Below are 56,769 nucleotides of genomic sequence, written 5' to 3'. Positions count from 1 at the left end.
GCCGAGCGGCCGGCGGAACAGCGCGGTCACGGCGAACCAGTCGGCCAGGGCGCCGACCATGCCGCCCTCTGCGGCTGCCCGGACATAACCCAGCCAGGGCTGCCGCTCCTGGAACGCGAACGCGAAGACGAAGACGACGGCCATGAAGATCAGTGCGCCCAGCGCGACGGCCTTCATGCGTCGAAGCGCGCGAAGCCGCGCCTGGTCTGCGGGCGACAGGAGCGCCATCGGTGTTCGCGGCATGACGTCATCCTTTCACGGGGAGTTCCCCCTGAGCTCGGCCAGCGCCACACGCGCAGGACCCGAGTACCCTCGAAACGTGATCGAAGACATCAAGAAGCGTGCCCTGCACCGCACCAGCATCCTCGAAGGTCAGATGCGCGGCGTCGCGCGGATGATCGAGAACGAGGAGTACTGCATGGACATCATCACGCAGTCCCGCGCGATCCAGCGATCACTGGAGTCACTCAACCGCCTGCTGCTCGAGAACCACCTGCGCACGCATGTGACGCACATGTTCGACGAAGGCGGGGAGGAGCGCGACAAGGCTGTCGACGAGCTGCTCAAGGCGTTCGACTTCGACCGCAAGTAGAGCCGCGCTCCTCCGTCATCACCGCTTGCCGTCGAAGATCTCGCCCTCCATCGCGTCGTAGCCCTCGGCCTGCGGGTCGCCGTGCGAGCCGCCCGACAGCGCGTACTCCTCCTCGGGGGAGAGGATGAGGCGGTGGCGGAAGAACAGGCCGAACCCGAGCAGGATGATCGCGTAGACGATCGCGATCGCGATGATCGCCGGGCCGAACGTCGGGTTGAGCAGGAAGCCGACGAAGATCAGTGCGGCGATCACCAGGGCGATCACGGCACCCGGAATGCCCCACGGGCTCACGTACGGCCGGTCGACGTTCGGGAACTTCTTGCGCAGGATGATGAACGACACGAGCTGAAGCGCGTAAGCGACGACGGCTCCCCAGACGGCGATGTTCAGCACGATCGCACCCGCGACGTTTCCCGCACCCTCGGAGTCGACGGCGGTGAGCACATCGAGCACGATCAGGGCGACGAAGCCGATCGCCGCACCCACGGTGAGTGCGACCCACGGTGTCTGGCGCTTGCCGGTGAGCGAGAGGAAGCGCGGGTAGTACCCGGCGCGAGACAGTGAGTACATGTTGCGTCCGTAGGCGAACATGATGCCCTGCAGCGAGGCGAGCAGACCGATCAGCGCGAACAGCGCGAGCACGGCAGCGAGCTGGTCGCCCACGATCGCGCGGAAGCCGTCGAGCAGCGGCTCGCCCGCGGTGCCTGTCGCCTCGGCGCCGAGCACGCCGGTGTTCAGGAAGAGCACCAGCAGGCCGGTGACGATGAGCGTGCCGCGAGCCCAGAATCCCGCCTTGGGGATGTCACGCGTCGGGTTGTGCGATTCCTCCGCCGCGAGCGGCAGCTCCTCGATCCCCAGGAAGAACCACATCGCGAACGGCAGCGCGAACAGGATCGGCAGGACGCCGTGAGGGAGGAACGCGGTCTGGCCCTCGTCGGGGACGATGTCCCACAGGGCATCCCAGGAGAACGCACCCGAGAAGAGCGCCATGGCCGAGAAGACCAGGATGATGCCGATCGAGATCACCGACACGATGATCGCGAAACGGAAGGAGATCGCGGCGCCCGCGGAGTTCAGGGCGATGAAGACGATGTAGAGGATGAGGTACCAGACCCATCCGGGTAGTTCGAGCCCGAGCAGCTCGCTCGTGATGCCGTTGGCATACGACGCCGAGAAGTAGACGATCACCGCCGTGGTCGCGACGTACTCGATGGTCTCGGCGGCGCCGGTGACGAGGCCGCCCCACGGGCCCATGGCCGAGCGGGCGAACGAGTAGGCGCCGCCGGTGTGCGGCATCGCGGCCGCCATCTCGCCGATCGCGAAGATCATGCCGTAGTACATCGCCACGAGGATCGCGAAGGCGATGAGCATCCCGCCGAAGCCGGCGAAGTCGATGCCGAAGTTCCACCCCGAGAAGTCGCCCGAGATCACGGCGGCGACCGCGAGACCCCACAGGCCCCAGACGCCGGCCGACCTCTTCAGGGTGCGTTTCTCGAAATAGTCACTCCCGGCGCGTGTATAGGTCGCTCCGGCGACCTTGCGGGATTCATTGCTCTGCTGGGACATCCGCTCTCCGTTCGCATGCGTGCAGGCGCCGCGTGCACCTTGCGGATGATTGTGACAGTCAATGGTGGTTTCGTCTACCTTTAAACGGCAAGGTGATCTACTCTGAGGGCGAAGCCGGTCGGCCGATCGCTTCACAGCACGAGAACGGAGCGTCAGATGGCGGGCAACCTGAGCATCGAACAGCTGGATGCCGGCATCGCCGCCGGCGAGATCGACACGGTGATCGTGGCCTTCGCCGACGCCCAGGGTCGGCTGGTCGGCAAGCGCGTGTCGGCGCGGCTGTTCCAGGAGGACATCCTGGCCCACGGTGCCGAGGCCTGCGACTACCTGCTCTCGGTCGACGTCGACATGAACACCGTCGACGGATACGCGATGTCGGGCTGGGATCGCGGCTACGGCGACATGGTGCTGAAGCCCGATGTCGAGACGATGCGCAACATCCCGTGGCTCGACGGCACCGCGCTGGTCATGGCCGATCTCGTCTGGCAGAACGGCGAGCCCGTCGGGCCGTCGCCGCGTGCGATCCTCGACCGCCAGCGCGATCGCCTCGCCGAGCGAGGCTGGACCGCCTACTCGGGCACCGAGCTCGAGTTCATCGTCTTCGACGACACCTACCGCGAGGCGTGGGCGCGCAAGTACGAAGGGCTCACGCCGGCGACCGACTACAACGTCGACTACAACCTGCTCGCCTCGACCCGCATGGAGCCGCTGCTGCGCGACATCCGCAACAGCATGGACGGTGCGGGTCTGTACTGCGAGGGAGTGAAGGGCGAATGCAACTTCGGCCAGCAGGAGATCGCGTTCCGGTATGCGGAGGTGCGCGAGACCGCCGACCAGCATGCGATCTACAAGAACGGTGCGAAGGAGATCGCTGAACAGCACGGCAAGGCGCTCACCTTCATGGCCAAGTTCAATGAGCGGGAGGGCAACAGCTGTCACATCCACCTGTCGCTGCGCGACGAGTCGGGTGCTCCGGTCATGGCGGGCGACGGCGAGCACGGCTTCAGTCCCGTGATGGAGCACTGGATCGCCGGCATCCTCGCCACTCTGCGCGATTTCACCCTGCTGCTCGCCCCGAACATCAACTCGTACAAGCGCTTCGCGAAGGGCAGCTTCGCGCCGACAGGTGTGGCGTGGGGCATCGACAACCGCACATGCGCGCTGCGAGTGGTCGGATCAGGCTCGGGGCTGCGCGTCGAGAACAGGGTGCCCGGGGGCGACGTGAACCCCTACCTCGCGATCTCCGCGATCATCGCGGGCGGTCTGCACGGCATCGAGAACGAGCTGCCGCTGCCCGAGCGGTTCACCGGCAATGCGTACGAAGCGGGCGTCGATCATCTGCCGACGACACTGCGCGAGGCGGCGAAGCTCTTCAGCGAGTCGGCCGTCGCGCGGGCGGCCTTCGGCGACGACGTGGTCGAGCACTACCTGAACCAGGCCCGCATCGAGGTCGAGGCCTACGACGCGGCCGTCACCGACTGGGAGCGCATCCGTGGTTTCGAGCGTCTCTGACCCGGCGCCGCTGATCGGCGTCACCACGTACCTCGAGCGCGCGCAGCAGGGGGTGTGGGATGTGCGGGCGGCGTTCCTGCCTGAGCAGTACCTCACGAGCGTGACCTCGGTCGGCGGCATCGCGCTTCTTCTCCCACCGCAGGATCCGGATGCTGCAGGTGCCGCGATCTCGGGCATGCACGGCCTCGTGCTCTCCGGCGGGGCGGACGTCGCCCCCGAGCTGTACGGCGAGGACCGGCATCCGCTCACCGACCCCGCCCGTGTCGATCGCGATGCGTGGGAGCTCGCGCTGTTCCGCGCGGCGGAGCGCCGCGGCATCCCGGTGCTCGCGATCTGTCGAGGCCTGCAGCTCGTGAACGTCGCGCGCGGCGGCACCCTGCAGCAGCATCTGCCCGAATCGCTCGGCACCGAGAAGTACCGCATCGGCGGAGGGGTCTTCGCCGAGAACGACGTCGAAGTGTCGACCGAGACGCCTCTCGCCGAGATCATCGGCGAGACCGAGATGCGCGTGCACAGCTATCACCACCAGGGCGTCGACCGCCTCGGCGAGGGGCTCGTGGCTGCGGCGCACTCCGATGACGGCCTCGTGCAGGCCTTCGTCGACACCTCTGGTGCCCACATCGTCGGCGTCCAATGGCACCCCGAGGAGAACGCCGAGGACCGGCGGCTCTTCGCAGATCTCGTCTCACAGGCCCGCGCGTTCGCCGCGCGGGGGAAGGAGGACGCCCGATGAGCGCGTTCACAGTCATCAACCCGTCGACCGGCGCGGCGATCCGCGAGGTCGCGCGCGCCGACATCGGAGAGACGGATGCCGCGATCGCGCGCGCCGTCGCGGCGCAGCGCCGATGGGCCGCGCTCGCGCCCGTCGCTCGAGCCGATGCGCTGCGTGCCTTCGCTCGTGCCGTCGAGGCCGCCACAGAGGAGCTGGCGCAGCTCGAGGTGCGGAACTCCGGGCATCCGATCGGCTCCGCCCGGTGGGAGGCGGGCCATGTCGCCCAGGTGCTCAACTACTACTCGGCCGACCCCGAGCGGCTGTCGGGCCGTCAGATCCCGGTGGCGGGCGGGCTCGATGTCACCTTCCACGACCCGTACGGAGTCGTCGGGGTGATCGTGCCGTGGAACTTCCCCATGACGATCGCCGCGTGGGCGTTCGCGCCGGCGCTCGCCGCGGGCAACGCCGTGGTGCTGAAGCCCGCGGAGCTCACGCCGCTCACGGCCATCCGACTCGGAGAGCTGGCCCTCGAGGCCGGGCTGCCCGAAGGGCTCTTCGAGGTCGTCACCGGATCGGGTTCGGTCGTCGGGCAGCGGCTCGTCGAGCATCCGGATGTGCGCAAGGTGGTCTTCACCGGATCGACCGAGGTCGGCATCGAGGTCGCCGCCGGCTGCGCGCGTGCGCTCAAACCCGTCACCCTCGAGCTCGGCGGCAAGAGCGCCAACATCGTCTTCGCGGACGCCGATCTCGAGAAGGCCGTCGCTGCGGTTCCCGGATCCGTGTTCGACAATGCGGGCCAGGACTGCTGCGCCCGCAGTCGCCTTCTCGTGCAGCGGTCCGTGTACGACCGGTTCCTCGAGATGCTCGAACCGGCTGTCGCCGCCTGGCGGGTGGGTGACCCGTCGAGTGCCGACACCGACATGGGGCCACTCATCTCGGCCGCCCACCGCGACACGGTGTCGGGGTTCCTGGACGATGCGAACATCGCATTCCGCGGCAGCGCTCCGAGCGGCGACGGATTCTGGTTCGCTCCCGCCGTGGTGCTCGCCGATCCCTCAGACCGGATCGCCCAGCAGGAGGTGTTCGGCCCGGTCGTCGCGGTGATGCCGTTCGAGGACGAGGCCGACGCGATCCGCCTGGCGAACGACACCGCCTACGGTCTCGCCGGCTCGATCTGGACCGAGAGCCTCGGCCGCGCCGTGCGTGTGTCCCGCGGGGTGCAGAGCGGCGTGCTGTCGGTGAACTCGCACTCTTCGGTGCGGTACGCGACGCCGTTCGGCGGCATGAAGGCGTCGGGCCTCGGGCGTGAGCTCGGGCCCGACGCCGCCGAGCACTTCACCGAGACGAAGAACGTCTTCTTCGCGACCGACGAATCCTGACCCGCTCACACACCCTGCAACGGAGAACACACATGACCATCGATCTGACCCAGCGCCTCAAGGACCGCGTCGCCATCATCACGGGCGGCGCGAGCGGAATCGGCTTCGCCACAGCCCAGCGCTTCGCCGCCGAGGGCGCGTTCGTCGTCATCGCCGACGTCGACCCCGCCACGGGCGAAGCGGCCGCGGCCGAGGTGGGCGGTGTGTTCCGTCCGGTCGACGTCGCCGACGAGGCCATGGTCAACACCCTGTTCGACGGGGTCGCCGCGGAGTTCGGCCGCATCGACATCGCGTTCAACAACGCGGGAATCTCGCCCGCCGACGACGACTCGATCGAGACGACCGAGCTGCCGGCCTGGGATCGCGTGCAGGACGTGAACCTCAAGAGCGTGTACTTGTGCAGCCGCGCCGCGCTGCGTCACATGGTGCCGGTGGGCCGCGGGTCGATCATCAACACGGCCTCGTTCGTGGCGTTGCTGGGGTCGGCGACCTCGCAGATCAGCTACACCGCATCGAAGGGCGGCGTGCTCGCGATGTCGCGCGAGCTCGGCGTGCAGTTCGCCCGGCAGGGTGTGCGCGTCAACGCGCTGTGCCCCGGACCGGTGAACACCCCGCTGCTGCAGGAGCTCTTCGCAAAAGATCCCGAGCGCGCGCAGCGCCGACTCGTGCACGTGCCGATGGGGCGCTTCGCCGAACCGTCGGAGCTGGCAGCGGCCGTGGCCTTCCTCGCCTCGGACGACTCGTCGTTCATCACGGCCAGCGCCTTCGTCGTCGACGGCGGCATCACCAACGCCTACGTCACCCCGCTGTGAAGCGGGACCATGTCGCTGTGACAGGCTGAGAAGCATGAGCGAGCACCCATCCGACGGCGATCTCGTCGGGGTGCGCCGGGCGGTCTACCGTCCGCTGCGCCGAGGAAACGCCCTCGAGGATGCGGTCGCTCGGCTCGTGCAGACCATCCGTCTCGGCGTGGTCGCGCCGGGAGAGTCCCTGCCTCCCGAGCGCGAGCTCGCGGCATCCTTCGGAGTGAGCCGCGACACCGTGCGCGAGGCGATCCGCGAGCTCGCCGACACCGGCTATCTGGTTCCGAAGCGTGGTCGGTACGGCGGCACGTTCGTCGCGGATCCGCTGCCGCAGCCCTCGGATGCCGGAGCGGTGACCGCCGCCGAGATCGACGACGTTCTGGGGCTTCGCCGGGTGCTCGAGACCGGCGCGGTGCGTGCGGCTGCGGGTCGCGCTCTGGATGCGGCGACTCGTGCCGACCTGTGGGCCCGGCACGAGGCGGCGCTTCCGGCCGGACCAGAGGAGTACCGCCGTCTCGACACCCTGCTGCACCTCGCGATCGCCGAGGCCGCCGGCATCCCCTCGCTCGTCGCTCTGGTCGCCGAGAACCGGGCGGATGTCAACGCGTGGCTCGACACGTTCCCGCTGATGCCACGCAACATCCAGCACTCGGGCGAGCAGCACGAGCGCATCGTCACGGCGATCCTGGCCGGGCGCCCCGACGTCGCCGAGGCCGCGATGCGTGATCATCTCGCGGGCTCCGAGGCGCTGCTGCGCGGATTCCTGGTCTGAACCCGCGCAGCAGCGGCAGAGTCAGCTCGCGGCGTGCTCGTCGGCGACGGCGAGGGCCTCGTCGAGCACGGCGAGACCGCGCACCAGATCGTCCTCGCGGATCACGAGCGGCGGAGCCACGTGCATACGGTTGAAGTGCGTGAACGGCCAGACGCCGGCCTTCTTCGCCGCGGCGGCGAATGCGGCGACCGGCGCAGCATCCGATCCGCTCGCGTTGAACGGCACGAGCGGCTCGCGCGTCTGCTTGTCGCGCACGAGCTCGACGGCCCAGAAGAGACCGCGCCCGCGCACCTCTCCGACACTCGGGTGGGTGTCGACCCAGCGGCGCAGGGTCGGCTCGACGACGCGCTCGCCCAGGTCGCGCACGCGCTCGAGGATGCCGTCTCGGCGGAACACCTCGAAGGTCGCGACACCGGCGGCGCACGCGAGCGGGTGGCCCGAGTACGTCAATCCGCCCGCGAACGGCGTGGTGTCGAAGGCGCGCGCGATCCGCTCGGAGATGACGACGCCGCCGAGCGGGACATAGCCGGAGTTCACGCCCTTGGCGAAGGTGATCAGGTCGGGGCGCCCGTCGTAGGCGTCGATGCCGAACCACTCGCCGAGCCGCCCGAAGCCGACCATGACCTCGTCGGCGATGTAGACGATGCCGTAGCGATCGCACAGTTCGCGCACGCCCTGCAGATAGCCGGGCGGCGGCACGAGCACGCCGTTCGTGCCGACGACCGTCTCGATGATGATCGCGGCGATCGTCTGAGGCCCCTCGAGCTGGATCGTCTGCTCGAGGTGGGCGAGCGCGCGCTCGGATTCCTGCTCCGGCGTCTCGGCGTGGAACGGCGAGCGGTAGAGGTACGGTCCGAAGAAGCGCACGGCGCCCGAGTCGGGCGTGCCGTTGGCCCATCGGCGGGGGTCGCCCGTCAGCGAGATCGCCGTCGATGTGGAGCCGTGGTAGCTGCGGTACATCGAGAGCACCTTGTGGCGGCCGGTCGACTGGCGGGCCATGCGCACCGCGTATTCGTTGGCCTCGGCGCCGCCGTTCGTGAAGAAGACCTTCTCGAACCCCTCGGGTGCGACCTCGACGATGAGCCGGGCGAGCTCGCCCCGCACGTCGTTGGCCATGGCCGGCTGGATCGTCGACAGGCGCCCGGCCTGCTGCTGGATCGCCGCCACGAGATCGGGATGCTGGTGGCCGAGGTTCAGGTTCACCAGCTGGCTCGAGAAGTCGAGGTAGGCGTTGCCTGCGTAGTCCCAGAACGTCGCACCCTCGCCCGCCGCGACGGGCAGCGGGTCGATGAGTCCCTGAGCGCTCCAGGAGTGGAAGACGTGGCCGCGGTCGTCCGCCCGCACCTGCGCCTCGGCCTCGGGGGCGGGGAGCGGGTGCGATGCGCCGTGGCGATCGGTGAAGGTCGTCATGTCGTGTGTCGCTCTCTGACTCAGTGGTTGCTCGGGAAGCCCAGGTCGATCTGCGAGGGCGTGTGGTCGGGCCAGCGCGTGGTGACCACCTTCGACCGAGTGTAGAAGTGCACCGACTCGGGACCGTAGATGTGCGAGTCGCCGAACAGCGAGTCCTTCCAGCCGCCGAAAGAGTATGCGCCGATCGGCACGGGGATCGGCACGTTGACGCCGACCATGCCGACCTCGATGTCGAACTCGTACTGACGGGCGGTGCCGCCGTCTCGCGTGAAGATCGCCGTGCCGTTTCCGTAGGCGTTCGCGTTGACGAGCTCGACGGCCTCGGCGTAGGTCTCGACGCGGACCACCGAGAGCACCGGACCGAAGATCTCGTCGGCGTAGACCTTCATGCCGGGGGCGACCTGATCGATCAGGCTGACGCCGATGAAGAAGCCCTCAGAGTCGAACTCCTTCGTCGTGCCGTCGACCACGACCGTCGCGCCCTCTGCGGCGGCTCCGGTGACGTACGAGGCGACGCGGTCGCGGTGCTCGCGCGTGATGAGCGGACCCATCTCGCTCGCGGCATCGGTGCCGGCGCCGATCGTCAGACCCTCGATGCGCGACGCGATCGCGGCGACCAGATCGTCGGCGATGTCGCCGACCGCCACGAGCACCGAGACGGCCATGCAGCGCTCGCCGGCCGACCCGTAGGCGGCCGAGATCGCGGCGTCGGCGGCCGCGTCGAGGTCGGCGTCCGGCATCACCACCATGTGGTTCTTCGCTCCGCCGAGCGCCTGCACGCGCTTGCCCGCAGTCGAAGCGCGCTGATAGATCGAGCGGGCGATCGGGGTCGAGCCCACGAAGCTGACGGCGTTCACGCGCGGCGACTCGAGCAGCGCATCGACGGCCTCCTTGTCGCCGTGCACGACATTGAGCACGCCGTCGGGCAGACCTGCCTCCTGGAAGAGCTTCGCGAGCCAGACCGAGGCCGACGGATCCTTCTCGCTGGGCTTGAGCACCACGGTGTTGCCGCACGCGATCGCCGAGGCGACCATCCACAGCGGCACCATCACCGGGAAGTTGAACGGGGTGATGGCGGCGACGACGCCGACGGGCTGCTTGACCGAGTGCACGTCGACGCCGCGCGAGACCTGCTCGCTGCGCTCGCCCTTGAGCAGGTGCACGAGGCCCGCCGCGAACTCGACGTTCTCGATGCCGCGCGAGACCTCGCCCGCGGCATCCGAGAGCACCTTGCCGTGCTCCGACGTGACGATCGCCGCGAGCTCGGGCGTGCGCTCCTTGAGCAGCTGGCGCAGGCGGAAGAACACGTCGGCGCGCTTGATGAGGCTCGTCTCACGCCATGCGGGCAGAGCGGATGCCGCGGCGGCGATCGCCTGTTCGACCTCTGCGGTGGACGCGAAGGCGACCTGCGTGGTCACCTGTCCGGTGGCGGGGTCGAAGATCTGACCCGTGCGCGCCGCCTCGGCGGTCTCTGCTCCATTGATGATGTGACGGACGATGTCCACGGGACTCCCTCGCAGTGCGTGATCCGCATCGAACACTCTGACCGAGGTTCGATACGCTGGCTTTCTTCCATGATCACAGAGCGCAAGGGGCTGATCTGGTGTCAGAACGTAGCGAGATCAGCGGCATCCGGACAGATCGTCCGGCGCTGGGCGTCCATCTCACGGTCGCCGACGTGCTGGCCGAGCCCGCGGTGCAGGCGGGCGAACCCGAGGTGATCGTCGGGGGTGCGGCATCGGATGCCGCGGTGCGGTGGGTGCACGTGTCCGACGGCGTCGGCGTTGCGCGTCTGCTCGACGGCGGGGAGCTGCTGCTGACGACGGGCGCCGGATGGCCATTCGACGAGGGAGAGCTGCGCGCCTTCGCGTCGAGCCTGCACGGAGCGGGCATCGCCGGGATCGTCTTCGAGCTCAGTGCGGCACGCCCGGCCGTGCCACAGCCGGTCGTCGACGTCTGTGCGACGGTCGGCCTCGCCCTCGTCGCGCTGACCCGCGAGGTGAAGTTCGTCGCCGTGACCGAAGCCGTGCACCACGCACTGATCGCCGCGCAGACGCAGGCGCTGCGCGAGAGGCAGCATCTGCATGAGCTGTTCACCGCGCTGAGCCTGCAGGGCGCGCCCGCCGACGTCGTGGTCGCCGAGACCGCCAGGGCGCTCGGCGCACCGGTCATCCTCGAGAATCTCGCGCGTGAGGTGATCGCAGCCGAAGGGCTCGGGATGTCGATCGCCGAGGCGCTCCATCGCAGAGACGGTGCCGAGCAGGTGCCCGTGCAGGCCAGAGGAATGCGCTGGGGCACGCTTCTCGCGCTTCCCGGCCCGGCACATCCCGCCGGTCGCGTCACCGTGCTCGAGCAGGGGGCGACGGCGCTCGCGTTCGGCTGCATCGCCGACGGCGGTGACGCCGAGTGGTCGCTGCTGGCTCAGCGGGCGGTGATCGACGACCTGCTCGGCGCGCGTTTCGCCAGGGCCGAGGACATCGACGCCCGGCTGCGCGCAGGGGGATTCGCGCTCGCCGGGCGCCAGTGCCACGGGATCGTCGCCCGCGGCTCGGCATCGATCAGCGAACTCGCGTATCGCGCACGGCAGGCGGGCTTCGCCGTGGTCGCCGCCCGCGTGGCCGACGACGACGTCGCGCTGCTGTCGCTGCCGGCATCCGCGGCGTTGTCCGATGAGGTGCTGCTGCGCATCGCCGGCCCCGACCGCGCCGTCTTCGTGGGGCCGGTCGCCGATGACGTGATCGGCCTGCTCGCCTCGCTGCGCGCCGCACGCGACCTCGCCGACAGCGACAGGGCCGACGCCGGGGCGAGGGTGCGTCGGGTCGATGACCGCCCGCTCGAGCGTCTGGTCGCCACGCTGCGCGACGACCACCGGCTGCACGAGCACAGCGAGCGGATGCTGGCGCCACTGATCCGTCATGACCGAGAGCGTCGAGGCGACCTGCTCGACGTGCTCGCGGCTCTCGTCGCGCACCCGGGCAACCGCTCGGCGGCGGCGGCCGCGAGTCACCTGTCGCGGTCGGTGTTCTATCAGCGCATCACGGTGATCGGCGATCTGCTGGGGGTCGACCTCGACGACGGTGAGACGATCGCGGCGTTGCACCTCGCCCTGCTCGCGAGGCGGCGCACCGCGGCATCCGCCTGAGTCCCTCCCGACATCGCCCCCGAAGCGGGCGTCAGAGCACCGACTGCGCGTCGGTGAGCACGCTGCGCAGGATCTGCCCGATCTCGCGGAACTCGGCAGGGCCGACCGTGAGCGGCGGTGCGAGCTGGATCACGGGGTCTCCGCGGTCGTCGGCGCGGCAGTAGAGCCCGGCCTCGAACAGCGCGGGGGAGAGGAAACCGCGCAGCAGCCGTTCGGACTCGGCGTCGTCGAACGTCTCCCTCGTGGCCTTGTCCTTCACGAGCTCGATGCCGAAGAAGTAGCCGTCGCCGCGCACATCACCGACGATCGGCAGATCGAGCAGCGTCTCGAGCTCTGCGCGGAACAGGGGCGAGTTCTCGCGCACCCGCTCGTTGAGGCCCTCCTCGTCGAAGATGGCGAGGTTCTCGAGAGCGACCGCCGCCGAGACGGGGTGGCCGCCGAAGGTGTAGCCGTGGGGGAACGAGATGTCGCCCTTCGAGAACGGCTCGTAGATCCGGTCGCTGATCACGGTCGCGCCGATCGGCGAGTAGCCGCTCGTCATGCCCTTGGCGCACGTGATCATGTCGGGCACATACCCGAGGCCGGTGCACGCGAAGGTGTGGCCGAGACGGCCGAACGCGCAGATGACCTCGTCTGAGACGAGCAGCACGTCGTGGCGGTCGCAGATCTCGCGCACGCGGGCGAAGTAGCCGGGAGGCGGAGGGAAGCATCCGCCCGAGTTCTGCACCGGCTCGAGGAACACGGCGGCGACCGTGTCTGCACCCTCGAACAGGATCATCTCCTCGATGCGGTCGGCGGCCCAGCGGCCGAAGGCCTCGAGGTCGTCACTCGGGCCGCCCATCTCGGCCGCGCGGTAGAAGTTGGTGTTGGGCACCCGGAAGCCGCCGGGGGTGACGGGTTCGAACATGGACTTCATGGCCGGGATGCCGGTGATCGCGAGTGCGCCCTGCGGGGTGCCGTGGTAGGCGACCGAACGCGAGATGACCTTGTGCTTGGTGGGCTTGCCCATCAGCTTCCAGTAGTGCTTCGCGAGCTTGAAGGCCGTCTCGACCGCCTCGCCGCCACCGGTGGAGAAGAACACGCGGTTCAGGTCTCCGGGTGCCTCCGCCGCGAGCCGGTCGGCGAGTTCGATGGCTGCGGGGTGCGCGTACGACCAGAGCGGGAAGAAGGACAGCTCGGATGCCTGCTTCGCGGCGGCCTCGGCGAGGCGTCGACGCCCGTGCCCGGCGTTCACGACGAAGAGCCCGGCGAGGCCGTCGAAGTACTCCTTGCCCTTCGAATCCCAGATGCGGTGACCGTCACCCTTGACGATGATCGGCACACCGCTCTTCTCCATCGTGGACTGCCGTGTGAAGTGCATCCACAGGTGGTCCTTGGCCATGGCCTGCAGTTCGGCCTCGGACGGAGTCGTGCGTTGCGTGCTCATCTGGTCCCCCAGTTGTAGAGCTGCTTCTGCAGCTTGGCGTAGATGAAGGTCTCGGTCGACAGCACTCCGTCGATCGGGCGGATGTGGTCGTTGATGAGGGCGAGGAGGTCCTCGTCGTCCTCGCAGACGACCTCGGCGAGGATGTCGAACGAGCCGACCGTGATCACCACGTAGTCGATCGCGGCGATCTCGGCGATCGCCTCGGCGACCACGCGAGTGTCGCCCGAGACGCGGATGCCGATCATCGCCTGCCGAGGGAAGCCCAGCTGCATCGGATCGGTCACCGCGACGATCTGCATCACGCCCGACTCGGTGAGACGCTGCACGCGCTGGCGCACCGCGGCCTCGCTCAGGCCGACCTCTCTTCCGATGTCGGAGTACGAGCGCCGCCCGTCCTCCTGCAGCAGCTCGATGATCGTCTTGGCGACACCGTCCAGCGGGGGGTGCTTCTTCGAAGGCGTCATGATGCGATCTTCGCACCGGAGCGGGCTGTGTTCAACCGATTCCGCAGAATCTTCAGAGCCCCAGCGGGCAAACCGCAGAATATCGCGGTCAGGACTCGAGTGGACCCAGCCAGGCGCTCGCCGCGGTGGAGTGCGCCGACTCGGGGTCGGAGGGGTGGAAGGCCCCCGCCAGAACATCACGGTAGAGCCGTGACAGCTCGTTCGAGGAGAAGTACGAGCCGCCGCCGGCGACCAGCATGGCCTGGTCGACGACGTGCTTCGACATCGTGATGGCCCGGTGCTTGACGCCCGAGAGCAGGGTGAACCACCGCGCGCCGTTGTCGACCTTCTCGTCGACATCCCTGGCGAGAGACGCGATCTGCGGAGGAAGGGCGTCGTACGCGAGGCCCATGTCGGCGATGCGCCAGCGGATATCGGGGTCCTGGCTGTACGCGGCACCGGTCTTCTTCGAGCGTCGCTTCTGCGCGGTGAGGACGGCGAGGTCGAGCGCGCGCCGGGCGATGCCGGTGTAGACCGAGGCGAGCAGGATCTCGAAGACCGAGAAGATGCCGAAGACGATGGGGTCGGGGTTCGGGCCCGGATCGATGCGGCGCACCACGTGCGCGGCATCCGCCGTGGCACCGTCGAGCCGGGTCGTGCGACTCTGGGTGCCCCGCATGCCGAGGGTGTCCCAGTCGTCGCCCGTGACGACCGCATCGGTGCGGTCGACGAAGGCGAAGACGAGCTTCGGGGCGTCGGCGCTCGTGGTGTCGAGCCCGTGCAGTCCGAGCTTCGTCCAGACCGGCGCGAGCGAGGTGAAGATCTTCGTGCCGGTGAAGGCGTAGCCGCCCTCGGCGGTGGGCACGGCATCGGTGTCGCTGCCGAACAGCACCAGGTCGTTGCCGCCCTCGCTGATACCGAAGGCGAAGACCTCGCCGGCGACCGCGCCGTCCTGCACGAACTCGAGGCCGGGCACTCCGCGGTCGGAGAAGACCTTGGCGACTCCTGTCCACACGAGATGCATGTTGATCGCGAGCGCCGTCGCGGGGGCGGCGGTCGCGAGGCGCTGCTGGAGGATCGCGGCCTCGGCGAGGCCGAGCCCCGCGCCCCCGCGGTCGGCGGGGACGAGGATCGACAGGTATCCGGCATCGCGCAGCTCGTCGAGATCCTGTTCGGGGAACGTGTTCTCGCGGTCGTGGATCGGCGCCCGCTCGCGGATACGCTCGAGGAGGTCGTCGGGAAGGTACGCGGTCGGGTCGAACGTGCTCACGCAAGGGCCTCTCTCAGCTGTCGGACGGTCTCTTCCGGCTTGTCGCGGTGCAGCGAATGCCCGGCTCCCTCGACGACCGACATCGTGATGAGCGGATTCGAGGCGAGCACGGACGCGGCGACCTCGCCGGTGAAGATGCTGTAGACCGCGGGATCCGACGCGATCACATGGGTGGGAACGGTCAGTCGCGCGGCATCCGCCGTGACATCCCAGGGGGTGTTCTGCGCACTCGTCTGCTCGACGGCCCAGGCGCTCGCTCGGTGCACGGCGTCGACCTTGAGCTCCCAGTCCTGCGGATGCCAGTGCGGATGCTCCTGCTGCACGAGCTCGACCCTGTTGTCGGCGAAGGCACGCTCCTGGCTCCGGCGCACGATCGCGGCGTCTCGGCCGTCGACCAGGATCGCCGGGTCGAGCAGCACCAGGCGGCGGGTCCACTCGGGAGCGGATGCCGCCGCCGCGGTGCCGGCAGCTCCGCCGAGCGAATGGCCGATGACGGCGTCCCACGGCCCGCCGTCGTCGGGAGCGGTCGCGACGAGGTCTGCCGCATAGGCCGCGACCGAGTAGTCGAGGGCGCGAGGGGCATCGCCGTGGCCGCGCAGGTCGATGGCGGTCGCATGCCACCCGGCGTCGGCGAAGGCGACGCCCACTCGCCACATGAGGGCGCCGGATGATCCGAGTCCGTGCACGAGGAGCACCCGGCGATCGGAGGCCGGATCACCCCAGGAGATGCGGGGCAGCGAGAGCGGTTCGGGCATGCAGCAAGCCTACGACCGGGTCGTGCGGGTGAGGCCTCCCGAGCTCAGGCCAGCGGCGGCAGGTCACCGTGCGTGGTCAGCACGAGCGCGGCGGCGGCGTGCCCGGCGGAGAGACGCTCGGCGAGCGCCGCGCCCTCGAGGGTCGCGGCGAGGAACCCGGCTGCGAAGGCGTCACCGGCGCCGACCGGCTCGACGACCTCGACTCGCGGGGCGGGTACGAACACCGGCGCGTCGTCACCGTGGAACGCCGTCGCACCGACGTCGCCGTCCTTGACGATGAGCAGCCCGCAGTGCGGAAGGTGCGCGCGGATCTCGGCGGGAGTCGCGGTGCCCCAGATGCGCTCGGCCTCATCGCGCCCGACGAAGGCGATGTCGGCGGCATCCGCGAGGCGGGTCAGCGTCTCGGCTGCATCCTGCATCGTCCACAGTGCCCTGCGGTCGTTCACGTCGAACGAGACGAGCGCGCCGGCTGTGCGCGCGTCGACGAACAGCTGCTCGACCATCGCGCGGCAGGAGGGGGAGAGCGCGGGGGTGATGCCCGTCGTGTGCACGATGCGCACGCCCGCGAGTCGAGCGGCATCGAGGAACCCCGGCGCCATCAGCGACGCGGCCGACCCGCGCCGGTAGTAGTAGACGGACGACGACTCCGTGCCCGGGTCCTTGAACATGACGCCGGTCGGAGCATCGGCATCCGTCGTCGCCCAGAGCTCGACGCCGCGTCGCGCGAGTTCGGTCGAGATGCGCACGCCGATCGGGTCGTCGCCCAGACGTGAGGCCCAGGCCGCCCGGTGGCCCGCCGCGACGAGTCCGACGGCGACATTGCCCTCTGCGCCGGCCAGCCCCAGCGCCGCCGTCTCGGTCTCGGCGAGCGGAGCGCCGACGGCGGTGACGAGGCCCATGGACTCGCCGATGCAGACGACCTCGGGGGCGGCGGATGAGGGAGAGGGGGCAGAGCTCATGAAGGGGTGACCGCCAGGGGTTCGGTGTCGGGGTGCGGACTCGCATCGCGATGACGCAGATCGGGGAAGGAGCGGACGAAGACGATCGAGACGACGAGTCCGGCCGCCGCGAAGAGCGTCGCGGCGAGATAGGCGCCGCGAGGATCCGTCGCGTCGACGAGGAACCCGGCGACGGCGGACCCGGCTGCGGCGCCGATCAGCTGCCCGGTGCCCGCCCAGCCGAACGCTTCAGCCGTCTCGCTGAACTTGACGCTCGCGGTCGTGATGGCGAACAGCACGGCGAGTGCCGGCGCGACGCCGATGCCGGCGACGATGAGCGTGCCGCCGAGCCAGAACTCGTTGAGGGAGAACATGGTCAGCGCCAGGCCGACCGTGACGATGGTGAGGCGGCGGGCCATCGCCCACGGACCGATCGGGATGTGCCCGAACGAGAGTCCGCCGGCGAGACTGCCGACGGCGAACACCGCGAGCACGAGTCCGGCCGCCAGGCTGCCGTGCTCGAACGTCGCGACGACGCCGACCTCGACCGCGGAGCACGCTCCGATGAGCAGGAACCCGATGACGGTGGCGAGCAGCACCGGCGGCTTGAGCACGACCTTGCCGAGGGCGCTGCGACTGCGCGGGATGCGCACGCGGCCGACTTCGGGCGACAGGATGAACCAGGCGCCGCCTCCCACCAGCACGACGGCGACGAGCAGGAGTCCCTCGGCCGTGCCGACCTGGGTCGACACGAGCGTGATCACGACCGGCGCGATGACCCAGATGATCTCCTGCAGCGAGGCGTCGAGGGAGAACAGCGGGGTGAGCTGCTTCGAGTTCACGAGCTTCGGATAGATCGTGCGGACGGCGGCCTGCACCGGCGGGGTCGCGAGGCCGGCGATCATGCCCAGGATCATGTAGCCGGGGACGTTCAGGGGGAGGAACGCCAGGCCCAGCACGGCGATCACGCACACGGTGAGAGTGAGGGTGAGCACGCGGCGCATGCCCCAGGCGCCCATCCATCGACTCGTGATCGGGCCGGCGACGGCCTGCCCGACGCTGGTCGCGGCGAGCACCAGGCCCGCCGAGCCGTACGAGCCGGTCTGCTGTTCGACGTGCAGCAGGATCGCGAGCGAGGTCATCCCGTTGGGGAAGCGAGCGGTCAGCTGTGCAGCGATCATGCGCGCCACTCCGGGCGTGCGAAGAAGGTCTTGATATCCCGCCACGGGTCAACGCTACCGGGAGCTCCCGACAGCGGTCGAAGCGGCTCCTCCCCGACACGCCGCGACACGCCCAAACCGAGTTTCCACAGAAAATCCGATGTCGGAGGTGGGTCGTATCGTCCGACCTGTGGATGGATCTCTCACAGGTCGTTCCCAGCCGCGATTTCTCGCGGTTCGGGGGTGCGCTCGAGGGGCCCGGGCCTGTGGAAGAAACGGTGGAGAACCTGTGTTGTACCAGTGGAGAGCGGTGGAAAACTACACGTATGTAACTACTACCCCTAGTGGTCACCCTGAATGTCCGTACCTATATGTAGTATTGAGATCCCGGTGAGGGTCTACCGGAAAACAGCCTGATTCAGAAGCAGGCCAGAGATGTGAGGGGAAGCGAAAAGATGTCGATCACGGTCTACACGAAGCCGTCCTGCGTTCAGTGCAACGCCACCTACCGCGCGCTCGACGCCAAGGGCATCGAGTACGAAATCCTCGACCTGTCGGAAGACGCGAGTGCACTCGAGCAGGTCAAGGCGCTCGGCTACATGCAGGCGCCGGTCGTCGTCACCGACGAGGGCCACTGGTCGGGCTTCCGTCCCGACAAGATCGACGAGCTCGCCTCGCGTCTGGCGTGATCCGCCATGAGCGCCGTCGCGACCGCCGCGCCGCTCCTGGTCTACTTCTCGAGCGCCTCGGGTAACACCGCGCGCTTCGTCGAGAAGCTCGGGCTCCCGGCCCGACGCATTCCCCTTCTCCGGCAGCAGGAAGATCTCGTCGTCGACGAGCCCTTCGTGCTGGTCACCCCCACCTACGGCGGGGGTGAGGGGCGCGGCGTCGAACGAGGCGCGGTGCCCAAGCAGGTCATCCGGTTCCTCAACGACGAGCGCAACCGGAATCACATCCGCGGAGTCATCTCCGCGGGCAACACCAACTTCGGCGACTCATTCTGTCTCGCCGGTGACATCATCAGCCGCAAGTGCCACGTGCCTCACTTGTATCGGCTCGAGATCTTCGGCACACAAGACGATGTAGATCGCGTGAGCGACGGATTGGAGCGACGGTGGGTACCGCAGTTGACGAGCAGGCAGGATCAGACTCAGTGACGGACACGGTGGCGTTCAAGATGAACCCGACCTACGAGGGCCTCGACTATCACGCCCTCAACGCGATGCTGAACCTGTACGACGCGAACGGGAAGATCCAGTTCGACGCCGACAAGCGGGCGGCACGCGAGTACTTCCTGCAGCACGTCAACCAGAACACGGTGTTCTTCCACTCGCTCAAGGAGCGCCTCGACTACCTCGTCGAGAAGGAGTACTACGAGCCGGCCGTGATCGAGCAGTACTCGCTCGAGTTCATCCAGAAGCTCAACGACCTCGCCTACGGCAAGAAGTTCCGCTTCGAGACGTTCCTCGGCGCGTTCAAGTACTACACGAGCTACACGCTCAAGACGTTCGACGGCAAGCGCTACCTCGAGCGCTTCGAAGACCGCGTCGTGATGACTGCCCTCGGCCTCGCCGGCGGCGACGAGGACCTGGCGGTCGCTCTGGTCGAGGAGATCATCTCCGGCCGCTTCCAGCCCGCGACCCCGACCTTCCTCAACTCGGGCAAGGCCCAGCGCGGCGAACTCGTCAGCTGCTTCCTGCTGCGCATCGAAGACAACATGGAGTCGATCGCCCGCGGCATCAACTCCGCTCTCCAGCTCTCCAAGCGCGGTGGCGGCGTGGCTCTGCTGCTCTCGAACATCCGTGAGGCCGGCGCTCCGATCAAGCAGATCGAGAACCAGTCGTCTGGCATCATCCCCGTGATGAAGCTCCTCGAAGACAGCTTCAGCTACGCCAACCAGCTCGGTGCCCGTCAGGGTGCCGGAGCGGTGTACCTCAACGCGCACCACCCCGACATCATGCGCTTCCTCGACACCAAGCGCGAGAACGCCGACGAGAAGATCCGCATCAAGACGCTGTCGCTCGGCGTCGTGGTTCCCGACATCACGTTCGAGCTCGCCAAGAACGGCGAGGACATGTACCTCTTCTCGCCGTACGACGTCGAGAAGGTCTACGGCGTTCCCTTCGGCGACATCTCGGTCACCGAGAAGTACCGCGAGATGGTCGACAACCCGCGCATCAAGAAGACCAAGATCAACGCGCGCGAGTTCTTCCAGACGATCGCCGAGATCCAGTTCGAGTCGGGCTACCCGTACATCATGTTCGAGGACACGGTGAACAAGGCCAACCCGATCAAGGGCCGCATCAACATGTCGAACCTCTGCAGCGAGATCCTGCAGGTGAACACGCCGACCACGTACAACGACGACCTGTCGTACGACCAGATCGGCAAGGACATCTCCTGCAACCTCGGCTCGATGAACATCGCGCTGTCGATGGATGCCGACGACCTGGGTCAGACGGTCGAGACGGCGATCCGCGCGCTGAGCGCGGTCAGTGACCAGAGCCACATCCGCTCGGTCCGCTCGATCGAAGACGGCAACGACCGTTCGCACGCGATCGGCCTCGGCCAGATGAACCTGCACGGCTTCCTCGCTCGCGAGCACGTGCACTACGGGTCCGAAGAGGGCATCGACTTCACGAACATCTACTTCTACACGGTGTTGTTCCACGCGCTGCGCGCCTCGAACAACATCGCGATCGAGCGCAAGCAGGCCTTCGACGGCTTCGAGGACTCGACGTACGCGTCGGGGGAGTTCTTCGACAAGTACATCGAGCGCGCCTGGGTGCCCGAGACCGAGAAGGTCAAGGAGCTCTTCGCGGGCAAGCACATCCCGACGCAGGCCGACTGGGTGGCGCTGAAGTCGTCGATCCAGGAACACGGCATCTACAACCAGAACCTGCAGGCGGTGCCCCCGACCGGCTCGATCTCGTACATCAACAACTCGACGTCGTCGATCCACCCGATCGCGTCGAAGATCGAGATCCGCAAGGAAGGCAAGCTCGGCCGCGTCTACTACCCGGCGCCGTTCATGACGAACGACAACCTGGAGTACTACCAGGACGCGTACGAGATCGGCTACGAGAAGGTCATCGACACGTACGCCGCCGCCACCCAGCACGTCGACCAGGGCCTGTCGCTGACGCTGTTCTTCAAGGACACCGCCACGACGCGTGACATCAACAAGGCTCAGATCTACGCATGGCGCAAGGGCATCAAGACGATCTACTACATCCGTCTGCGTCAGATGGCGCTCGAGGGCACCGACATGACCGAGTGCGTCTCGTGCATGCTCTGATCCGGCTCTGACCACAAGAAACGACGAAGAACAATGACTCCTCACCCCCCGCTCAAGCTGGTCGACAGCGTTCAGGCGATCAACTGGAACCGCATCCAGGACGACAAGGACCTCGAGGTCTGGAACCGTCTGGTGAACAACTTCTGGCTGCCCGAGAAGGTGCCGCTGTCGAACGACGTCCAGTCATGGAACACGCTGACGCCCGAAGAGCAGCTGCTCACCATGCGCGTCTTCACCGGTCTGACGCTGCTAGACACGATCCAGGGCACCGTCGGCGCTGTCTCGCTGATCCCCGACGCGATCACCCCTCACGAAGAGGCGGTGTACACGAACATCGCGTTCATGGAGTCGGTGCACGCCAAGAGCTACTCCTCCATCTTCTCGACGCTCGCGTCGACGAAGGAGATCGACGAGGCGTTCCGCTGGTCCACCGAGAACCCGAACCTTCAGAAGAAGGCTCAGATCATCATGGACTACTACCAGGGCGATGACCCGCTCAAGCGCAAGGTCGCCTCGACCCTGCTCGAGTCCTTCCTGTTCTACTCGGGCTTCTACCTGCCGATCTACTGGTCGTCCAAGGCGAAGCTCACGAACACGGCCGACCTGATCCGCCTCATCATCCGCGACGAGGCCGTGCACGGGTACTACATCGGCTACAAGTTCCAGAAGGGTCTCGAGAACGAGACCGAAGAGCGCCGCCAGGAGCTGAAGGACTACACCTTCAACCTGCTGTTCGAGCTCTACGACAACGAGGTGCAGTACACGCAGGACCTCTACGACGGCGTCGGCCTGACCGAGGACGTCAAGAAGTTCCTGCACTACAACGCCAACAAGGCGCTGATGAACCTCGGCTACGAAGCGATGTTCCCCTCGACCGTGACGAACGTGAACCCGGCGATCCTGTCGGCGCTCTCGCCGAACGCCGACGAGAACCACGACTTCTTCTCGGGGTCGGGCTCCTCCTACGTCATCGGCAAGGCCGAGGCGACGGAAGACGACGACTGGGACTTCTGAGTCACTTGCAGAACATGACGAAGGGGGCGGATGCTGCGGCATCCGCCCCCTTCGTCATGTGACGCTTCAGGTGCGCTCGTCGGCCAGGCGGGCTCGGCGCTCCTCTTCCCGTTTCGAGTAGGTGGCGGCGCGGATCGCGTCGTCGGACTCCAAGCCCGTGCCCAGCGCCCCGCCGAGTGTCGCCGCCGATGCGACGAACCAGGTGAGCACGAACAGATCGCCGACTTCGACGGTTCGGCCGAGGGACTCGCTCATCACCGCCGTGTCGAGCACGAACAGCGCCCAGGCCAGATTCACGACGTACAGCGCCAGATAGCAGATGACGATGCCGATGGTCAGGGTCAGCAGAGTCGAGGTGTTGTAGAGACGGGACCTCTCACGGGCCAGGAGTGAGTCGTCGTCCGGGCGATCCCAGAGCCTGCCGTCGATCACGATCCAGGCGATGATGATCGTGATGGAGGCCACAGTCGCCGCCACCAGACGCCAGCCCGACAGCGCGCTGGCGAGCGACCACACGGTCGGCTCGATCGTCGCCACCGCGCCGGTCGCCAGCGCCGCGATCAGCGCGGACTTGAGCCCGGCGGCGAGCAGCCACGGACGGTTGGCCAGCACCATCCCCAGAAGCACGCGCCCGCGTGCACTGAGTCCAGGCAGCGGCAGGCGCTGCTCCTCCGGCGAGGCGGGCTCGGCCATCCCGTCGACTAGTCCCCGCACCGCGTGGCGGGCGCGGCTGCGCACTCGGAACCCGCCCAGCGCGGGCAGCGACAGCACCGCGGACTGGCGACGAGGATCGATCGCCGCCAGCAGGTAGCGGCCGTCGTCGTCGCGAAGCGGAAGCTCCGTGACACCGATGACGAGATCCCACCCGTTCTGCTCAGCGTGCGCACGTAGCCGCTCCAGGGCGACGTCGACGTCTTCAGACCCGAGAGTGAACGGCTCGCTGACGAGTTCGATGATCCAGCTGTCGGCCGCGGCGGCGATCGGTGGCGTGAGGTCGGTCATCCGACGCGCGACGGCGGTGGGCGAAGCCGGGTCGGCCACGAGGCCCACTCGGATCGGCTCCATCTCCGCAACCTACACCCGACTCGCGTCGGCCGCATCGCTTCTTCTCTTCGCCGAACAGAAGGGAGAGGGCGGATGCCGCAGCATCCGCCCTTCATCTGTCCTGCAGCCTGCGACCAGTCCGCGTTCAGGCGGGAGCGTCGTCCGGGTTGAGGGCGCGCAGCGCGTCTTCCTCGACCTCGTTGTCGGCGGTCAGCTGGTCTTCGGTGTGCTCGTCGCCGCCGAGCGCGGCGTCGCGGTCGGGGCTGGCATCGCCCTGGATGGCTCCGCGGGGTGACTCGCCGTGCGAGCTGTCGCCCTGGATGGCGCCGCCCTGGGCCGCGCCTTGAGCGTTCTCCTCGTCGGCGTCGCCCTGGATGGCTCCGCGAGGGGAGTCGCCGTGCGAGCTGTCGCCCTGGATGGCGCCGCCCTGGTTCGAGCCCTGCGCGTTGCCGCGGAGTTCGTCACGCTCGACGGACGGCTGGCCGTCAGGTGCCGTGTTGTGCTCCGGGTTCTGCGCGGTGGTGCCCTCGGCGGGCTCTTCTGCGTGCGGGGTGCGTCCTGTGTTCTGGTCCATGCGGCGAAGGTACGTCCGCAGTGGCCGCCCGTGGAGGGCATTGACAAACCGCTGAGACGCGCTCAGATCTCGGGTCGGTCCTTCTGGGAAGTGCGGATCGGCGTGGTGACGGCCGCCTCATCGCTGAACTCGACCGGATCTGCCTTCTCGCGGATCTCGGCCTCATCGACGATGTTCAGCGGCCGTGTCTCGTCGAGCGTCATCAGGAACCGGCTGCCCTCCGAGCGGTGCAGTCGGCCCGAGGTGAACACCCAGATCGCGCCGATCGCACATGCGACGAAGCCTGCTGTGCCGCCGAGCACGATCGCGCTGCGCGGGCCGAACGTGTCGGCCACCCACCCGGCGATGGGCGCCCCGACCGGCGTCGAGCCCATGATGACGGCCATGTACAGCGCGAGCACGCGACCGCGCAGCGCCGGTGCCGTGGTCATCTGCACGTACCCGTTGGCGGTCGTGAGCAGAGTGACGATCATGAAGCCGGTGAAGGTCAGCGTGATCGCGTATGTCAGATACGTCGGCATCGCGGCCGAGATGAAGGCCGCGACCCCGAAACCGCCCGCTGCGAAGATCACGACGCGCACGCGAGCACGATCGCGTCGGGCCGCCAGCAGCGCCCCGGCGAGCGAGCCGATCGCGAGCACCGAGCTCAGCACGCCGTAGCCGTCGGCCCCGGCCCCGAATTCGAGCGCCATGGTCGAGGCGAAGATCGGGAAGTTCATGCCGAACGCGCCGATCAGGAACACCGTCACGAAGACGACCCGCAGGTCGCTGCGACCCCATACGTAGCGGAAGCCCTCGGCGAGGCCTCCAGGCCGACGGTTCTTCGGGCGCGGCGCGAGCTGGCCCGTGCGCAACAGCAGCAGCGCGACCAGCATCGCCAGGAACGTCACGGCGTTCGCGATGAACACCCAGCCCGAGCCGATCGCGACGATCAGCAGGCCGCCGACGGCCGGGCCGATCATGCGAGCCAGGTTGAAGGATGCCGAGTTGAGGGCGACGGCGTTCGACGTGTCGCCGGCGGAGACCATGTCGGAGACGAAGGCCTGCCGTGCGGGCGCGTCGAAGGCGTTGACGACACCGAACGCGGCGGCGAAGCAGAACATCATCGGCAGCGTCATCACGCCGTTCAGCAGCAGCACGCCGACGGCGATGGCCAGCATCAGCAGGGCGCTCTGGGTGGCGAGCAGGATGCGGCGGCGTTCGAAGCGGTCGGCGACCCATCCGGTGAGGCTCACGAGCACGAGCGGTGGACCGAACTGCAGCGCCATGGTGAATCCCATGGCGGCGGCGTCGTTGTCGGTGAGCTCGGTGAGCACGACCCAGTCCTGGGCGGTCGCCTGCATCCAGCCGCCGATGTTCGAGACCAGGGCTCCGGCGAACCAGATGCGGTAGTTGATGTTCGAGAAGGAACGGAACATCGCGCTCATCGGTCGACCACCTTTCGCATCAGGGCGCTCGCTTCTCGCAGCGTCGTCAGCTCCTCCTCCGTGAAGTCCAGTTCGCCGAGCATCTCGGCGAGCAGCTCGTCCCGGCGGCGGATCGTCTGGGCGACGATCTCGGTGCCCGCTTCGGTGATGTCGACCTGCACGCGACGGCGGTCTTCGGCATCCGGAGTGCGCAGCACGAATCCCTGCTCCTCGAGCCCGTTGATCATGCTCGTCATCGACGGCGCGGTGACCCGTTCGCGCTCGGCGAGAGCAGTGATCGTGCGGCGTCCGTGCATGCGCAGCGTCGCGAGCACCGCGAGTTGCGCGTCGCTCATCGCATCTACGGCACGGGCCGAGCGGAGGCGCCGTGCGAGTCGGAACGTCGCCATGCGCAGGTCTGTCGCGGTGAGCTGAAGGGAATCATCGGTCGCAGACATTACTTAGACAGTCTAAGTAATTTTGCTCACGATGGGAAGCGCGCGTCAGGGGGGCCGTCGCCGACAGGCCAGAATGGACGGGTGACCCGAACTCTCGCCATCGAAATCGCCGTGCAGGACCCCACCGGAGTGCGCATCGCCGGAGCTGTCGGCGCCGCGCGCGTCGAACTCGCCCAGGCCCTGCCGCTCGGTGGACTCACTCCGTCGCCGGCGACCCTCGACCTGTCCATCGACGCGGCACGTGCCGTCGGGGTCGAGGTGCATGTGCTCGTCCGGCCTCGAGCCGGCGGTTTCCGCTACTCCGCCGATGAGATCGCGATCGCCGAGAGCGACGTCCGACGCGCGATCGACGCGGGCGCCGACGGTGTCGTGATCGGTGCCCTCGATGACTCGGGTCTGCTCGACATCCCCGCCATGCGGCGAATGCGCGACGCCGCCGACGGGGCATCCGTCACCCTGCACCGTGCTATCGACGTGACCCCCGACCCCGTCGCGACACTCGTCGCCGCTCGGGATCTCGGCCTCCGCCGGGTGCTCACCTCGGGTGGCGCCTCGGTCGCGATCGACGGCATCGACATGCTGCGCGCGCTCGTCGCCGAGGCCGCCGGTGAGATCGAGATCATGGCGGGCAGCGGAGTGGATGCCGTCAGCGCCCCCGCGCTCGTCGCGGCCGGTGTCGACGCACTGCACTTCTCCGCGAAGCGCGCGGTGCTCGAAGACGGCGGTGTGCGCATGGGGTCGGCGTCCGACGGCGTCGGCGGATACGAGGTCACCGACCTCGAGATCGCCCAGGGCGTCATCGCCGCGCTGGCGAGCTGAGGCTCATCGCGCAGTCGCCCTGACGCCTGTCATCCACTCTCAGTAGGGTGGGGGCGTGACCGATACGCGCGAATTCACGGATGCCGACGGCATCGCCATCGTCTACGACGTGCACCCCGCGGTGGGCGATGCGCGAGGAGTCGTCCAGCTGCTGCACGGTGTGGGTGAACACGCCGGTCGCTACGGCGCGCTGATCGCCGCGCTGACCGGGGCCGGATTCATCGTCTACGCCGACGATCACCGAGGGCACGGTCGCACCGGCATCCGTCAACATGGGGGTCCCGAGAAGCTCGGCCGCCTCGGCAAGGGCGGACTGCGTGCGGCGCAGGCCGCGGTCTGGCAGCTCACCGGCATCATCAAGGACGATCACCCCGACCTGCCACTCGTGCTGCTCGGGCATTCGTGGGGATCCTTCCTCGCGCAGATGCTCGTGAACGACCACCCCGAGGCGTGGGACGCCGTGATCCTCTCGGGGTCGGCTCTGCGCACACCCGGATCGCTCAACGCCGCGCCGCTCAACGCCCGCTGGGCGGCCGACGACGCCACCGGCCTCGAATGGCTGAGTCGTGACCCCGCCGTCTGGACGTCGTTCGACGAGGATCCGCTCACCACGAACCAGCCGCTTCTCAAGCTGTTCGGCCCGGTCGAAGCGGCCAAGCTCTACGGCCGCCCGCGCAAGGACCTCGGCCGCGACATCCCGCTGCTGCTGCTCGTCGGACGCGACGACCCGGTGGGCGGTCCGCGCAGCGTGCACAAGCTCGCCGACGAGTACCGCACGCGATCGGGACTCACCGACATCACGACGCTGGTCTATCCCGATGCGCGTCACGAGATCTTCAACGAGCTGCAGCAGGACGAGGTGCGGGCCGACATCCTGTCGTGGCTCGACACCCGCATCCCGCCGCGCTGAGACGCCCGCACGTCGCGCGTCGGCGTGTTACGCCCCGTGAACCCGCATTACAGCGGGTGAATCCGCATGACGTCATCTCGGCACGCCTGCCACTCCGCCGCATAGATTCGCGGCGAGAGGGAGGTGCGGAGTGGGTTTCGAAGACGAATGGCGTGCATGGCACGAGTCGCGAGAGCGCTATGCCGGCGCCGAGTACGGCCCGACCGCGCTCGAGTCGACGAACTGGCTCATCACCGAACCCGCCGCCGTCGAGGGGGTGCCAGGACTCTGGGCGCTCACCGGAGACGGAGGGATCCGCGGCAGCGATCTCGGCACCGCCGGGTCGGTCGTCACGCTGAGGGGCCGTGACACGCTGCGGCTCGGGCGGCGTGAGCTGCGCGTGTTCGACCGACGCGGAGACGTCGCGCTGCGGGTGTTCAACCCGAGGCGGCCGGAGCGGGAGCGGTTCAGCGCCATCGACGCCTATCCGCCTCGCAAGGGATGGCGCATCGACGCCGTGTTCGAGCCGACGCCGGGCGAGACGATCACCGTGACCTCGGTCGACGGCCGCTCGTATGAGTCCGACCTCGCCGGACGGCTGCGGTTCAGGCTCGACGGCGTCGCGGTGACGCTCGCCGCGACCCGCGCGCCTCAGGGTGCCCTGAGCGCGGTCTTCGCCGACGGCACCAACGGCACCGAGACCTATCGCTTCCGCTTCCTGCCCGTGGAAGAACCGGCATCCGACGGCTCCGTCGTCATCGACTTCAATCGCGCCTACCTGCCTCCGTGCGCCTTCTCCGATCAGTACATATGCCCCCAGCCACCGCCGGGCAACCGCTTCTCGGCACCGATCCGTGCGGGCGAGCGCGCGGTCGTGCTCGGGCGCTGAATCCACGGCGCACCGCGCCCGGGCGACGGCCTCGCCTTAAGCTGTAACCGTGCACGGTGAATTCAAGGTTCCAGGAGGAAAGCTCGTCGTCGTCGACCTCGAGGTCGAAGACGGCAGGATCGCCCGCTTCCGGCTCGCCGGCGACTTCTTCCTCGAACCCGACACCGCACTCGACGACATCGACCAGGCGGTCACCGGACTGCCGGTCGAGACCGATGCCACGGCCATCGCCGCGGCGGTGCGCGGCGCTCTGCCCGACGGCGCGCAGCTGCTCGGATTCACTCCCGAAGCCGTCGGCACCGCTGTGCGGCGAGCACTCGTCACCGCTCCCGGATGGAACGACTTCGACTGGGAGATCGTGCACGAGAAGGCGGTCTCGCCGCGCATGAACCTCGCGCTCGACGAGGTGCTCACCTCTCGGGTCGGTGAGGGGCGGCGACGTCCGACGCTGCGCATCTGGGAGTGGGACCAGTCGGCCGTCGTGATCGGATCGTTCCAGTCGTACCGCAACGAGGTCGACCCCGAGGGCGCTGCCCGTCACGGCTTCGACGTCGTGCGCCGCATCTCCGGCGGTGGTGCGATGCTCATGGCCGCGGGGCAGATCATCACGTACTCGCTCTACGTGCCGGCGTCGCTCGTGCAGGGCATGACCTTCGCCGACTCCTATGCCTTCCTCGACGACTGGGTGCTGCAGGCGCTGCGCTCGCTCGGCATCGACGCGATCTACCAGCCGCTCAACGACATCGCGAGCTCGTCGGGCAAGATCGGCGGAGCAGCGCAGAAGCGCCTCGCCAACGGGGGAGTGCTGCACCACGCGACCCTCTCGTACGACATCGACGGTCAGATGATGACAGAGGTGCTGCGCATCGGCCGCGAGAAGCTCAGCGACAAGGGCACGACCTCGGCTGCGAAGCGGGTGGACCCGCTGCGCAGTCAGACCGGCCTCGCGCGGGCCGAGATCATCGAGCGCTTCAAGGACACGTTCCGCTCGCTCACCTCGGCCGAGGACGGCGCGATCACCGCCGACGAGTACGCGGGCGCCGAGGCTCTGGTCGAGTCGAAGTTCGCCACCGACACCTGGCTGCACCGGGTTCCGTGACCGACCCCGCGCCTGATCCGGGGTCCGTCGCTCCCGTCGTCCCCGTCTCTCCCGTCGTCCCCGGTGACGTCTCGGTCATCCAGGGCGACAATCTGGCGGTCACGGCGACTCTGCCGTCGGCGTCGTTCACGCTCGTCTACCTCGACCCGCCGTTCAACACGGGGCGGACGCAGGAGCGACAGGTGGTCACCGCCCGCCGCACGTTCACAACTCAGGATGAATCCGACGCAGTCGGGGTGGTGCCCCCGGAATCCCGCGGGTCGGTGGCCGCTGCCGACCCAGCCTTCCTGAGTTCTGAACCGGCGCTGCCGGGTGCCGAGGTGCGGCACGGGTTCCACGGTCACGCGTATGAGCGGGTGCGCGGCATGCTGCGCACCTACGACGACCGCTTCGACGACTACGGCGCTTTCCTGATGCCGCGGCTCGAGGAGGCGTGGCGGCTGCTCGCCGACGACGGCACCCTGTATCTGCACCTCGACTACCGCGAGGCGCACTACGCCAAGGTCATGCTCGATGCGGTGTTCGGTCGTGACTGCTTCCTGAACGAGCTCATCTGGGCGTACGACTACGGCGCGAAGTCCCGCCGCCGCTGGCCCACCAAGCACGACACGATCCTCGTCTACGTCAAGAACCCGCGGGAGTACGTGTTCAACGCCGACGACATCGACCGCGAGCCCTATATGGCGCCGGGTCTCGTCACACCCGAGAAGGCCGCGCGGGGCAAGTTGCCGACCGACGTCTGGTGGCACACGATCGTGCCGACGACCGGGCGCGAGAAGACCGGCTACCCGACGCAGAAGCCCGAGGGCATCCTGCGGCGCATCGTGCGGGCTTCCAGCCGCCCGGGCGACCGCGTGCTCGACCTCTTCGCCGGCAGCGGCACGACCGGCGCCGTGGCCTCGGCCCTCGGCCGCGACGCCGTGCTCGTCGACGACAATCCCGAGGCCGTGCGGGTCATGACCGAGCGGATGCCGCACGCCGTGGTCTCGCGGGTCGGGGAGTAGCCGCGGAGCTTCGTCCGTCAGCGCGAGCCGTGCTCCTTCGTGTGAGCGTGGCAGCGCGCGAGCAGGTCGGCGCGGCGTCTGATGGCGGCTTGCGCGCTCTCAGTGACGCTGCGTCCCACGCTGCTCGGGGTGGTCACATCGAGATCGGGACGGGCGAACAGGACGTCGTAGAACGGAGCGAGAGTCTCGTCGGAGAACTTGAGCGTGCGACTGAGGGTCTGCAGCGGCGTGCCCCACCGACTGCCGCTGTCGGCATTGATATCCGCACCTTCATCGATCAGGCGGGCGAGCAGAGGTGCTTCGGCGGTGAAATCGTGGGCCGTCGCGCTCAGCAACAAGTGCAACACGTTCACATGGCTCTCGGTCGATGCGCCGGCATCAGCGCCGTCGTCGAGCAGTCGCGTGGCTATCGCGACCCGGCTGGCGGGGTCGCCGTTGCGCAGCGCCCGCATGAGCAGTGTCAATCCGTCGTCGTCCGCCCACGTCGCGAGCGAGGGCTCATAGTCGTCGAGGAATTCGGCCTCGCTCTGGGTCGCGGAGAAGTAGACGCGGGGGTGAACCATGTCTCGACACTAAGCGACGGACGTGATCGGTGACGGGAACATGCGGGACAGGGAGCGGCGGAGGAGACACATCCCGGGCTGCCGTTCGGCGGGAGAGAGTCTCGGCGTGAGAGTGTGAGAGTCATGACCGAGTACGTCGAGGTGCAGACCGCCGCGGGGCGGGTTCGCGGGCGCTGGCGCCCGACTACAGGAGCGGGCGGCGCTCCGCGATCGGCGGCTTTCCTCGGCATCCCGTTCGCGGATGCGCCGGTCGGCGACCTGCGGTTTCAGGCTCCCGTGCCGAAGGCGCCGTGGGACGGCGTGCTCGACGCCCTCGAGTTCGCGGCGACCGCCCAGCGTGGCGATCCCGGGGTGACGCTGATCCCCGAGCCGAGCGTCGAGGGCGATTCGACGCTGAACGTCAATGTCTTCACGCCCGACCCCACGGCATCCGGCATGCCTGTGCTCGTCTGGATCCACGGCGGCGGGTACTTCGCCGGTTCCCCCGCGAGCCCTTGGTACGACGGCCGCAGCTTCAACCGCGACGGCGTCGTCACCGTCTCGATCTCGTACCGGCTCGGCTTCGACGGCTTCGGGTGGATCGAGGACGCCCCGTCGAACCGTGGCGTGCGTGACTGGCTGCTCGCGCTCGAATGGGTGCAGCAGAACATCGCCGCGTTCGGAGGCGACCCTGGTCGCGTGACCATCGCCGGGCAGTCCGCGGGCGGGGGAGCCGTGCTGACCCTGCTCGGGATGGAGAATGCGCAGCATCTGTTCCATGGCGTGTACGCGATCTCTGGGGCTCTCGGCGATGTCGCGATGGCGCGAGCCGAGGCATTCGGGCGGGCACTCGCCGCGGCGGCGGGTGTCGAACCCACCGTGGCCGGTCTGTCGACCGTGAGCGAGGATCGTCTGCTCGCCCTGCAGAAGAAGGCGACCCAGCTCGGGCCGTCTTCGATGACCACCGTGATCGATGAGGGCCTGCCGCTTGGGCCCATGATCGACGGCGACCTGCTGCCGCGGCCGACGGGCGAGTCGCTGCGTGCCGGAGTCGGTGCTGACAAGCCGCTCGTGATCGGTGCCGCAGACGACGAGTTCACGATGGCGTTCACGGGAAGCGCGGCGAAAGCGCTGCGCTGGGTGCCGCAGGGCGTCCTCCTGAACCGGCTGGGACTGCGCAAGGGTGTTCGCGCCGAGTACCTCGCAGCCAACGCTGACGTCGCCCGTCTCGGCAAGGCCCGGCTCGCAGGGCGCGTGCTCACCGACCGGATGTTCCGCGCCACCGTGCCGCGCATCGCCGCCGCCCGGGGCGACGCCCCGAGCTGGCTCTACCGCTTCTCGTGGCCGTCGGGGCACTTCGGCTTCGCGGAACACTGCCTCGATGTGCCGTTCTTCTTCGACTGCCTCGACGGTCCGTCGATGGAGCCGTTGGCCGGCCCGAATCCGCCGCAGGAACTCGCTGACGACGTGCACGGTGCTGCCGTCGCGTTCGTCACGACGGGCGATCCGGGGTGGACGAGGCATTCGGGGGATGCCGGGATCGTGCGCGTCTACGACGAGCCCATCCGCGATGTCGCCGACGCGTATGGGTCGGTCCGGGCCCTGGTCTGACGCGGGGCGTCGGGAAACGGCACTGCCGACGATCCGCACGGCCCCATAGTCCCACGTCCCTCGCGCCTGGTACGACCCCCAGGCTGATCCGTCGCTCTAGAGCTCACCGAGCAGCTGCACGAACTCGTCGGCCATGGCGAGATGCTCCGTGAGCTTCTGGCGACGCTGGTCGGCGCCGTCGCGGATGTCGTCGATCCGGGCGCGCAGCGCGACATCGCTCGGGTCGACGGTGAGGGCATCGACGACGTCGAGGAGATCGCGCATCTCGTCGAGGGTGTATCCCAGCGGCTTCATCCTGCGGATGATGAGGATGCGTTCGACGTCCTTCTCGGTGTAGAGCCGGAACCCGCCCTCCGTGCGTGCGGACGGCTGCACGAGCCCCACGTCGTCCCAGTGTCGGAGCGAGCGGAATGAGAGCGCCGTGCGCTCGGCCACCTCGCCTATCCGCATCGTCGCGACGCTCGCGTGTTCGTCTTCCATTGCTTTCCCCACAACACTCACATTACGTTAGAGTCTAGATCGGCGCGGTTCTCGCGCCTGCTCCCCTCATCTTCCCGTGTCGGCCTGACCGACGCCTGCGCACTGCTGCGCTCCTCATCGTTTCCCGCGCTCTCACGAGAGAGCCCAACACCCCGGAGGGCACATGGCTGCCGTCACCCCCACCCGCGGCTCCGCGTCGCGTCACCGTATCGAACCCACCGTCATGCAGGCGCTGCGCAGCCCGCGGCTGCTCACCCGGGAAGTGCTCGCCGGGCTCGTCGTCGCACTCGCCTTGATTCCCGAGGCGATCGCGTTCTCGATCATCGCTGGCGTCGACCCGCGCGTCGGCCTGTTCTCGTCCTTCATCATGGCCGTCGCGATCGCCTTCCTCGGCGGACGCCCCGCCATGATCACCGCCGCCACCGGAGCGATCGCGCTCGTCATCGCACCGGTGGCCCGCGAGTACGGCATGGACTACTTCATCGCCACCGTGCTCCTCGGCGGTCTCATCCAGATCGTGCTGGCTCTGCTCGGTGTGGCGAAGCTCATGCGGTTCATCCCACGCTCGGTGATGGTCGGATTCGTGAACGCTCTGGCGATCCTGATCTTCACCTCGCAGTTCCCTCAGTTGATCGGGGTTCCTTGGCTGGTCTACCCGCTCGTCGCGGTGGGGCTGCTGGTGATGTATCTCATGCCGCGGATCACGAAGGTCATCCCGGCGCCACTGGTCGCCATCGTGCTGCTCACCGCCGCAGTCGTGGTCTTCGCCTGGAACGTCCCGAACGTCGGCGACCAGGGAGAACTCCCCGAGAGCCTCCCAGCGCTGTTCATCCCGAATGTGCCGCTCACCTTCGAGACGCTGCAGATCCTCGCCCCCTATGCTCTGGCGATGGCCGTGGTCGGCCTGCTCGAGTCGCTGATGACCGCGAAACTCGTCGACGACATCACCGACACCCACTCCCGCAAGACCCGCGAGGCTCTCGGACAGGGCGCCGCGAACGTTCTCTCCGGCGCGTTCGGCGGCATGGGCGGCTGCGCGATGATCGGCCAGACCATGATCAACGTCAAGGCCTCCGGCGCACGCACGCGTATCTCGACGTTCCTCGCCGGTGTCTTCCTGCTCGTCCTTGTGCTCGCGCTCGGCGACGTGGTGGCGATCATCCCCATGGCGGCGCTCGTCGCCGTCATGATCCTCGTCTCGATCGCGACCTTCGACTGGCACAGCATCCGTTGGAACACCCTCAAGCGGATGCCGAAGAGTGAGACGGCCGTCATGCTCATCACCGTCATCGCCACCGTCTGGACCCATAATCTCGCAGTCGGCGTCATCCTCGGGGTCATCGCCGCGATGATCATGTTCGCTCGACGGGTCGCACACTTCGTGAGCGTCACCCGCACCGTCAACCCCTACAGCGCGACGGCGCACTATGCCGTCGACGGGGAACTCTTCTTCGCCTCCAGCAACGACCTCACCACACAGTTCGAGTATGTCGACGACCCCGGCACCGTGATCATCGACATGAGCCGGTCGCACGTCTGGGACGCCTCCACTGTGGCAGCCCTCGACGCCATCGTCACCAAGTACGAGAACCACGGAAAGACCGTCACCATCCAGGGCCTGAACGACACAGCGGCAGAGTTTCATGGCCGGCTCACCGGAAACCTCGGTGCCGGCCACTGATCCACGTGCTGAGACGCCGCGAGCAGCAGACAGCGATACCTCGATATGGACTTCGGCCCCACCCGCGACCGCAGTGCGCTAGACAGTCCCTATGCGAACCGGAGCGCCCGCGGCGCACGCCCGTCGTCCGCGACGAACTCGACGAATCCTGCTGATCGTCGGGATCGTCCTCATCGTCGTGCTCGCGCTCGCCGCGGCGGAGTTCGCCAGACGGTATGTCGAGGGTCAAGCCGACCTGAAGACGGATCCGGCGTTCTACACCCTGCCCTCACCCGTTCCCTCCGGTGACCCAGGGGCGATCATCCGCTCCGAGCCCATCGCGAGCGCCCCGACCGGGTCGAGCGCGTGGCGGGTGATCTATCACTCGCAGAATCTCGCGGGTGAAGACATCCCCGTCTCCGGTGTCGTGATCGTCCCCGACGGTCCAGCGCCTGCTGGTGGCCGGACGGTGATCGCCTGGGCCCATCCGACGACGGGAGCGGCCGCGAAATGTGCGCCGTCCCTCGGACTCGATCCGTTCCAATACATCGAGGGTCTGCACGAGCTGCTGGCCGAGGGGTACGCGATCGCCGCGACCGACTATCCGGGTCTGGGAGTGGAAGGAGAATCGTCGTATCTCCTCGGTGTTCCCGAGTCGAACAGCGTGTTGGACATCGTGCGCGCGGCTCGTCGGATCGACGGTGCCGATGCGAGCAGTCGGGTCGTGCTGTGGGGTCACTCGCAGGGAGGTCAGGCAGTTCTCTTCGCCGCGCAGCGAGCCGCCTCGTACGCCCCTGAACTCGAGGTCCAGGGAGTGGCGGTCGCCGCCCCCGCAGCCGACCTGAACGCGCTGATGACCGACGACATCGTGAACCTCTCCGGTGTGACGATCGCGTCGCTCGCCATTCCCGCCTACGCGGCGGCCTATGCGGATCGCTTCACCTCAGACGAGATCACCGCGATCCTCACCCCCGCCGGAGAGAAGGCCACACCGAAGATGGCCGAACTCTGCCTGCTCACGCAGACCAAGGAGCTGCATGCGATCGCCGATCCCCTCGTCGGCGGGTACGTCACCAGCGATCCGGCCACCACCGAGCCGTGGAAGACCCTGCTTCAGGAGAACAGCGCAGGCGGTCAGCCTCTGGCCGTTCCGGTGTTCGTCGGTCAGGGTGAAGCCGACGAACTGGTGCTGCCCAGTGCCACGGAGAAGTACGTCACGCTCCTCTGCTCTCAGCAGGCGGACGTGACCTTCCATCGGTACCCGGACGTGACCCACGGCCTCGCAGCGTATGCCGCACTTCCGGACCTGCTGCTCTGGCTGCCCACCTTGGGCGGTGCGCGCGAACCTTCCAAGGACTGCGGCTGACGAAAAGCCGAAGCGTCCGACGTGGCGGCGTCACCGACCGATATGTTGGTGATCTGAACTCGCTCTCCGACAGAAAGGCCCCACCTCGTGCGCGTCACCCCTCGGGTCTGGATCGGGCTGGCGATCTACGTCGGCTACGTCCTCGTCATCTTCGTCGTCTCGAAGCTGAGCGGGGTGGCGTACACCGACATCGGCAAGTCCGCCGAATTCACGTGGCGCGGAGCAGTGCTCGACCTCGCGGTCGGCGCGGTGCTGCTCGCCATCACCACCTGGATTCTGGGGTGGTGGACGCCTGCGCTGTTCGAGCGCAAGCGGTCGCATCACAAGTGGCCGATCTTCGTACCCGCGCTCATGCTCGTGGTCGCCGTGGTGAACCTGTTCAACACCGACTGGTCGAAGTTCGACGGGTCCTTTCTGCTGTCGCTTCTCGCTCTCGGGCTCGCCGTCGGATTCTGCGAAGAGTTGATGTCACGAGGACTCCTGCTGACGGCCCTTCGCTCACGTCTCTCGGAAGTGTGGGTGTGGCTGTTCACCTCTCTCCTCTTCGGCGGGATGCACATCGTCAATGCCGCCCTCGGTGCCCCGCTCGCCCCCACCCTCGGCCAGGTCGTGCTCGCCGCGATGTCGGGCACCTGCTTCTACATCGTGCGGCGAGTCACGGGTTCTCTCATCTGGGCCATGGCGCTGCACGGTCTCTGGGACGTCTCGGTGTTCTCCGTCGGGTTCGCCCCGCTCGGCACAGCCTGGGCGACCTTCCTCGGGCCCGTCATCGGCATCCTCGCCGTCGCCGTCGTCTACTGGGTGATCAAGGGCACAGATGAGAGGCCGGTCGCCGCGACGACAGTCGCAGCCGCCGCGCGACACTGAGACGCGTCAGGCGATGTAGATCTTGCGCAGGGTCTCGGTGACCGTCCACACGGTGCGCTGCCCTGCGTTCAGACGCACCACCGACCCGGCGTCGACCTCGATCGCGGGCAGCGCCGGCTCGACGAACTCGATGCGGGCGTGGCCCGAGAGCACGACGAACACCTCATCGACCTCGGTGTCGGATGCCGTACCGGGCGTCATCTCCCAGACGCCGATCTCGACCCCGCCGAGCGTCGCCAACGTGTGGGTCGCCGCGGTCGGCCTGCCGATCAGCACCTCGTCGGCCGGCAGCGGTCGGTGCGAGAGCGGCAGCGCCGCGGCATCCGCCCGCTCGCCGGCAGCGAGCTCGCTCACGAGTCGAACCCCATGCCGACGGCATCGAGTGTCTTGAGGAACAGGTTGCGCTTGCCCTCGTTGTGATCGGCCCGGTCCATCGCCGCGCGCACGAGGTTGACGCCGATGGAGGCGACGGGCTCGGGCGGGAAGGAGATCGGCTTCTCGCGCACCATCGCGAGTTCGGTGCGTTCGGTCGGATCTCCGGAGAGCTTGTCGAGCATGACGTCGGCGGCGAAGCGGGCTGCGCCGACGCCGAGGCCGGTGAACCCGGTCGCGTAGGCGACCCGGCCCTTTCGGGCGGTGCCGAAGAACGCGCAGAAGCGGCTCGAGGAGTCGATCGCGCCTGCCCACCGGTGCGTGAAGCGCAGACCCTCGAGCTGAGGGAACGTCGTGAAGAAGTGCGATGCCAGCTTGCGGTGACTCTCGGCGCGGTCCTCGTACTCGGGGCGCACCTTGCCGCCGAAGTGGTAGACCGCGTCGTAGCCGCCGAAGAGGATGCGGTTGTCGGCCGTGAGCCGGTAATAGTGGAACTGGTTGGCGCTGTCGGCAAGGCCCTGTCGGTTCGACCAGCCGATCGAGGCGAGCTGCTCGTCGGTCAGCGGCTCGGTCATCAGCACGTAGTCGTAGACCGGCACGGTCATCAGGCGGTTGCGCTTGAGCAGCGAGGGGAAGACGTTCGTGGCGAGCGCCACGGCATCCGCTCGCACCCGCCCGCCGTCACGCGTGACGAGTGTGATCGCGCTCGACCCGTCGCCGAGCACCTCGCGCACGAGAGAGTGCTCGTAGATCTCGACCCCGAGCTCGACCGCGACGCGGGCCAGTTCGAGCCCGAGCTTCGCAGGATGCACCAGAGCGCTCGTGTCGCGATCCCAGGCGCCGGCGAGGAACGTGTCGGAGTGCACCTCGGCCTGCACGGCCTCGCGGTCGAGGAAGCCCTCCTCTTCACGCAGCCACTCGACCTGGTGTGGCTCGACGGCCACGGCCAGCTGACCGGTGCGCTCGAAGTCGACGTGCATGCCATAGCGCGTCACCGTCTCCTCGATGCCGTCGAGATTCTCGACCCCCAGCTCTTCGAGGCGGTCTATCTCGTCGGGCCAGCGGGTGAGGCCGTTCTCGTGTCCGTGCGTGAGGCTCGCCTCGCAGAATCCGCCGTTACGCCCCGAGGCGGCCCACGCGATGCGCGAGGCCTCGAGCAGCACGACGCGGCGCTCGGGGTCGCGCTCCTTCGCGCGCACGGCGGTCCAGAGCCCGGCGTACCCGCCGCCGACGATGGCGAGGTCGGCGGTGATGCTCCCGGTCAGGGCGGGGTGCGCCACACGCTCGACGTCATCGAGCCAGAACACGCCGAAGGCGGTGTCGCGCAGCGAGGCGTCGATCACGGCATCCGCGGGGCGGCGACGTTCGAAGACCGTGGTTCCCATGGTGTGCTCCTGGTTTCCGGACCCGCGCCTCAGCGCGTGCCCCAGTTGTAGAGGTCTTTGTAGAGGCCGGCGTAGAGCAGGCTCTCGGTGTGGGTGATGCCGGGGATCGTGCGGATGCGGGTGGCGATCAGGTCGAGCAGGTGGGTGTCGCTCTCGCACACGGCCTCGACGAGGATGTCGAAGGTGCCCAGCGTCACGACGACGTAGGCGAGCTCGGTGATCTTCGTCAGCTCCTCGGCGATGAGCCTCGGGTCGCCGGTGACGCGGATGCCGATCATCGACATGCGGTTGAAGCCGAGCTGCATCGGGTCGGTCACCGCGACGATCTGGATGATGCCGGCTTCGGTCATGCGCTGCACCCGCTGGCGCGCCGCCGCTTCGCTGAGCCCCACCTCTCGGCCGATCTCGGCGTAGGGGCGACGGCCGTCCTCCTGCAGCAGCTCGACGATCCGCTTCGAGATGTCATCCAGCATGGGCTGCTTCACTGTGGCGCTCATGTGTCGATATTGACAGGATCTTGCGACCGAAGCAACTGATTCCATCGTTCCGGACAGCTGACTCTTCTGTATTCGCAATCCGATCGCTAGCATGGCGAGTATGGCCACAGAACTCCTTCAGAACTTCATCGGCGGGCAGTACGTTCCCGTGAGCGGTCAGGGGCGGATGCCGCTCATCGACCCCGTGACCGAGGAGACGTATGGCGAGCTGCCGGTCTCCGACACCTCCGATGTCGATGCGGCCTACGCCGCGGCGTCCGCCGCCTTCCCGCTCTGGCGCGACACCACCCCAGCCGATCGCCAGCTCGCGCTGTTCCGCATCGCCGATGAGATGCAGGCGCGCGCCGAGGAGTTCGCCGACCTCGAGTCGAAGGACACCGGCAAGCCCCGGGCCAGCCTCGTCGCCGACGAGATCGTGCAGTCGATCGATCAGCTGCGGTTCTTCGCCGGTGCCGCTCGCAGCCTCGAGGGTCGGGCGGCGGGGGAGTATCTCGCCGGCCACACCTCGTTCGTGCGACGCGAGCCGATCGGCGTGATCGGTCAGGTCACTCCCTGGAACTACCCGCTCAACATGGCGGTGTGGAAGATCGCACCTGCGCTCGCCGCAGGCAACACGGTCGTGCTCAAGCCGGCCGAGTCGACCCCGCTGACCACCCTGCTGCTCGCCGAGATCGTCGCGCTGCACACGCCCGCCGGCACGCTCAACGTCGTGCTGGGCGACCGCGATACAGGGGTGGCGCTGGTCGAGCATCCGACCCCGCAGATGGTCGCCATCACCGGATCCGTGCGCGCCGGCATGGCTGTCGCGCGATCGGCGGCCGACGACGTCAAGCGGGTGCACCTCGAGCTCGGCGGCAAGGCGCCGGCGATCGTGTTCCCCGACGCGAACCTCGACAAGGCGGCATCCGGCATCGTCGCCGGCGCCTTCTTCAATGCCGGGCAGGACTGCACCGCCGCGACTCGCGTGCTCGTGCACTCATCGGTGCACGACGAGTTCGTCGCCGCGCTGGTCGAGACGGCGAAGGCGGATGCTCGCACCGGCGGCCCGCATGAGGAGGGCGTGCTCTACGGCCCGCTCAGCAGTGCGGCTCAGCTCGCCCAGGTGCAGGGATTCGTCGACCGGCTGCCCGCGCACGCAACGATCGAGACCGGTGGCGCGCGTCAGGGCGAGAAGGGCTATTTCTTCGAGGCGACCATCGTGTCGGGTCTGCACCAGGACGACGAGGCCGTGCAGGGCGAGATCTTCGGCCCGGTGCTCACCGTGCAGTCGTTCGACACCGAGGAGCAGGCGCTCGAGATGGCCAACGACGTGCCCTATGCGCTGGCCTCATCGGTGTGGACGACCGACCACGCCCGGGCGATGCGCTTCTCACGCGACCTCGACTTCGGATGTGTGTGGATCAACACGCACATCCCGTTCGTCTCGGACATGCCGCACGGCGGTTTCAAGCACTCCGGCTACGGCAAGGACCTCTCGCAGTACGGCTTCGACGACTACACGCGCATCAAGCACGTGATGTCGGCGCTCGACTGATCCAGGTGCGCGGCAGCGTGAGCAGATCGTCCAGTGCGTCAGGAGTGGGTGAAGCGCTTGACCCGGCGGTGCTCTCGCAGGCTCATGTCCGGCCGTTCCTCGACCTTGCGCGCGCCGTCGAGCTGCCAGCCGTGGCGAGCGTAGAAGGCATCGGCGCGCTCGTTCCCGTCGAGTACCCACAGGTAGGCCTGCGTGTGCCCGGCGGCCGTGATCCGGTGTTCGGCCGCCGCGAGCAACGCGCGCCCGACACCGGTCGACCACTCCGCGGGGTCGGCGTAGATGCCGTAGATCTCCCCGTCAGACGCGCCTTCCTCTTCGCGTCCTGAGCCGAACGATGTCCAGCCGACGATCCTGCCCTTGCGCTCCGCGACCAGGATGCCGATGATCGTGGGCAGCGGGGCGGAGATGTTCCGTCGCCAGCCGTCAGCACGATCCGAGATCGACAGGCCGTCCAGGAGCTCCTGGTCGATGAGTCCGCGGTACGCCGCTTGCCAGGAGCGCACATGCACTTCGGCGATCCGGTCGGCATCGGCCACGGCACCGTCACGGAGCACCAGAGTCGTCATCAGGCCACTCTAGAAGCCGGATCTGCGATGCGGCGGGATACAGATCCGGGCTCGATTCCTCGACACGTATGACGCGATGTGTCAAGCTGGCCGCACGTCGAATCCGGGGGGATCATCTTGGCACGACCACTCGCGGGGCCCCAGACCCTGCTTCGAACGCTCAACGGCCGCGCGATCCTCGAGACTCTCGCGCGCCGCGGCCCGCTCACCCGAGCTGAACTCGTCGCCGAGACAGGTCTGTCGCGCACAGCCGTGACGCAGGTGCTGCGAATGCTCGAGGCATCGTCGGCGGTGGCCGCGGCCGGTGTCGATCGTGACACGCGCGGACCGGCAGCGGGGCGCGTCGCACTGCATCCGCAGCTCGGGTTCGCCGCTGCCGTGCACGTCGATGCCCACGCCGCGCATGTCGCGCTGGTCGACCCGACCGGGGCGGTGCGGGCAGAGACCCATGCCGCCTTCCCGCCGCGCGGTGACCGGGTGGAGCACATCGCCGGGCTGGTCGACGCCTGCCGCCGCACGGTGCAGGGGCCGCTGCTGCTCACCGTCGTCGGCATCCCCGGCATCGTCACCGCCGACGGCGGCATCCGTGACGATCAGGGCCCCGACGGTGGAGCGTTCAAGAACGCGCTGTCTGCGCGCCTCGACTGCCCGGTTCGAGTCGAGAACGACGTCAATCTCGCGGCTCTCGCGGAGCTGTCGGAGGGCACGGGCGCAGAACTCAGCAGTTTCGCTCTGTTGCTTCTCGATGACGGTCTGGGAGCCGGCATCGTCATCGACGGATCGCTGCACCGCGGATTCTCGGGTGTCGCCGGCGAGGTCATGTATCTGCCGCAGAGCCCGCTGCCGATCGGCGCACCGGTGCTCGGCGACGCCGTCGTGCGCGACCTCGCGCTCGCCCACGGCCGCGACCCCGACGAGACGATCGACCAGCACCTCGATGCCGCGTGGGCCGGTGATCCGGCCGCGCTCGACATGGCGGCCGAGATGGGCCGCCGACTCACCCTGATCGCGGGCAGCATTGCGCTCGTGCTCGACCCGGAGGCGTTTCTGCTCAGCGGCACGGCAGCGCACCCCGCACTCGCCCGCGCGGCGGCCAGGTTCGCCGAAGAGCTCGCCCCTCAGCTGCCGCTCACGCTCGTCGTCTCGTCGTTCGGTCCCGAGGCACCGCTGGTCGGTGCGATCGGCGAGGCGGCATCCGCCCTCCGGGCATCGGTGTTCTCACTGGTGCTCCCCGCATCGGACAGGAGCCGACGGTGACCTCAGATCTCGCAGATCGACTCGGCCTGGCGCCGGGAGCCAGGGCGGTCATCATCAATGCCGACGACTTCGGCATGTGCCACGCGGCCAACACGGCGATCACCCAGCTGCTGGATGCGGGCCGCATCGACTCGACGACCCTGATGGTGCCGTGCGCCTGGGCGCCGGAGGCGATGGCATTCGCGGCTTCTCGGACCGACCTCGACGTCGGCGTGCACCTCGTGCTCACGAGCGAGTGGACCGACTACCGCTGGCGTCCGCTCACGGGCACCGCCACGACGCTCGTCGACGGGTCGGGGCACTTTCCGGCTGACGTCCTCGCGATCGAAGAGCTCGCGTCGGTCGACGACGTCACCGCCGAGATCGCCGCGCAGCTGCAGGCGGCGCTGGATGGCGGCGTCGACGTGACGCACCTCGACAACCACATGGGATCGGTCTACGGTCTGCTCACCGGGCGGGACTTCCTCGGCCCGGTGTTCGAACTCGCGGCCCGCAGCGGGCTGCCGTTCCGGTTGCCTCGGAGCATGGAGGGCACCGGCGACGACGCCGCGCTGCAGGCGAAGCTCGCCGAGGCGGCGGCCGCGGCCGACTCCCTCGGCGTCGAGATCATCGACCGGCTGTGGAGCCACCCGTTCGAAGAGGTGCCCGGCGAATCGTACGAGCAGATCCGCGACGGCTTCATCGCCCTGCTCCGCGCGGTGCCCGCCGGCGTGACCGAGATCTACCTGCACCCGATGGTCGACGACGATGAGCTGCGCGCCGCAGTCGACTTCGCAGCCGCCAAGCGCGGACACGAACTTCGCCTGCTCTCCGATCCCGCGGTGCTGCAGGCGATCGCCGACGAAGGGCTCGTGCGAGTCGGATGGCGCGACCTGCGCGATCTGCAGCGGAGTCGGCGCGCATGACCTCGATGACGACGCGGTTGCGCGACCGCCGACTCGACGACGCTCCCACGAGGGCTCAGGCGATCGCGTTCGGAGCCTCCGGGTTCCCCACGCAGCTCATGGCGCAGACGTTCTCGGCCTTCGTCGTCTACTTCTACGTCACGCATCTCGGCGTCGAGCCCACGTGGGTGGCCGCGGCGATGATCGCGCACGGCATCCTGAACGCGGTGCTCAACCCGGTCGTGGGAGCGCTGTCAGACCGCATCCGCACGCCGTGGGGTCGCCGCATCCCCTGGATCGGTCTCGGCATCGTGCCGCTCGTGGTCGCCTTCGCGCTGGTGTGGATGCCGCCGGAGCTGCCGACGGCCGGACTGATCGCGTGGTTCCTGATCGTGGTGGCGGTGTACGACATCGCGTTCGTCGTGGTCGTGCTGAACATCTCGGCGCTGTTCCCAGAGATCTTCCGCACGACCGACGAGCGGGCGCGCGGCAACGTGCCCCGTCAGATCTTCGCCATCCTCGGCATCGTGCTCGGCACCGCGGGAGCACCCGCACTCTACGGGTCGATCGGCTGGCCGGGCATGGCGATCGTGCTCTCGGCCGTCTGCCTCGTGCTGCTGGTGTGGTCGTTCTTCGGCGGCATGATCGAGCGTCGGGTGCCGGAAGCAGCATCCGAGGCGATGCGGTGGGGCGACCAGCTGAAGTACACGTTCGCGAACCGCGCGTTCGTGCCCTACGTGCTCGGCTCGCTGTTCATCCAGACGTCCATCGCCGTCGTGCTCGCCGCTCTGCCGTTCTACGTGCGCTACTCGCTGGGCGCCGCTGAGGGTGAGGGCAGCCTGCTGCTGGGCGCGATCTTCGTGACCGCCATCCCGTCGATCGTGCTGTGGAGCGCGATCGTGCGACGCACCTCACCTCGAGCGGCGCTGCTGTGGAGCGTGGCGGTCTTCGGCATCGCCATGCTCGGGTACCTGCTGCCGTCGACCGTGCTCGCCGCCGCACTCGTCGGTGTCGCGGTGGGCGTCGGTGTCGGCGGCCTGCTGCAGCTGCTCGAGGTGGTTCTCGCGCAGATCATCGACGAGGATGCCGCCCGCACCGGACATCGCCGAGAGGGCGCCTACTTCGGCGTGAACGGCTTCGTGGTGCGCGGTTCGGTCGTGCTGCAGGCGGTCGTCGCAGCGGCCGTGCTCACGGCATCCGGCTTCGATGCGTCGCTCGGCGATGCGCAGCCGGAGGCGGTCGACGGGGGCATCCGCGTGATGGTCGCCGTGGTTCCGCTGGGCTTCGCCGCCCTCGCGTGGCTGTGCTTCTGGCTCTACCCGATCCGCACCCGAGACCTCTGAGGCCGCACCCGAGACCTCTGACGTCAGGACGCGGCGCGTCGCGCCTCCCAGCCCGTCCGCACCATCTCGTCGACCGTGTACCGCATCTTCCAGTCGAGGTCGCGGGCGGCGAGCTCGCCGGTCGCGACGATGCGGTCGGGGTCGCCGGGGCGGCGGGGGCCGATCTCCGGGGTGAAGTCGATGCCGGTGACGCGTGCGACGGCATCCATGATCTGCTTCACGCTGAGGCCGTCGCCCGACCCGAGGTTGTAGGCGGCTTCGATCGGCTCGCCCCCGGCGAGACGCTGCGCCGCGGCGACGTGGGCTGCGGCGATGTCGCCGACGTGCACGTAGTCGCGCACGTTTGTGCCGTCTTCGGTGTCGTAGTCGTCGCCGTTGATGCGCGGGGTCTCTCCAGCGATGAGCTTCTCGAACACGATCGGGAAGAGGTTGTGCGGGCTCACGTCGTAGACGGTCGGGTCTGCGGAGCCGACCACGTTGAAGTAGCGCAGCGACGTGTGACGCAGCGGCTTGTCGGACTCGGCGGTCGCGATCGCCTGGTCACGCAGCAGCCACTCGCCGATCAGCTTCGACTCGCCGTAGGGGCTCGCCGGCTTCTTGGCGGTGTCTTCGACGACGAGTGCGACATCGGGGGTGCCGAACACCGCGGCCGACGACGAGAACACGATGTTCGTGACGCCCGCGGCCTCCATCGCCTCGAGGATCACGCGGGTGCCCTCGACGTTCTGCGCGTAGGTGTGCAGCGGACGCTGCACCGAGACACCGGCGTACTTGTATCCGGCGACGTGGATGACGCCCTCGGCGCGGTGGTCGCGCAGCGTCTTCTCGACGAGCTCGCGGTCGAGGATGCTGCCCTGCACGAAGGCCACGCCCTCGGGCACGAACGATGCGACGCCGCTCGAGAGGTCGTCGAGGATGACGGGCGTGAGCCCTGCATCCGCCAGTGCGCGAACGACGTGCGAGCCGATGTAGCCGGCGCCGCCGGTCACGATCCAGGACATTGTGCTCCTCAGGGTGGGGAAGTGTTCAGTATCTCAGGTCGAGGGCAGCGGGCCCTGACCCGATCCGCGGAGCCGGTCCCGAACAGCGGAGGGATCGGCCGGAATCGTCCGCGCATCGGGGCGGGGTCCGCAGATCGGGACTGCGGGCGGTCGTTCACGCGTCGCGGTGCGCTCCGGCCGACGGAATGACGGTGAAGATCACCGGGGCCGCGAACCCGGATGCGGCGAACGCGGCGTTCACGGCATCCGACACCTGCTGCACGGCATCCTGCTCGATGAGCGCGATCGCTGCTCCGCCGAAGCCGCCGCCGGTCATGCGAGCGCCGAGCGCGCCGGCCTCGAGGGCGGCCTCGACCGCCGTGTCGAGCTCGGGCACCGAGATCTCGAAGTCATCGCGCATCGACGTGTGCGAGGCCACGAGCAGGTCGCCGATGGCCCGGGGGCCCTCTTCGCGCAGCACCTTCACGGTGTCGAGCACGCGCTGGTTCTCGGTGACGACGTGACGCACCCGACGGAACGTCACGTCGTCCATGAGCTCTTCGGCGCGGGGCAGGTCGTCGATCGAGACGTCGCGCAGGCTCGGCACGCCCATGATCGCGGCGCCGCGCTCGCAGGCGGCGCGGCGCTCGCCGTAGCCGCCGGTCGAGTGGGCGTGCTTGACGCGCGTGTCCATCACGAGGATCGCGAGGCCGGCTTCGGCGACGCCCACCTGCACGAGGTTGGCGTCGAGCGAGCGGCAGTCGAGGAAGATCGCAGCGTCGGGCTCGCCCAGCATCGAGGCCATCTGGTCCATGATGCCGGTCGGGGCGCCGACGGCCTCGTTCTCGGCTCGACGGCCGACGCGGGCGAGCTCGATGCGGTCGAGTCCGGCGGCCCAGAGGTCGTTGAGGGCGGATGCCGTGGCGCTCTCGATCGCGGCGGATGACGAGAGCCCCGCGCCCACCGGCACGTCGGAGGTGATCGCGATGTCGAGGCCCGTGCCGGTGGCGGCCGACGGGGCCACGCCGTCGGCCTGACGCAGCGCCCAGGCGACGCCGAGCGGGTACGCGGCCCATTCGGGCACACTCGGGGCGGTGCCGGAGGGGGTGGGGAAGAGCTCGTCGAGCTCGTCGAGGGAGACCTCGACCGGCTCGGCAGCGAAGGTCGAGGCGACGCGCACTCGGCCGAGATCGTCGTCACGGACACCGACGGCTGCGTATGTGCGATGCGGGATCGCGAACGGCAGCACGAAGCCGTCGTTGTAGTCGGTGTGCTCGCCGATCAGGTTCACCCGGCCCGGTGCCGACCAGACGCCGTCGGGTGCGCGGCCGGTGAGGTCGGTGAAGAGGGCGGTCGCGGCCTCAAGGGTCGTGGCGGTCATGCGGATACCTCGTCTGCGATGTCTGTCTGGGCTGCGTCTGCCTGGGCAGCGTCTGTCTGGACTGCGTCCGCCTTCGCGATGGCCTCGCGGATGCGGGCTGCGCCCTGTTCGGGGGTGACCTCTGCCGCCCAGGCCCACATCGCGGCCTCGGAGCCGGCGAGGAACTTGAGCTTGTCGGCCGCGCGACGGGGACTCGTCAGCTGCAGGTGCAGTCGCACGCTGTCGCGGCCGACGTTGACGGGAGCCTGATGCCAGGCGGCGATGTAGGGGGTCGGGGTGTCGTACAGGGCGTCGACGCCTCGGAGCAGACGCAGGTAGAGGGGAGCGAGCTCATCGCGCTCGGCATCCGTAGTCTCGGCGAAGTCGGGCACGTGTCGGTGCGGCATCAGGTGCACCTCCAACGGCCAGCGGGCGGCGAAGGGCACGAATGCGGTCCAGTGCTCGCCCCGGAACACGACGCGTTCGGACGCCTGCTCGGACTCGAGGATGTGCTGGAACAGATCGGGTGCGGTGCGGTCGATCGAGTCGAGCAGGCGCGTGGTGCGCGGCGTCACGTAGGGGTAGGCGTATATCTGGCCGTGAGGGTGGGGGAGCGTGACACCGATCGCCTCACCGCGGTTCTCGAACGGGAAGATCTGCTCGATTCCCGGCAGCGTCGAGAGCGCTGCGGTGCGGTCGGCCCAGGCCTCGATCACGGTGCGGGCGCGGGTCACCGACTGTGTGCCGAACGAGCCGGTGTGCTCGGGGCTGAAGCACACGACCTCGCAGCGTCCGACCGAGGTGCGGGTGCGACCGAGGCCCAGAGCGGCGAGATCGTCGAGCCCGCGCGGAGGGTTGCTCGCTGCGGGGGCGGTGCCGGTGGCTTCGGCGAGAGCGGGGCCGAACGCGGGCGAGCGGTTCTCGAACACGGCGACGTCGTAGAGCGACGGCACCTCAGACGGGTTGGTCGGCGACTGCGGAGCGAGGGGGTCGGCGTCGGCGCTCGGCATCATCACCCGGTTCTGGCGATTCGCCGCAACGGTGATCCAGTCGCCCGTCAGCACGTCGAGGCGCATCGTGGCCGTCTCGCCGCGCGGGTCGAGGGTGCGGGAGTCGACCGAGCGCTCTTCGCCGAGCGTCGTGCCGGGGTCGTCGAAGTAGATCAGCTCACGGCCGTCGGCGAGCGTGGTGGCCCGTTTGATGATTCCGGCGGAGAGTGTTTCGGTTCGCAACTCAGGAGATTCGTGCGTGTTCACGTAAACATGGTACGCACATCGCCGTGGTAACGTCAACATTCCGGAGTTGTGGACGGGAAGCGGAGGTGTCGGTGATGGACGACGATCTCCTGCGCGGTCTCGACCGCCCCCGACGGCGCCGCCCGGCGTCGGGCCGGGTGTCGATGGCGATGGTCGCCGCACGTGCCGGGGTCTCGGGGCAGACCGTCTCGCGTGTCGTCAACGACAGCCCGCGCGTCGACCCCGTCACCCGCGAGCGCGTGGAGAAGGCCATGGTCGAACTCGGCTACCGCCCGCACCGTGCCGCGCGGGCGCTGCGCACCGGACGCTCGCAGACCATCGGACTCGTCGTCACCACTCTCGCGACGGTCGGCAACTCCCGCATGCTGCAGGCCACCGCCGAGGCTGCGGCGGAGCGCGGCTACGCCCTCACCCTCGTGACGGCGGGTGACAGCGTCGCCGATGCCTTCGAGCGGCTCGCCGAGCAGGAGGTCGACGGAGCGATCGTGCTGAACGAGGCGTCGGCTCTGGTTCCCGAAGCGCAGCGACCGCCCGGTCTGCGCCTCGTCGTGATCGACGCGCCGGCGTCTGCCGACCTCGCCGTGGTGCACAGCGATCACGTCGGCGGAGCTGCCGCGGCCACCACGCACCTGCTGGAGCTCGGGCACGCGACCGTGCACCATCTCGCCGGACCGGCCGACTCCTTCGCGGCTGCCGAACGCGAGCGCGGCTGGCGTGACGCCCTCGGCGCTGCGGGCATCGAGCCGCCGACGGTCGTGCGCGGCGACTGGAGTGCCGAGGCCGGATTCGGCGCCGGGGACGCATTGCGCACCGCATCCGCCGTCTTCTGCGCCAATGACCAGATGGCGCTGGGACTGCTGCGTGCGCTCGCCGAGGCGGGGCGCCGGGTGCCTGAGGATGTCAGCGTCGTCGGCTTCGACGATGTGCCGGATGCCGCGAACTACCGCCCGCCGCTGACGACGATCCGCCAGGATTTCACCGCCCTCGCTCACCGGGCCGTCGGCCTGCTCGTCGCCGAGATCGAGGGCGCGACGGGCGCCGCGGCATCCGCTGTCGTGCCGACGCTTCTGGTCGACCGCGCCAGCACCCGCTGAGGCGATCGGTTTCTCCCCGCTGCGGTCGCTTTCTCCGCGCCGCGGGGTCGCAAACGCACCGCAAACAGCCGTTTCGGCTGCACAACTGACCCCGACTGGCGGGGAGGATGCGCAACTGACCCTGCCTGGCGGGGAGGATGCGCAACTGACCCCGACTGGCGGGGAAGATGCGCAACTGACCCCGACTGTTCGCGTCCGCGATGCGGGGTCACAAACGCACCGCAAACAGCCGTTTCGGATGCGCAAGTGACCCCGCACGCGGCAGAACCCGGCGAAACTCGCCGGCGGCAGCGAGGAGAGCGTTTTCCCTCCCTGCTTGCACATGGGTCGCGGGCATGGCATGCTGTCGGAAAGCGCTTACCCGCATACGTGGTCGGCGCAACGGCTTCCCACAGAACGGACCAGCAATGTCGCAGACGACAACCCGCGAGATCGGGATCATCATGAACGGCGTCTCCGGGCGCATGGGCTACCGGCAGCACCTCGTGCGGTCGATCCTCGCGATCCGCGAAGAGGGCGGCATCGAGCTGCCCGACGGATCCCGCATCACGGTGAAGCCGCTGCTCGTCGGCCGCAACGAGGCCAAGCTCGCCGAGCTCGCGGCAAAGCACGGCATCGAGGACTACACGACCGACCTCGACGCAGCGCTGGCCGACCCGAAGTGGGAGATCTACGCCGACTTCCTCGTGACCAAGGCCCGCGCCTCGGCCCTGCGCAAGGCGATCGCCGCAGGCAAGGCCATCTACACCGAGAAGCCCACCGCCGAGTCGCTCGACGAGGCCCTCGAACTCGCTCGTCTCGCAGACGCAGCGGGCGTCAAGACCGGCGTCGTGCACGACAAGCTCTATCTGCCCGGCCTGCAGAAGCTCAAGCGCCTCATCGACTCGGGCTTCTTCGGCCGCATCCTGTCGGTGCGCGGCGAGTTCGGCTACTGGGTCTTCGAGGGCGACTGGCAGCCTGCGCAGCGTCCCAGCTGGAACTACCGCGCCGAAGACGGCGGCGGCATCATCGTCGACATGTTCCCGCACTGGAACTACGTGCTCGAGAACCTGTTCGGCGAGGTCAAGAGCGTCTACGCACAGGCGGCCGTGCACATCGCGGACCGCTGGGACGAGAACGGCGAGCACTACACCGCCACCGCCGAAGACGCGGCATACGGCATCTTCGAGATCGAGGGCGGCATCATCGCCGAGATCAACTCGAGCTGGACCGTGCGCGTCAACCGCGACGAGCTCGTCGAGTTCCAGGTCGACGGCACCCACGGATCCGCGGTCGTCGGACTCTTCGGCGCCAAGATCCAGCCCCGCAACGCGACTCCGAAGCCGGTCTGGAACCCCGACCTCGAAGACAGCCACGACTACGACGCCGACTGGCAGAACGTCCCGACCAACGACGTCTTCATCAACGGCTTCCGTCAGCAGTGGGAGGAGTACCTGGTCTCATTCGCCGAGGGCACGAAGTACCCGTTCGACCTGCTCTCCGGTGCTCGCGGGGTGCAGTTCGCCGAAGCTGGACTGACCTCGAGTGCCGAGGGCCGCAAGGTCGCGCTCGAACCGCTGACGCTGGACTGAGCATGAGCACTCTCCGACTTCTCGACGCCGCGGGTGCGGTGACGGATGCCGAGCTGCACGAGGGCGGCGGGTACTCCCGCCCGTCCTCGCCGCTGCAGAGCCGCGTCGCCTACGCCGCCGCCCACGTCGTGCCCCTGGTGCACGCCGACAACACCCCGGGACAGCCCGCCGACATCGACTGGGAGTCGACGCTCGCGTTCCGCCGCAACGTCTACTCGTGGGGACTCGGCGTCGCGGACGCCATGGACACCGCGCAGCGCAACATGGGTCTGGATGCCGCGGCGACGCGCGAGCTCATCGCCCGCAGCGCCGAGGTCGCCCGCGAGGAGGGCGGCTCGGTCGTGGTCGGCGTCAACACCGACCACATCGCCGATTCGCACATCTCGCTCGACCAGGTGATCGACGCCTACAAGGAGCAGCTGCACTTCACCGAGGAACAGGGAGCGGGGCCCGTTCTCATGGCCTCACGGCACCTCGCAAGGGTGGCGACGGATGCCGACGACTACCGTCGTGTCTACCGCGAAGTGCTCGCGTCGGCCACGGTGCCGGTCGTGCTGCACTGGCTCGGAACGGCCTTCGACCCCGAGCTCGCCGGGTACTTCGGAGCGGACGACTGGCAGACGGCATCCGCTGTGCTGCTCGATGTGATCGCCGAGCAGCCCGACAAGATCGCCGGCGTCAAGATGAGCCTGCTGAACGCCGAGTCCGAGATCTCGGTGCGCGAACGTCTGCCTGAGGGCGTGCGCATGTTCACGGGTGACGACTTCAACTACGTCGGCCTGATCGGCGGCGACACCGTGGGCCAGGGCGACGGGCACTCCGACGCGCTGCTCGGTGCGTTCGCGGCGATCACGCCGGTGGCGTCCGCGGCGATCCAGGCACTGGATGCCGGTGACCCCGCCCGCTACCTCGAGATCCTCGGCCCGACCGAAGAGCTCAGCCGTCAGGTCTTCGCCGCCCCGACGTTCTACTACAAGACGGGCGTCGCGTTTCTCGCCTGGCTCAACGGGCACCAGCCCGCGTTCCAGATGGTGGGCGGTCTGCATTCGGCGCGGAGCCTTCCGCACCTCAGCCGCATCGTCGAACTCGCCAACGCGTCGCTCGCGCTCGAGCACCCCGAGCTCGCGCGAGAGCGCTGGCACGGAATGCTGCGCCTGAACGGAGTGGACGCATGACCGTCGATCCCCGGCTGTCGATCAACCAGGCGACCATCAAGCACGCAGACCTCGAGACCGCGCTGCGGGTGACGGCGGATGCCGGCATCCAGGCGATCGGTCTTTGGCGCGAACCGGTGAACGAGGTCGGACTCGATGTCGCCGCGCGGATGCTCGCCGACTCCGGTCTGCGGTTCACCACGCACTGCCGTGGCGGCTTCTTCACCCTTCCCGCGGGCCCGGAGCGCGTCGCCGCACTCGATGACAACCGCCGAGCCATCGAAGAGACCGCGACGCTCGCCGCGGCCGGTGCCGACGGGTCGACGGCCGTGCTCGTGCTGGTCGCCGGGGGGCTCCCCGCCGGTTCCCGCGATCTGATCGGTGCGCGTGAACGTGTGCGCGACGCGATCGGAGAGCTCGCCGCAGACGCGAAGGCTGCGGGCGTGACGCTCGCGATCGAGCCGCTGCATCCGATGTACGCCTCCGACCGTGCCGTCGTCTCGACGCTGGGTCAGGCGCTCGACATCGCGGCGGACTTCGACGCCGATGTGGTGGGAGCCGCCGTCGACACGTTCCACATCTGGTGGGACCCGCAGGTGCTCGACCAGATCGCGCGCGCCGGTCGCGAGGGCCGCATCGCGACCTACCAGGTGTGCGACTGGAAGACCCCGCTCGCGGCCGACGTGCTGCTCTCGCGGCACTACACCGGCGACGGTGTGATCGACTTCGGCTCGCTCACCCGGGCCGTGATCGACACGGGCTACGACCGCGACATCGAGGTCGAGATCTTCAACGCCGACATCTGGGCGGATGCTCCCGAGAACGTCGTGCGGCGCACGGCTGAGACCTTCGGCGCCGCGGTCTCACCGCACCTGCGCTGACGGACGTAGGCACGGCGACCCGTGCGTGTTGAGTGCCGCGTGCCGCGTGCCGCGTGCAGCGTGCAGGACTCGGGCACGGTTGCCGGACCGGAACACGGTCTCTCGTCTTGCATCCGTGCCTCGGTCCTGCCGACGGTGCAGGGGTCGATCGCGGGGCGGATCGTGCGGGGCGGATCGTGCGGGGCGGATCGTGCGGGGCAGATCGTGCGGGGCAGATCGTGCGGAGTCGACGGCACAGGGCAGGCGGCTCGGAACACGCAGGCACCGGGCGGCCCGGGGCACGAAGCAAGCGGGGCGCAAACCCCGAGACACCGGCGCAGCCCATTGAGAGGATGAACCCATGACGAAGATCCGCCCAGGACTCTGCTCGGTGACCTTCCGATCGCTGAGCGCCGAACGCGTCGTCGAGCTCGCTGCGGAGGCGAGGCTCGAGGTCATCGAGTGGGGCGCCGACGTGCACGTGCCGGCCGGCGACGTCGAGCAGGCGGCGAGAGTGGCGAAGCTGACGACGGATGCCGGGCTGACATCGTGCTCGTACGGCTCATACTTCCGGGCCGGTGCCGACGAGCCGATCACCCCGGTGCTCGACACCGCCGAGGCGCTCGGCGTCGACCGCGTGCGCGTCTGGGCGGGGTCGGTCGGATCCGACGAGGCCTCACCGCAGGACCGGGCGTCGACGATCACCCGGCTGCAGGATGCGGTCGACGAGGCGAACGCACGGAGCATCTCGCTTGCGCTCGAGTTCCACTCGGGCACGCTCGCGGACACCGCGCCGACGACTCTCGGGGTGCTCGAGGAAGTCGCGAGGCCGACGCTCAGCACCTACTGGCAGCCCACTGTCGGCGCCGCGGTCGACGTGGTGCTCGACGAGTACCGTGCGATCGCCGACCAGGTGACCGCCGCGCACGTGTTCTCGTGGTGGCCCGATCACGACAGGCTTCCGCTGCGGGCGCGCGATGCCCTCTGGACCCGGTTCTTCGGAGAGGCGCAGTCTGCGCCCATCCCGCCGCGAGACGCCCTGCTCGAGTTCGTGCCCGGCGACGACCCGGCGATGCTGCGCGGCGAGGCGGCGACGCTCCGCTCGTACCTCTCGCTCTAACGCCGACATGCTCATCACGACTCAGGACGCCGCGATCTGCTCCCCGGCGCATCTCGCTCCGCGCAGTAAGCTCAGGGCATGAGTCAGCAGGAAAGCCCTTCCCGGGTGCGTCAGCCGCGGCACTCGCGGGGTGCAGCCCCCACGCTGCACGACGTCGCCCGTGAAGCCGGGGTATCGCTCGCCACGGCATCCCGTGTTCTCAACGGATCCGAGCGCAAGGTCGCCGAGTCCTTCCGTGAGCGCGTCGAGCAGGCGGCGGCCGAGCTGGGCTACACGGCGAACGCGTCGGCGCAGGCCACAGCTCGCGGCAGCTCGCCCGTGATCGCGCTGCTCGTCGCCGACATCGCCGACCCCTACTTCGGACTCATCGCCGCCGGTGTCGCGCGCGGAGCCGACGAGCAGGGTCTCGTCGTCACGATCGCGATCACCGAGCGCGACCCCGCCCGCGAGGCGCGCATCGTGCGCGCGCTGCGCGGACAGCGTCCCCAGGGCCTGATCCTCGCCGCCTCGCGCACCGACGAGCCGACGGACTCCGACACCTCGCGCGAGCTGGCCGAGTACGCCCGATTCGGTGGGCGCGTGGTGACGTTCGGGGCAGGCAGCGCAGAGAACCGGCATGTCGAGATCGACAACCGCGCCGGTGCCGAGGCGCTCGGCCGCCGCATGGCGTCGCTCGGATATCGCTCGGCGATCGCGATCGGTGCGGCCGAAGGAGTGCTCACCTCAGACGAGCGTCTCGCCGGATTCCGTGCGGGCTTCGAGTCAGGTGGAGGGTCGGTCGATCGGCTGATCCGAGGCGACTTCCGCCGCGAATCGGGGGTGCAGGCAATGTCGTCGGCGCTCGCCGAGGGAGTCGAGCCGGGCACCCTCGTGTTCGGCATGAGCGATGTCGTCGCGATCGGCGCGATGTCGGCGATCCGCGACGCAGGTCGCGAGATCGGCACCGACATCGCTGTCTGCGGTTTCGACGATGTGCCCTCGTCGAGCGATGTGAGCCCGGCGCTCACGACCGTGCGCGTGCCGCTCAGCGAGGTCGGCTACCAGGCCTTCCGCGCGACGGTCGACGCCGACTGGCAGCAGGCGGCGCTGCCGCTCGAGGTCATCGTGCGTGCGAGCACACCCGGTATCGCGCGATGACCCGGGTCGTGCTGGCACCCGACAGCTTCAAGGGCACGATCACTGCAGTCGATGCTGCGGCAGCCCTCGCCGACGGCTGGTCGTCAGTCGATCCCTCCGCGACGTTCGTGCACCGCCCCATGGCAGACGGCGGCGAGGGCACCGTCGCCGCGTTCGCCGCGGCCGTGCCTGGGGCGCGACGGATGCCGGTCGTCGTCGATGGCCCCACGGGCGTGCCGCTCGAGACCAGCTGGCTGCTGCTGCCTCCATCCGCAGTTTCCCCCGGCGGCACCGGAGTCGTCGACCTCGCATCGACGTCGGGCATCGAACTGCTCGACGAGCTGCGCCCGTGGGACGCCGACACCACAGGCTTCGGCCAGGCGATCGCCGCGGCCCTCGACCACGGGGTCGCACGGCTCGTGGTCGGCATCGGATCGAGCGCGTCGACCGACGGCGGCACCGGGATGCTGTCAGCGCTGGGCGCGCGGTTCCTCGACGCCTCCGGTGAGCCGGTCGTCCGCGGAGCGCGCGGCCTCGCCGACATCGCATCGGTCGACCTGACGGCTCTGCGCACCGCGCCTCAGGTGCGGGTGCTCACCGACGTCACCAACCCGCTCGTCGGCCCGCGGGGGGCGGCAGTGGTGTTCGGTCCGCAGAAGGGGCTCTCCGGCGACGACATCACACACGTGGATGCCGCGCTCGCCCGACTCGCCGACCTGCTCGGCCTCGACCCCGCTCTGCCCGGCACAGGAGCCGCCGGTGGCACGGGCGGTGCGCTCGTCGTGTGGGGAGCAACGCTCGCTCCCGGTGCTGCCGAGGTGGCAGAGCTCATCGGACTCGCGGATGCGATCGCCCACGCCGACGTCGTCGTCACGGGCGAGGGATCGTACGACGGGCAGTCCGGTGACGGCAAGGTGCCCTCGTTCATCGCAGGCCTCGCGGCATCCGCCGGGGCAGCGGCAGTGCTCGCGGCCGGGCGAATCACCCAGGATTCCGATGTGGCGCTGTTCGCGGCATCCGCGTCCCTCACCGATATCGCGGGATCATCGGAATCCGCTCTCGCCGACCCCGCCCGCTGGTTGCGCGAGGCCGGAGCCGCGCTCGCCCGGTCGCGCTGACCGGTCGCCGCCTGCCGCATCCGCTCTCCGCCGCATCCGCCGCGTCCGCGTCCGCTCTCCGGCGCATACGCGTCCGCCGCATCTGCGTCCGCATCCGCATCCGTCGCATCCGCCGCGTCCGCGTCCGCTCTCCGGCGCCGACCGCGCGCAGCATCCGATCGCGCTCGTCTGCGGTGGCCAATAACGCATCCGAAATCACGGTGTCCGGTGGTTCTTCGACCCCGCACATCCGTGCAACCGCGGACGGCGCACAGTCACGGTCAGCGGTGGTCAAAAGCGCATCCGAGATCGCTGCTTCGGGTGCGTTCTTGACCACCGCACCCGCGCGGGGTGGGCGTTTCGGTCCGGCCTTCGAATCGCGGATGCCGGGCGGGGTCAGTTGTGTATCGCGGATGCCGGGCG

General features: G+C 68.7%; 54 protein-coding genes (1 of these 54 only partly in view). 31 read left to right on the top strand and 23 right to left on the bottom strand.

Annotated elements, in window-relative coordinates:
• A protein-coding gene (locus QMA07_RS14625; RefSeq protein WP_290163097.1) for a DUF445 domain-containing protein crosses the window boundary here: on the bottom strand, positions 1–243 show its start. 1,035 nt of this gene lie to the left of the window's left edge; the window shows 243 of its 1,278 coding nt (coding positions 1–243); it begins with the start codon at positions 241–243; its stop codon lies off the left edge, out of view.
• Positions 244–319: 76 nt separating this feature from the next.
• On the opposite strand from QMA07_RS14625, the gene QMA07_RS14620 reads away from it, so the two are divergent.
• Positions 320–592: a metal-sensitive transcriptional regulator gene (locus tag QMA07_RS14620; protein ID WP_042537810.1), complete on the top strand. Its 273-nt coding sequence runs from the start codon at positions 320–322 to the stop codon at positions 590–592.
• 18 nt (positions 593–610) lie between these two features.
• Here the strand turns inward: QMA07_RS14620 and QMA07_RS14615 are convergent, their stop codons facing one another.
• A complete protein-coding gene (locus QMA07_RS14615) occupies positions 611–2,158 on the bottom strand; it encodes an amino acid permease (protein WP_290163093.1) in 1,548 nt (515 codons plus the stop codon).
• Positions 2,159–2,314: 156 nt separating this feature from the next.
• Here QMA07_RS14615 and QMA07_RS14610 point away from each other — a divergent pair, with 156 nt between their 5' ends.
• The 5 genes from QMA07_RS14610 to QMA07_RS14590 are packed head-to-tail and all read left to right on the top strand — an operon-like array spanning position 2,315 to position 7,336.
• Positions 2,315–3,670, top strand: coding sequence for a glutamine synthetase family protein (locus QMA07_RS14610; protein WP_290163091.1), 1,356 nt, complete (start codon positions 2,315–2,317; stop codon positions 3,668–3,670).
• Positions 3,651–4,403, top strand: a complete 753-nt coding sequence (locus QMA07_RS14605; protein ID WP_290163089.1) for a gamma-glutamyl-gamma-aminobutyrate hydrolase family protein — start codon at positions 3,651–3,653, stop codon at positions 4,401–4,403. The genes QMA07_RS14610 and QMA07_RS14605 overlap by 20 nt, the downstream gene beginning before the upstream one ends.
• Positions 4,400–5,761: an aldehyde dehydrogenase family protein gene (locus QMA07_RS14600; protein WP_290163087.1), complete on the top strand. Its 1,362-nt coding sequence runs from the start codon at positions 4,400–4,402 to the stop codon at positions 5,759–5,761. Before QMA07_RS14605 ends, QMA07_RS14600 begins: the two co-directional genes overlap by 4 nt.
• Positions 5,762–5,793: 32 nt before the next feature.
• A complete protein-coding gene (locus QMA07_RS14595) occupies positions 5,794–6,573 on the top strand; it encodes a 3-oxoacyl-ACP reductase (protein WP_290163085.1) in 780 nt (259 codons plus the stop codon).
• 34 nt (positions 6,574–6,607) lie between these two features.
• The gene (locus QMA07_RS14590; RefSeq protein WP_290163083.1) at positions 6,608–7,336 is read left to right on the top strand and encodes a GntR family transcriptional regulator; all 729 of its coding nucleotides are present in this window, start codon (positions 6,608–6,610) and stop codon (positions 7,334–7,336) included.
• A gap of 21 nt (positions 7,337–7,357) precedes the next feature.
• On the opposite strand, the gene QMA07_RS14585 is transcribed toward QMA07_RS14590, so the two are convergent.
• Positions 7,358–8,746, bottom strand: a complete 1,389-nt coding sequence (locus QMA07_RS14585; RefSeq protein ID WP_290163082.1) for an aspartate aminotransferase family protein — start codon at positions 8,744–8,746, stop codon at positions 7,358–7,360.
• A gap of 20 nt (positions 8,747–8,766) precedes the next feature.
• Entirely contained in the window at positions 8,767–10,251 is a 1,485-nt protein-coding gene (locus tag QMA07_RS14580) for a CoA-acylating methylmalonate-semialdehyde dehydrogenase (RefSeq protein ID WP_290163081.1), read from the bottom strand.
• A 98-nt stretch (positions 10,252–10,349) separates the two neighbouring features.
• On the opposite strand from QMA07_RS14580, the gene QMA07_RS14575 reads away from it, so the two are divergent.
• Complete coding sequence (locus QMA07_RS14575; RefSeq protein ID WP_290163079.1) at positions 10,350–11,888, top strand: PucR family transcriptional regulator; 1,539 nt, start codon at positions 10,350–10,352, stop codon at positions 11,886–11,888.
• 31 nt (positions 11,889–11,919) lie between these two features.
• Here the strand turns inward: QMA07_RS14575 and QMA07_RS14570 are convergent, their stop codons facing one another.
• From QMA07_RS14570 to QMA07_RS14545, 6 genes are all read right to left on the bottom strand, one after another.
• Entirely contained in the window at positions 11,920–13,314 is a 1,395-nt protein-coding gene (locus QMA07_RS14570) for an aspartate aminotransferase family protein (RefSeq protein WP_290163077.1), read from the bottom strand.
• The gene (locus tag QMA07_RS14565; RefSeq protein WP_290163075.1) at positions 13,311–13,778 is read right to left on the bottom strand and encodes an Lrp/AsnC family transcriptional regulator; all 468 of its coding nucleotides are present in this window, start codon (positions 13,776–13,778) and stop codon (positions 13,311–13,313) included. Before QMA07_RS14565 ends, QMA07_RS14570 begins: the two co-directional genes overlap by 4 nt.
• An 88-nt stretch (positions 13,779–13,866) precedes the next feature.
• Positions 13,867–15,027 carry an acyl-CoA dehydrogenase family protein gene (locus QMA07_RS14560; RefSeq protein WP_290163073.1) on the bottom strand — a complete coding sequence of 387 codons (1,161 nt, stop codon included), beginning with the start codon at positions 15,025–15,027 and terminating at the stop codon, positions 13,867–13,869.
• On the bottom strand, positions 15,024–15,782 hold the full coding sequence (locus tag QMA07_RS14555; protein ID WP_290163072.1) for an alpha/beta hydrolase: 759 nt from the start codon (positions 15,780–15,782) through the stop codon (positions 15,024–15,026). Before QMA07_RS14555 ends, QMA07_RS14560 begins: the two co-directional genes overlap by 4 nt.
• 44 nt (positions 15,783–15,826) lie before the next feature.
• Positions 15,827–16,741 (bottom strand): sugar kinase, encoded by a 915-nt coding sequence (locus QMA07_RS14550; RefSeq protein ID WP_290163070.1) that lies wholly within the window; start codon positions 16,739–16,741, stop codon positions 15,827–15,829.
• The gene (locus QMA07_RS14545) at positions 16,738–17,946 is read right to left on the bottom strand and encodes an MFS transporter (protein WP_290163068.1); all 1,209 of its coding nucleotides are present in this window, start codon (positions 17,944–17,946) and stop codon (positions 16,738–16,740) included. Before QMA07_RS14545 ends, QMA07_RS14550 begins: the two co-directional genes overlap by 4 nt.
• Before the next feature lie 389 nt (positions 17,947–18,335).
• On the opposite strand from QMA07_RS14545, the gene nrdH reads away from it, so the two are divergent.
• From nrdH to nrdF, 4 genes are read left to right on the top strand one after another with little or no spacing between them, the layout of a single operon-like run.
• Complete coding sequence (gene nrdH, locus QMA07_RS14540) at positions 18,336–18,569, top strand: glutaredoxin-like protein NrdH (protein WP_290163066.1); 234 nt, start codon at positions 18,336–18,338, stop codon at positions 18,567–18,569.
• Between the two features lie 6 nt (positions 18,570–18,575).
• Positions 18,576–19,037, top strand: a complete 462-nt coding sequence (gene nrdI, locus QMA07_RS14535) for a class Ib ribonucleoside-diphosphate reductase assembly flavoprotein NrdI (protein WP_290163064.1) — start codon at positions 18,576–18,578, stop codon at positions 19,035–19,037.
• A 20-nt stretch (positions 19,038–19,057) separates the two neighbouring features.
• Entirely contained in the window at positions 19,058–21,178 is a 2,121-nt protein-coding gene (nrdE, locus tag QMA07_RS14530) for a class 1b ribonucleoside-diphosphate reductase subunit alpha (protein ID WP_290163115.1), read from the top strand.
• Between the two features lie 33 nt (positions 21,179–21,211).
• A complete protein-coding gene (nrdF, locus tag QMA07_RS14525) occupies positions 21,212–22,192 on the top strand; it encodes a class 1b ribonucleoside-diphosphate reductase subunit beta (protein WP_241796658.1) in 981 nt (326 codons plus the stop codon).
• A gap of 66 nt (positions 22,193–22,258) precedes the next feature.
• Here nrdF and QMA07_RS14520 read toward each other — a convergent pair whose 3' ends face one another.
• The 4 genes from QMA07_RS14520 to QMA07_RS14505 form a co-directional block, all read right to left on the bottom strand.
• Entirely contained in the window at positions 22,259–23,257 is a 999-nt protein-coding gene (locus tag QMA07_RS14520) for a hypothetical protein (protein WP_290163060.1), read from the bottom strand.
• A 124-nt stretch (positions 23,258–23,381) separates the two neighbouring features.
• Positions 23,382–23,810, bottom strand: a complete 429-nt coding sequence (locus tag QMA07_RS14515; protein WP_290163058.1) for a hypothetical protein — start codon at positions 23,808–23,810, stop codon at positions 23,382–23,384.
• Between the two features lie 62 nt (positions 23,811–23,872).
• Positions 23,873–25,228 (bottom strand): MFS transporter, encoded by a 1,356-nt coding sequence (locus QMA07_RS14510; RefSeq protein WP_290163113.1) that lies wholly within the window; start codon positions 25,226–25,228, stop codon positions 23,873–23,875.
• Between the two features lie 5 nt (positions 25,229–25,233).
• Entirely contained in the window at positions 25,234–25,674 is a 441-nt protein-coding gene (locus QMA07_RS14505) for a MarR family transcriptional regulator (RefSeq protein WP_290163057.1), read from the bottom strand.
• Positions 25,675–25,755: 81 nt separating this feature from the next.
• Here QMA07_RS14505 and QMA07_RS14500 point away from each other — a divergent pair, with 81 nt between their 5' ends.
• From QMA07_RS14500 to QMA07_RS14480, 5 genes are all read left to right on the top strand, one after another.
• The gene (locus QMA07_RS14500) at positions 25,756–26,493 is read left to right on the top strand and encodes a copper homeostasis protein CutC (protein WP_290163056.1); all 738 of its coding nucleotides are present in this window, start codon (positions 25,756–25,758) and stop codon (positions 26,491–26,493) included.
• A 55-nt stretch (positions 26,494–26,548) separates the two neighbouring features.
• Complete coding sequence (locus QMA07_RS14495) at positions 26,549–27,403, top strand: alpha/beta hydrolase (protein WP_290163055.1); 855 nt, start codon at positions 26,549–26,551, stop codon at positions 27,401–27,403.
• A 130-nt stretch (positions 27,404–27,533) separates the two neighbouring features.
• The gene (locus QMA07_RS14490) at positions 27,534–28,271 is read left to right on the top strand and encodes a DUF1684 domain-containing protein (RefSeq protein WP_290163054.1); all 738 of its coding nucleotides are present in this window, start codon (positions 27,534–27,536) and stop codon (positions 28,269–28,271) included.
• Positions 28,272–28,320: 49 nt separating this feature from the next.
• Positions 28,321–29,370, top strand: coding sequence for a lipoate--protein ligase family protein (locus QMA07_RS14485; RefSeq protein WP_290163052.1), 1,050 nt, complete (start codon positions 28,321–28,323; stop codon positions 29,368–29,370).
• Between the two features lie 77 nt (positions 29,371–29,447).
• Positions 29,448–30,374, top strand: a complete 927-nt coding sequence (locus QMA07_RS14480; RefSeq protein ID WP_290163111.1) for a site-specific DNA-methyltransferase — start codon at positions 29,448–29,450, stop codon at positions 30,372–30,374.
• Between the two features lie 17 nt (positions 30,375–30,391).
• Here QMA07_RS14480 and QMA07_RS14475 read toward each other — a convergent pair whose 3' ends face one another.
• Positions 30,392–30,937: a hypothetical protein gene (locus tag QMA07_RS14475; RefSeq protein ID WP_290163051.1), complete on the bottom strand. Its 546-nt coding sequence runs from the start codon at positions 30,935–30,937 to the stop codon at positions 30,392–30,394.
• Between the two features lie 123 nt (positions 30,938–31,060).
• On the opposite strand from QMA07_RS14475, the gene QMA07_RS14470 reads away from it, so the two are divergent.
• Positions 31,061–32,527: a carboxylesterase family protein gene (locus QMA07_RS14470; RefSeq protein WP_290163049.1), complete on the top strand. Its 1,467-nt coding sequence runs from the start codon at positions 31,061–31,063 to the stop codon at positions 32,525–32,527.
• Between the two features lie 96 nt (positions 32,528–32,623).
• Here QMA07_RS14470 and QMA07_RS14465 read toward each other — a convergent pair whose 3' ends face one another.
• Complete coding sequence (locus QMA07_RS14465; protein WP_290163047.1) at positions 32,624–33,007, bottom strand: MerR family transcriptional regulator; 384 nt, start codon at positions 33,005–33,007, stop codon at positions 32,624–32,626.
• Between the two features lie 163 nt (positions 33,008–33,170).
• Here QMA07_RS14465 and QMA07_RS14460 point away from each other — a divergent pair, with 163 nt between their 5' ends.
• From QMA07_RS14460 to QMA07_RS14450, 3 genes are all read left to right on the top strand, one after another.
• Complete coding sequence (locus QMA07_RS14460) at positions 33,171–34,688, top strand: SulP family inorganic anion transporter (protein ID WP_290163045.1); 1,518 nt, start codon at positions 33,171–33,173, stop codon at positions 34,686–34,688.
• Between the two features lie 91 nt (positions 34,689–34,779).
• Entirely contained in the window at positions 34,780–36,033 is a 1,254-nt protein-coding gene (locus tag QMA07_RS14455) for an alpha/beta fold hydrolase (RefSeq protein ID WP_290163043.1), read from the top strand.
• Positions 36,034–36,120: 87 nt separating this feature from the next.
• A complete protein-coding gene (locus QMA07_RS14450) occupies positions 36,121–36,900 on the top strand; it encodes a CPBP family intramembrane glutamic endopeptidase (RefSeq protein WP_290163041.1) in 780 nt (259 codons plus the stop codon).
• A gap of 6 nt (positions 36,901–36,906) precedes the next feature.
• Here QMA07_RS14450 and QMA07_RS14445 read toward each other — a convergent pair whose 3' ends face one another.
• From QMA07_RS14445 to QMA07_RS14435, 3 genes are read right to left on the bottom strand one after another with little or no spacing between them, the layout of a single operon-like run.
• A complete protein-coding gene (locus QMA07_RS14445; protein WP_290163039.1) occupies positions 36,907–37,254 on the bottom strand; it encodes a cupin domain-containing protein in 348 nt (115 codons plus the stop codon).
• Complete coding sequence (locus tag QMA07_RS14440) at positions 37,251–38,657, bottom strand: FAD-dependent oxidoreductase (protein ID WP_290163037.1); 1,407 nt, start codon at positions 38,655–38,657, stop codon at positions 37,251–37,253. The genes QMA07_RS14445 and QMA07_RS14440 overlap by 4 nt, the downstream gene beginning before the upstream one ends.
• Before the next feature lie 29 nt (positions 38,658–38,686).
• Positions 38,687–39,154, bottom strand: a complete 468-nt coding sequence (locus QMA07_RS14435; protein ID WP_290163035.1) for an Lrp/AsnC family transcriptional regulator — start codon at positions 39,152–39,154, stop codon at positions 38,687–38,689.
• A 100-nt stretch (positions 39,155–39,254) separates the two neighbouring features.
• On the opposite strand from QMA07_RS14435, the gene QMA07_RS14430 reads away from it, so the two are divergent.
• Positions 39,255–40,688: a gamma-aminobutyraldehyde dehydrogenase gene (locus tag QMA07_RS14430; protein ID WP_290163033.1), complete on the top strand. Its 1,434-nt coding sequence runs from the start codon at positions 39,255–39,257 to the stop codon at positions 40,686–40,688.
• 38 nt (positions 40,689–40,726) lie between these two features.
• On the opposite strand, the gene QMA07_RS14425 is transcribed toward QMA07_RS14430, so the two are convergent.
• Positions 40,727–41,254 carry a GNAT family N-acetyltransferase gene (locus QMA07_RS14425; RefSeq protein ID WP_290163031.1) on the bottom strand — a complete coding sequence of 176 codons (528 nt, stop codon included), beginning with the start codon at positions 41,252–41,254 and terminating at the stop codon, positions 40,727–40,729.
• Between the two features lie 117 nt (positions 41,255–41,371).
• Between QMA07_RS14425 and QMA07_RS14420 the strand changes: the two genes are divergently transcribed.
• Genes QMA07_RS14420 through QMA07_RS14410 form a run of 3 tightly spaced genes read left to right on the top strand, consistent with a single transcriptional unit; the run spans position 41,372 to position 44,738 of the window.
• Complete coding sequence (locus QMA07_RS14420; protein ID WP_290163029.1) at positions 41,372–42,511, top strand: ROK family transcriptional regulator; 1,140 nt, start codon at positions 41,372–41,374, stop codon at positions 42,509–42,511.
• Positions 42,508–43,416, top strand: a complete 909-nt coding sequence (locus tag QMA07_RS14415) for a polysaccharide deacetylase family protein (RefSeq protein WP_290163027.1) — start codon at positions 42,508–42,510, stop codon at positions 43,414–43,416. The genes QMA07_RS14420 and QMA07_RS14415 overlap by 4 nt, the downstream gene beginning before the upstream one ends.
• The gene (locus QMA07_RS14410) at positions 43,413–44,738 is read left to right on the top strand and encodes an MFS transporter (RefSeq protein WP_290163026.1); all 1,326 of its coding nucleotides are present in this window, start codon (positions 43,413–43,415) and stop codon (positions 44,736–44,738) included. The genes QMA07_RS14415 and QMA07_RS14410 overlap by 4 nt, the downstream gene beginning before the upstream one ends.
• Before the next feature lie 23 nt (positions 44,739–44,761).
• Here QMA07_RS14410 and galE read toward each other — a convergent pair whose 3' ends face one another.
• The 3 genes from galE to galT all read right to left on the bottom strand — a co-directional run bounded on the left by galE (position 44,762) and on the right by galT (position 48,334).
• A complete protein-coding gene (gene galE, locus QMA07_RS14405; protein WP_290163024.1) occupies positions 44,762–45,739 on the bottom strand; it encodes a UDP-glucose 4-epimerase GalE in 978 nt (325 codons plus the stop codon).
• 154 nt (positions 45,740–45,893) lie between these two features.
• A complete protein-coding gene (gene galK, locus QMA07_RS14400; RefSeq protein ID WP_290163022.1) occupies positions 45,894–47,099 on the bottom strand; it encodes a galactokinase in 1,206 nt (401 codons plus the stop codon).
• Complete coding sequence (galT, locus tag QMA07_RS14395) at positions 47,096–48,334, bottom strand: galactose-1-phosphate uridylyltransferase (protein ID WP_290163020.1); 1,239 nt, start codon at positions 48,332–48,334, stop codon at positions 47,096–47,098. The genes galK and galT overlap by 4 nt, the downstream gene beginning before the upstream one ends.
• Before the next feature lie 143 nt (positions 48,335–48,477).
• Here galT and QMA07_RS14390 point away from each other — a divergent pair, with 143 nt between their 5' ends.
• The 7 genes from QMA07_RS14390 (at position 48,478) to QMA07_RS14360 (ending at position 56,367) form a co-directional block, all read left to right on the top strand.
• Positions 48,478–49,428: a LacI family DNA-binding transcriptional regulator gene (locus QMA07_RS14390; RefSeq protein WP_290163109.1), complete on the top strand. Its 951-nt coding sequence runs from the start codon at positions 48,478–48,480 to the stop codon at positions 49,426–49,428.
• A 407-nt stretch (positions 49,429–49,835) separates the two neighbouring features.
• Positions 49,836–50,999, top strand: a complete 1,164-nt coding sequence (locus QMA07_RS14385) for a Gfo/Idh/MocA family oxidoreductase (RefSeq protein ID WP_290163018.1) — start codon at positions 49,836–49,838, stop codon at positions 50,997–50,999.
• 2 nt (positions 51,000–51,001) lie between these two features.
• Complete coding sequence (locus QMA07_RS14380; RefSeq protein WP_290163017.1) at positions 51,002–52,174, top strand: dihydrodipicolinate synthase family protein; 1,173 nt, start codon at positions 51,002–51,004, stop codon at positions 52,172–52,174.
• The gene (locus QMA07_RS14375; RefSeq protein WP_290163014.1) at positions 52,171–53,034 is read left to right on the top strand and encodes a sugar phosphate isomerase/epimerase family protein; all 864 of its coding nucleotides are present in this window, start codon (positions 52,171–52,173) and stop codon (positions 53,032–53,034) included. The genes QMA07_RS14380 and QMA07_RS14375 overlap by 4 nt, the downstream gene beginning before the upstream one ends.
• Positions 53,035–53,374: 340 nt before the next feature.
• Positions 53,375–54,133: a TIM barrel protein gene (locus QMA07_RS14370; protein WP_290163012.1), complete on the top strand. Its 759-nt coding sequence runs from the start codon at positions 53,375–53,377 to the stop codon at positions 54,131–54,133.
• Between the two features lie 78 nt (positions 54,134–54,211).
• A complete protein-coding gene (locus tag QMA07_RS14365; protein WP_290163010.1) occupies positions 54,212–55,270 on the top strand; it encodes a LacI family DNA-binding transcriptional regulator in 1,059 nt (352 codons plus the stop codon).
• A complete protein-coding gene (locus QMA07_RS14360) occupies positions 55,267–56,367 on the top strand; it encodes a glycerate kinase (protein ID WP_290163008.1) in 1,101 nt (366 codons plus the stop codon). Before QMA07_RS14365 ends, QMA07_RS14360 begins: the two co-directional genes overlap by 4 nt.
• Positions 56,368–56,769: the final 402 nt, after the last annotated feature.

The sequence above is a fragment of the Microbacterium sp. APC 3901 genome (assembly GCF_030407765.1).
Classification (GTDB): domain Bacteria; phylum Actinomycetota; class Actinomycetes; order Actinomycetales; family Microbacteriaceae; genus Microbacterium.
This window is presented reverse-complemented; position numbering and strand designations above follow the sequence as displayed.

Bases quoted from the DNA above. Each gene is read 5' to 3' on its own strand.
- QMA07_RS14615 (WP_290163093.1), bottom strand. From the start codon at position 2,158: ATGTCCCAGCAGAGCAATGAATCCCGCAAGGTCGCCGGAGCGACCTAT.
- QMA07_RS14610 (WP_290163091.1), top strand. From the start codon at position 2,315: ATGGCGGGCAACCTGAGCATCGAACAGCTGGATGCCGGCATCGCCGCC.
- QMA07_RS14600 (WP_290163087.1), top strand. From the start codon at position 4,400: ATGAGCGCGTTCACAGTCATCAACCCGTCGACCGGCGCGGCGATCCGC.
- QMA07_RS14595 (WP_290163085.1), top strand. From the start codon at position 5,794: ATGACCATCGATCTGACCCAGCGCCTCAAGGACCGCGTCGCCATCATC.
- QMA07_RS14590 (WP_290163083.1), top strand. From the start codon at position 6,608: ATGAGCGAGCACCCATCCGACGGCGATCTCGTCGGGGTGCGCCGGGCG.
- QMA07_RS14585 (WP_290163082.1), bottom strand. From the start codon at position 8,746: ATGACGACCTTCACCGATCGCCACGGCGCATCGCACCCGCTCCCCGCC.
- QMA07_RS14570 (WP_290163077.1), bottom strand. From the start codon at position 13,314: ATGAGCACGCAACGCACGACTCCGTCCGAGGCCGAACTGCAGGCCATG.
- QMA07_RS14565 (WP_290163075.1), bottom strand. From the start codon at position 13,778: ATGACGCCTTCGAAGAAGCACCCCCCGCTGGACGGTGTCGCCAAGACG.
- QMA07_RS14555 (WP_290163072.1), bottom strand. From the start codon at position 15,782: ATGCCCGAACCGCTCTCGCTGCCCCGCATCTCCTGGGGTGATCCGGCC.
- QMA07_RS14550 (WP_290163070.1), bottom strand. From the start codon at position 16,741: ATGAGCTCTGCCCCCTCTCCCTCATCCGCCGCCCCCGAGGTCGTCTGC.
- nrdH (WP_290163066.1), top strand. From the start codon at position 18,336: ATGTCGATCACGGTCTACACGAAGCCGTCCTGCGTTCAGTGCAACGCC.
- nrdI (WP_290163064.1), top strand. From the start codon at position 18,576: ATGAGCGCCGTCGCGACCGCCGCGCCGCTCCTGGTCTACTTCTCGAGC.
- nrdE (WP_290163115.1), top strand. From the start codon at position 19,058: ATGAACCCGACCTACGAGGGCCTCGACTATCACGCCCTCAACGCGATG.
- nrdF (WP_241796658.1), top strand. From the start codon at position 21,212: ATGACTCCTCACCCCCCGCTCAAGCTGGTCGACAGCGTTCAGGCGATC.
- QMA07_RS14520 (WP_290163060.1), bottom strand. From the start codon at position 23,257: ATGGAGCCGATCCGAGTGGGCCTCGTGGCCGACCCGGCTTCGCCCACC.
- QMA07_RS14515 (WP_290163058.1), bottom strand. From the start codon at position 23,810: ATGGACCAGAACACAGGACGCACCCCGCACGCAGAAGAGCCCGCCGAG.
- QMA07_RS14510 (WP_290163113.1), bottom strand. From the start codon at position 25,228: ATGTTCCGTTCCTTCTCGAACATCAACTACCGCATCTGGTTCGCCGGA.
- QMA07_RS14505 (WP_290163057.1), bottom strand. From the start codon at position 25,674: ATGTCTGCGACCGATGATTCCCTTCAGCTCACCGCGACAGACCTGCGC.
- QMA07_RS14475 (WP_290163051.1), bottom strand. From the start codon at position 30,937: ATGGTTCACCCCCGCGTCTACTTCTCCGCGACCCAGAGCGAGGCCGAA.
- QMA07_RS14470 (WP_290163049.1), top strand. From the start codon at position 31,061: ATGACCGAGTACGTCGAGGTGCAGACCGCCGCGGGGCGGGTTCGCGGG.
- QMA07_RS14465 (WP_290163047.1), bottom strand. From the start codon at position 33,007: ATGGAAGACGAACACGCGAGCGTCGCGACGATGCGGATAGGCGAGGTG.
- QMA07_RS14460 (WP_290163045.1), top strand. From the start codon at position 33,171: ATGGCTGCCGTCACCCCCACCCGCGGCTCCGCGTCGCGTCACCGTATC.
- QMA07_RS14455 (WP_290163043.1), top strand. From the start codon at position 34,780: ATGCGAACCGGAGCGCCCGCGGCGCACGCCCGTCGTCCGCGACGAACT.
- QMA07_RS14440 (WP_290163037.1), bottom strand. From the start codon at position 38,657: ATGGGAACCACGGTCTTCGAACGTCGCCGCCCCGCGGATGCCGTGATC.
- QMA07_RS14435 (WP_290163035.1), bottom strand. From the start codon at position 39,154: ATGAGCGCCACAGTGAAGCAGCCCATGCTGGATGACATCTCGAAGCGG.
- QMA07_RS14430 (WP_290163033.1), top strand. From the start codon at position 39,255: ATGGCCACAGAACTCCTTCAGAACTTCATCGGCGGGCAGTACGTTCCC.
- QMA07_RS14425 (WP_290163031.1), bottom strand. From the start codon at position 41,254: ATGACGACTCTGGTGCTCCGTGACGGTGCCGTGGCCGATGCCGACCGG.
- QMA07_RS14410 (WP_290163026.1), top strand. From the start codon at position 43,413: ATGACCTCGATGACGACGCGGTTGCGCGACCGCCGACTCGACGACGCT.
- galE (WP_290163024.1), bottom strand. From the start codon at position 45,739: ATGTCCTGGATCGTGACCGGCGGCGCCGGCTACATCGGCTCGCACGTC.
- galK (WP_290163022.1), bottom strand. From the start codon at position 47,099: ATGACCGCCACGACCCTTGAGGCCGCGACCGCCCTCTTCACCGACCTC.
- QMA07_RS14390 (WP_290163109.1), top strand. From the start codon at position 48,478: ATGGCGATGGTCGCCGCACGTGCCGGGGTCTCGGGGCAGACCGTCTCG.
- QMA07_RS14385 (WP_290163018.1), top strand. From the start codon at position 49,836: ATGTCGCAGACGACAACCCGCGAGATCGGGATCATCATGAACGGCGTC.
- QMA07_RS14380 (WP_290163017.1), top strand. From the start codon at position 51,002: ATGAGCACTCTCCGACTTCTCGACGCCGCGGGTGCGGTGACGGATGCC.
- QMA07_RS14375 (WP_290163014.1), top strand. From the start codon at position 52,171: ATGACCGTCGATCCCCGGCTGTCGATCAACCAGGCGACCATCAAGCAC.
- QMA07_RS14370 (WP_290163012.1), top strand. From the start codon at position 53,375: ATGACGAAGATCCGCCCAGGACTCTGCTCGGTGACCTTCCGATCGCTG.
- QMA07_RS14365 (WP_290163010.1), top strand. From the start codon at position 54,212: ATGAGTCAGCAGGAAAGCCCTTCCCGGGTGCGTCAGCCGCGGCACTCG.
- QMA07_RS14360 (WP_290163008.1), top strand. From the start codon at position 55,267: ATGACCCGGGTCGTGCTGGCACCCGACAGCTTCAAGGGCACGATCACT.